The sequence below is a fragment of the Amycolatopsis sp. NPDC051045 genome, assembly GCF_040682955.1.
Classification (GTDB): Bacteria; Actinomycetota; Actinomycetes; order Mycobacteriales; family Pseudonocardiaceae; genus Amycolatopsis.
The window spans coordinates 1-56027 of sequence record NZ_JBFBCC010000018.1 but is presented as its reverse complement, the minus strand read 5'-3'; the positions used below and the strand labels follow the sequence as shown (position 1 = coordinate 56027).

53 protein-coding genes, 1 tRNA gene and 2 pseudogenes (1 of these 56 running past the window's edge) are annotated in these 56027 nt (G+C 69.6%); 34 read left to right on the top strand and 22 right to left on the bottom strand.

Going from position 1 to position 56027, the window contains the following annotated elements; genetic code table 11:
• Positions 1–877, bottom strand: the start of a protein-coding gene (locus AB0M80_RS33580; protein WP_364572987.1) for an indolepyruvate ferredoxin oxidoreductase family protein. Its footprint begins 2513 nt before the window's first position; the window shows 877 of its 3390 coding nt (coding positions 1–877); it begins with the start codon at positions 875–877; the stop codon falls past the left edge of the window.
• A gap of 156 nt (positions 878–1033) precedes the next feature.
• On the opposite strand from AB0M80_RS33580, the gene AB0M80_RS33575 reads away from it, so the two are divergent.
• Both AB0M80_RS33575 and AB0M80_RS33570 read left to right on the top strand, forming a co-directional pair.
• On the top strand, positions 1034–1480 hold the full coding sequence (locus AB0M80_RS33575; protein WP_364572985.1) for an Lrp/AsnC family transcriptional regulator: 447 nt from the start codon (positions 1034–1036) through the stop codon (positions 1478–1480).
• 2 nt (positions 1481–1482) lie between these two features.
• Positions 1483–2226, top strand: coding sequence for a hypothetical protein (locus AB0M80_RS33570; protein ID WP_364572983.1), 744 nt, complete (start codon positions 1483–1485; stop codon positions 2224–2226).
• Here AB0M80_RS33570 and AB0M80_RS33565 read toward each other — a convergent pair.
• The 3 genes and pseudogenes from AB0M80_RS33565 to AB0M80_RS33555 form a co-directional block, all read right to left on the bottom strand.
• Positions 2223–3209, bottom strand: a complete 987-nt coding sequence (locus AB0M80_RS33565; protein ID WP_364572982.1) for a hypothetical protein — start codon at positions 3207–3209, stop codon at positions 2223–2225. The two genes, AB0M80_RS33570 and AB0M80_RS33565, sit on opposite strands and share 4 nt — an antisense overlap.
• 92 nt (positions 3210–3301) lie before the next feature.
• On the bottom strand, positions 3302–4921 hold the full coding sequence (locus tag AB0M80_RS33560) for a thiamine pyrophosphate-binding protein (protein ID WP_364572980.1): 1620 nt from the start codon (positions 4919–4921) through the stop codon (positions 3302–3304).
• Positions 4918–5690: pseudogene (locus tag AB0M80_RS33555) on the bottom strand (cyclase family protein). The gene AB0M80_RS33560 and the pseudogene AB0M80_RS33555 overlap by 4 nt, the downstream one beginning before the upstream one ends.
• Before the next feature lie 109 nt (positions 5691–5799).
• On the opposite strand from AB0M80_RS33555, the gene AB0M80_RS33550 reads away from it, so the two are divergent.
• From AB0M80_RS33550 to AB0M80_RS33510, 9 genes are all read left to right on the top strand, one after another.
• The gene (locus AB0M80_RS33550) at positions 5800–6201 is read left to right on the top strand and encodes a GntR family transcriptional regulator (protein ID WP_364572978.1); all 402 of its coding nucleotides are present in this window, start codon (positions 5800–5802) and stop codon (positions 6199–6201) included.
• Positions 6202–6211: 10 nt separating this feature from the next.
• Positions 6212–7096, top strand: coding sequence for an ABC transporter ATP-binding protein (locus AB0M80_RS33545; protein WP_364572976.1), 885 nt, complete (start codon positions 6212–6214; stop codon positions 7094–7096).
• Entirely contained in the window at positions 7093–8064 is a 972-nt protein-coding gene (locus AB0M80_RS33540) for a transporter (RefSeq protein WP_364572974.1), read from the top strand. Before AB0M80_RS33545 ends, AB0M80_RS33540 begins: the two co-directional genes overlap by 4 nt.
• A 160-nt stretch (positions 8065–8224) precedes the next feature.
• Positions 8225–9769, top strand: coding sequence for a trypsin-like peptidase domain-containing protein (locus AB0M80_RS33535; protein ID WP_364572972.1), 1545 nt, complete (start codon positions 8225–8227; stop codon positions 9767–9769).
• Positions 9766–11943 carry a tetratricopeptide repeat protein gene (locus AB0M80_RS33530; protein WP_364572970.1) on the top strand — a complete coding sequence of 726 codons (2178 nt, stop codon included), beginning with the start codon at positions 9766–9768 and terminating at the stop codon, positions 11941–11943. The genes AB0M80_RS33535 and AB0M80_RS33530 overlap by 4 nt, the downstream gene beginning before the upstream one ends.
• A 4-nt stretch (positions 11944–11947) precedes the next feature.
• Positions 11948–13387, top strand: coding sequence for a VWA domain-containing protein (locus AB0M80_RS33525; protein ID WP_364572968.1), 1440 nt, complete (start codon positions 11948–11950; stop codon positions 13385–13387).
• The gene (locus AB0M80_RS33520; protein ID WP_364572966.1) at positions 13384–14508 is read left to right on the top strand and encodes a hypothetical protein; all 1125 of its coding nucleotides are present in this window, start codon (positions 13384–13386) and stop codon (positions 14506–14508) included. Before AB0M80_RS33525 ends, AB0M80_RS33520 begins: the two co-directional genes overlap by 4 nt.
• A gap of 65 nt (positions 14509–14573) precedes the next feature.
• Positions 14574–15899 (top strand): extracellular solute-binding protein, encoded by a 1326-nt coding sequence (locus AB0M80_RS33515; protein WP_364572964.1) that lies wholly within the window; start codon positions 14574–14576, stop codon positions 15897–15899.
• Positions 15900–15931: 32 nt separating this feature from the next.
• A complete protein-coding gene (locus AB0M80_RS33510; protein WP_364572962.1) occupies positions 15932–16282 on the top strand; it encodes a CU044_2847 family protein in 351 nt (116 codons plus the stop codon).
• A gap of 4 nt (positions 16283–16286) precedes the next feature.
• Here AB0M80_RS33510 and AB0M80_RS33505 read toward each other — a convergent pair whose 3' ends face one another.
• Positions 16287–16535 (bottom strand): hypothetical protein, encoded by a 249-nt coding sequence (locus AB0M80_RS33505; protein WP_364572960.1) that lies wholly within the window; start codon positions 16533–16535, stop codon positions 16287–16289.
• 146 nt (positions 16536–16681) lie between these two features.
• Positions 16682–16873 carry a hypothetical protein gene (locus AB0M80_RS33500; RefSeq protein WP_364572958.1) on the bottom strand — a complete coding sequence of 64 codons (192 nt, stop codon included), beginning with the start codon at positions 16871–16873 and terminating at the stop codon, positions 16682–16684.
• A 193-nt stretch (positions 16874–17066) separates the two neighbouring features.
• On the opposite strand from AB0M80_RS33500, the gene AB0M80_RS33495 reads away from it, so the two are divergent.
• On the top strand, positions 17067–17801 hold the full coding sequence (locus tag AB0M80_RS33495; RefSeq protein WP_364572956.1) for a TIM barrel protein: 735 nt from the start codon (positions 17067–17069) through the stop codon (positions 17799–17801).
• Positions 17798–18898: a Gfo/Idh/MocA family oxidoreductase gene (locus AB0M80_RS33490; RefSeq protein ID WP_364572954.1), complete on the top strand. Its 1101-nt coding sequence runs from the start codon at positions 17798–17800 to the stop codon at positions 18896–18898. The genes AB0M80_RS33495 and AB0M80_RS33490 overlap by 4 nt, the downstream gene beginning before the upstream one ends.
• On the opposite strand, the gene AB0M80_RS33485 is transcribed toward AB0M80_RS33490, so the two are convergent.
• Entirely contained in the window at positions 18895–19482 is a 588-nt protein-coding gene (locus AB0M80_RS33485; RefSeq protein WP_364572952.1) for a TetR/AcrR family transcriptional regulator, read from the bottom strand. The genes AB0M80_RS33490 and AB0M80_RS33485 overlap by 4 nt on opposite strands.
• A gap of 123 nt (positions 19483–19605) precedes the next feature.
• On the opposite strand from AB0M80_RS33485, the gene AB0M80_RS33480 reads away from it, so the two are divergent.
• The 4 genes from AB0M80_RS33480 (at position 19606) to AB0M80_RS33465 (ending at position 22962) form a co-directional block, all read left to right on the top strand.
• A complete protein-coding gene (locus AB0M80_RS33480) occupies positions 19606–20388 on the top strand; it encodes a DeoR/GlpR family DNA-binding transcription regulator (RefSeq protein WP_364572950.1) in 783 nt (260 codons plus the stop codon).
• Positions 20385–21587, top strand: coding sequence for an MFS transporter (locus AB0M80_RS33475; RefSeq protein WP_364572948.1), 1203 nt, complete (start codon positions 20385–20387; stop codon positions 21585–21587). Before AB0M80_RS33480 ends, AB0M80_RS33475 begins: the two co-directional genes overlap by 4 nt.
• 329 nt (positions 21588–21916) lie before the next feature.
• Positions 21917–22186 (top strand): hypothetical protein, encoded by a 270-nt coding sequence (locus tag AB0M80_RS33470; RefSeq protein ID WP_364572947.1) that lies wholly within the window; start codon positions 21917–21919, stop codon positions 22184–22186.
• Between the two features lie 329 nt (positions 22187–22515).
• Entirely contained in the window at positions 22516–22962 is a 447-nt protein-coding gene (locus AB0M80_RS33465; RefSeq protein ID WP_364572945.1) for a nitroreductase/quinone reductase family protein, read from the top strand.
• A gap of 42 nt (positions 22963–23004) precedes the next feature.
• On the opposite strand, the gene AB0M80_RS33460 is transcribed toward AB0M80_RS33465, so the two are convergent.
• Positions 23005–23433, bottom strand: a complete 429-nt coding sequence (locus tag AB0M80_RS33460; protein WP_364572943.1) for an Hsp20/alpha crystallin family protein — start codon at positions 23431–23433, stop codon at positions 23005–23007.
• Between the two features lie 107 nt (positions 23434–23540).
• Between AB0M80_RS33460 and AB0M80_RS33455 the strand changes: the two genes are divergently transcribed.
• The 3 genes from AB0M80_RS33455 to AB0M80_RS33445 all read left to right on the top strand — a co-directional run bounded on the left by AB0M80_RS33455 (position 23541) and on the right by AB0M80_RS33445 (position 24680).
• On the top strand, positions 23541–24149 hold the full coding sequence (locus AB0M80_RS33455; protein ID WP_364572941.1) for an HSP18 transcriptional regulator: 609 nt from the start codon (positions 23541–23543) through the stop codon (positions 24147–24149).
• Between the two features lie 78 nt (positions 24150–24227).
• The gene (locus AB0M80_RS33450; protein ID WP_364572939.1) at positions 24228–24461 is read left to right on the top strand and encodes a DUF6480 family protein; all 234 of its coding nucleotides are present in this window, start codon (positions 24228–24230) and stop codon (positions 24459–24461) included.
• A 30-nt stretch (positions 24462–24491) separates the two neighbouring features.
• Positions 24492–24680: a hypothetical protein gene (locus tag AB0M80_RS33445; RefSeq protein WP_364572937.1), complete on the top strand. Its 189-nt coding sequence runs from the start codon at positions 24492–24494 to the stop codon at positions 24678–24680.
• On the opposite strand, the gene AB0M80_RS33440 is transcribed toward AB0M80_RS33445, so the two are convergent.
• Genes AB0M80_RS33440 through mdlC form a run of 4 tightly spaced genes read right to left on the bottom strand, consistent with a single transcriptional unit; the run spans position 24677 to position 29114 of the window.
• A complete protein-coding gene (locus AB0M80_RS33440) occupies positions 24677–24838 on the bottom strand; it encodes a hypothetical protein (protein WP_364572935.1) in 162 nt (53 codons plus the stop codon). The genes AB0M80_RS33445 and AB0M80_RS33440 overlap by 4 nt on opposite strands.
• Before the next feature lie 30 nt (positions 24839–24868).
• Complete coding sequence (locus AB0M80_RS33435; RefSeq protein ID WP_364572933.1) at positions 24869–26086, bottom strand: aromatic acid/H+ symport family MFS transporter; 1218 nt, start codon at positions 26084–26086, stop codon at positions 24869–24871.
• A 23-nt stretch (positions 26087–26109) separates the two neighbouring features.
• Positions 26110–27537: a benzaldehyde dehydrogenase gene (locus AB0M80_RS33430; RefSeq protein ID WP_364572931.1), complete on the bottom strand. Its 1428-nt coding sequence runs from the start codon at positions 27535–27537 to the stop codon at positions 26110–26112.
• A 2-nt stretch (positions 27538–27539) separates the two neighbouring features.
• Positions 27540–29114 (bottom strand): benzoylformate decarboxylase, encoded by a 1575-nt coding sequence (gene mdlC, locus AB0M80_RS33425; RefSeq protein WP_364572929.1) that lies wholly within the window; start codon positions 29112–29114, stop codon positions 27540–27542.
• 83 nt (positions 29115–29197) lie between these two features.
• On the opposite strand from mdlC, the gene AB0M80_RS33420 reads away from it, so the two are divergent.
• Positions 29198–30100: a LysR family transcriptional regulator gene (locus AB0M80_RS33420; RefSeq protein WP_364572927.1), complete on the top strand. Its 903-nt coding sequence runs from the start codon at positions 29198–29200 to the stop codon at positions 30098–30100.
• Here AB0M80_RS33420 and AB0M80_RS33415 read toward each other — a convergent pair.
• Positions 30097–30900 (bottom strand): cellulose-binding domain-containing protein, encoded by an 804-nt coding sequence (locus AB0M80_RS33415; RefSeq protein ID WP_364572925.1) that lies wholly within the window; start codon positions 30898–30900, stop codon positions 30097–30099. The genes AB0M80_RS33420 and AB0M80_RS33415 overlap by 4 nt on opposite strands.
• 169 nt (positions 30901–31069) lie before the next feature.
• Here AB0M80_RS33415 and AB0M80_RS33410 point away from each other — a divergent pair, with 169 nt between their 5' ends.
• The 4 genes from AB0M80_RS33410 (at position 31070) to AB0M80_RS33395 (ending at position 34976) form a co-directional block, all read left to right on the top strand.
• On the top strand, positions 31070–32017 hold the full coding sequence (locus AB0M80_RS33410; protein WP_364572923.1) for an NmrA/HSCARG family protein: 948 nt from the start codon (positions 31070–31072) through the stop codon (positions 32015–32017).
• Complete coding sequence (locus AB0M80_RS33405) at positions 32017–33078, top strand: CE1758 family FMN-dependent luciferase-like monooxygenase (RefSeq protein WP_364572921.1); 1062 nt, start codon at positions 32017–32019, stop codon at positions 33076–33078. The genes AB0M80_RS33410 and AB0M80_RS33405 overlap by 1 nt, the downstream gene beginning before the upstream one ends.
• Positions 33079–33106: 28 nt before the next feature.
• Positions 33107–34801: an AfsR/SARP family transcriptional regulator gene (locus AB0M80_RS33400; protein WP_364572919.1), complete on the top strand. Its 1695-nt coding sequence runs from the start codon at positions 33107–33109 to the stop codon at positions 34799–34801.
• Positions 34802–34892: 91 nt separating this feature from the next.
• Positions 34893–34976, top strand: a tRNA-Leu gene (locus AB0M80_RS33395).
• Here AB0M80_RS33395 and AB0M80_RS33390 read toward each other — a convergent pair.
• The 7 genes and pseudogenes from AB0M80_RS33390 to AB0M80_RS33360 form a co-directional block, all read right to left on the bottom strand.
• On the bottom strand, positions 34958–36712 hold the full coding sequence (locus AB0M80_RS33390) for a recombinase family protein (protein WP_364572917.1): 1755 nt from the start codon (positions 36710–36712) through the stop codon (positions 34958–34960). The two genes, AB0M80_RS33395 and AB0M80_RS33390, sit on opposite strands and share 19 nt — an antisense overlap.
• A complete protein-coding gene (locus tag AB0M80_RS33385; RefSeq protein WP_364572915.1) occupies positions 36702–36866 on the bottom strand; it encodes a hypothetical protein in 165 nt (54 codons plus the stop codon). Before AB0M80_RS33385 ends, AB0M80_RS33390 begins: the two co-directional genes overlap by 11 nt.
• Positions 36863–38989, bottom strand: a complete 2127-nt coding sequence (locus AB0M80_RS33380) for a cell division protein FtsK (protein ID WP_364572913.1) — start codon at positions 38987–38989, stop codon at positions 36863–36865. Before AB0M80_RS33380 ends, AB0M80_RS33385 begins: the two co-directional genes overlap by 4 nt.
• Positions 38982–39671: a hypothetical protein gene (locus AB0M80_RS33375; protein ID WP_364572911.1), complete on the bottom strand. Its 690-nt coding sequence runs from the start codon at positions 39669–39671 to the stop codon at positions 38982–38984. Before AB0M80_RS33375 ends, AB0M80_RS33380 begins: the two co-directional genes overlap by 8 nt.
• Positions 39668–39997 (bottom strand): annotated as a pseudogene (locus tag AB0M80_RS33370) (hypothetical protein). Before AB0M80_RS33370 ends, AB0M80_RS33375 begins: the two are co-directional and overlap by 4 nt.
• The gene (locus AB0M80_RS33365) at positions 39994–40329 is read right to left on the bottom strand and encodes a WhiB family transcriptional regulator (RefSeq protein WP_364572909.1); all 336 of its coding nucleotides are present in this window, start codon (positions 40327–40329) and stop codon (positions 39994–39996) included. The pseudogene AB0M80_RS33370 and the gene AB0M80_RS33365 overlap by 4 nt, the downstream one beginning before the upstream one ends.
• Positions 40326–40514 (bottom strand): helix-turn-helix domain-containing protein, encoded by a 189-nt coding sequence (locus tag AB0M80_RS33360; RefSeq protein WP_364572907.1) that lies wholly within the window; start codon positions 40512–40514, stop codon positions 40326–40328. Before AB0M80_RS33360 ends, AB0M80_RS33365 begins: the two co-directional genes overlap by 4 nt.
• A 156-nt stretch (positions 40515–40670) precedes the next feature.
• Between AB0M80_RS33360 and AB0M80_RS33355 the strand changes: the two genes are divergently transcribed.
• The 3 genes from AB0M80_RS33355 to AB0M80_RS33345 all read left to right on the top strand — a co-directional run bounded on the left by AB0M80_RS33355 (position 40671) and on the right by AB0M80_RS33345 (position 43105).
• Entirely contained in the window at positions 40671–41051 is a 381-nt protein-coding gene (locus AB0M80_RS33355) for an XRE family transcriptional regulator (protein ID WP_364572905.1), read from the top strand.
• 144 nt (positions 41052–41195) lie between these two features.
• The gene (locus AB0M80_RS33350; RefSeq protein WP_364572903.1) at positions 41196–42758 is read left to right on the top strand and encodes a transcriptional regulator; all 1563 of its coding nucleotides are present in this window, start codon (positions 41196–41198) and stop codon (positions 42756–42758) included.
• Positions 42755–43105: a signal peptidase I gene (locus AB0M80_RS33345; protein WP_364284603.1), complete on the top strand. Its 351-nt coding sequence runs from the start codon at positions 42755–42757 to the stop codon at positions 43103–43105. The genes AB0M80_RS33350 and AB0M80_RS33345 overlap by 4 nt, the downstream gene beginning before the upstream one ends.
• Here the strand turns inward: AB0M80_RS33345 and AB0M80_RS33340 are convergent.
• Complete coding sequence (locus AB0M80_RS33340; protein WP_364572901.1) at positions 43094–44575, bottom strand: helix-turn-helix transcriptional regulator; 1482 nt, start codon at positions 44573–44575, stop codon at positions 43094–43096. The two genes, AB0M80_RS33345 and AB0M80_RS33340, sit on opposite strands and share 12 nt — an antisense overlap.
• A gap of 419 nt (positions 44576–44994) precedes the next feature.
• Here AB0M80_RS33340 and AB0M80_RS33335 point away from each other — a divergent pair, with 419 nt between their 5' ends.
• The 6 genes from AB0M80_RS33335 (at position 44995) to AB0M80_RS33310 (ending at position 53569) form a co-directional block, all read left to right on the top strand.
• The gene (locus AB0M80_RS33335) at positions 44995–45336 is read left to right on the top strand and encodes a MarR family transcriptional regulator (protein ID WP_364572899.1); all 342 of its coding nucleotides are present in this window, start codon (positions 44995–44997) and stop codon (positions 45334–45336) included.
• An 80-nt stretch (positions 45337–45416) separates the two neighbouring features.
• Entirely contained in the window at positions 45417–46244 is an 828-nt protein-coding gene (locus AB0M80_RS33330; protein WP_364572897.1) for a Scr1 family TA system antitoxin-like transcriptional regulator, read from the top strand.
• An 843-nt stretch (positions 46245–47087) separates the two neighbouring features.
• Positions 47088–51077 (top strand): hypothetical protein, encoded by a 3990-nt coding sequence (locus AB0M80_RS33325; RefSeq protein WP_364572895.1) that lies wholly within the window; start codon positions 47088–47090, stop codon positions 51075–51077.
• Between the two features lie 563 nt (positions 51078–51640).
• Positions 51641–51859 carry an AbrB/MazE/SpoVT family DNA-binding domain-containing protein gene (locus tag AB0M80_RS33320; RefSeq protein ID WP_364572894.1) on the top strand — a complete coding sequence of 73 codons (219 nt, stop codon included), beginning with the start codon at positions 51641–51643 and terminating at the stop codon, positions 51857–51859.
• A 4-nt stretch (positions 51860–51863) separates the two neighbouring features.
• Positions 51864–52883 carry a site-specific integrase gene (locus tag AB0M80_RS33315; protein WP_364572892.1) on the top strand — a complete coding sequence of 340 codons (1020 nt, stop codon included), beginning with the start codon at positions 51864–51866 and terminating at the stop codon, positions 52881–52883.
• Positions 52880–53569 carry a DUF2637 domain-containing protein gene (locus tag AB0M80_RS33310; RefSeq protein ID WP_364572890.1) on the top strand — a complete coding sequence of 230 codons (690 nt, stop codon included), beginning with the start codon at positions 52880–52882 and terminating at the stop codon, positions 53567–53569. The genes AB0M80_RS33315 and AB0M80_RS33310 overlap by 4 nt, the downstream gene beginning before the upstream one ends.
• A gap of 722 nt (positions 53570–54291) precedes the next feature.
• Here AB0M80_RS33310 and AB0M80_RS33305 read toward each other — a convergent pair.
• Positions 54292–55836, bottom strand: coding sequence for a hypothetical protein (locus AB0M80_RS33305; protein ID WP_364572888.1), 1545 nt, complete (start codon positions 55834–55836; stop codon positions 54292–54294).
• Positions 55837–56027 lie beyond the last annotated feature (191 nt).

The following is a 56027-nucleotide window of genomic DNA, read 5'->3' as shown; positions in this document are numbered from 1 at the left end:
AGCCCAGGGTGCGCAGCGCCTGCTGGAGGTCCAAATAGGACTTTCCGGCGGACACGATGCCGATCCGGTCGGCCGGCCCGCGGCTGGTGATCCGGTTGATGCCGCTCGCCCGCAGGTAGTCGAGCACCAGGGGGAGCCGGACGGTGAAGAGGCTGCGCTCCAGTTCGGCGAGGCCGGCGCCGAGCAGCCGGGACGTCGGCGTGTGCCGGTAGGCGTTCCCGAGTTCGGGGGCGGTCCACTGAGGACTGACGGTCGCGGTGCCGGAGGCGTCGGCGACGTTGGCGACGATCTTCAGCGACGTCCACACCCCGGCCGCGCGCGACAGCTCGACGGCGTGCATCCCGAGGTCGAGGACGTCCTGCGGGTCGGCGGGGTAGAGGATCGGGATGGCCAGATCGGCGAGGGCGAGCTCGGACGCGCAGGGGACGGTGGAGGACTTCGCGTTGGGGTCGTCGCCGACGAGCGCGACCGCGCCGCCCCGCGGGTCGGTGCCGGCCAGGTTGGCGTGGCGGAGCGCGTCGGAGGCCCGGTCGAGCCCGGGGGCCTTGCCGTACCAGAAGCCGGTGACACCGCGGCGCCCGCCGGCACCCGCGACGAGCTGGCTGCCCATGACCGACGTCGCGGCCAGTTCCTCGTTGAGACCGGGCCGGTGCACGACATCGTGCTTCTCCAGCAGCGTCGCGCGGCGGCCGAGTTCGAGGTCGTAACCGGCCAGCGGGGAGCCTTCGTAGCCCGAGACGAAGACGGCGGGGTCGCCGCCGCGGGCGCGGTCGTGGCGGACGCGGTCGAACAGCAACCGGACGAGGGCCTGCACCCCGGTCAGGTGCACGGTTCCGGCCTCCCGCAGATAGCGGTCCTCCAGCGTGAACGTCTCCACGGCGCGGCTCCCTTCGCCTCGGTGCGCTTCGGGGCACGATGCGATGCGCACCACACTCACGCAACAGGCAGTCTAGCTTTTGCGGCTCACGCGCAAATTTTGGTGGGTGATCGCGTCGATTGGCTCGGATTTTTGCGCGCGGTTACCCTCGGACGCATGCCCGAAGAGCTGCTCGACGCGACCGACCACGAGATACTGGGCCTCTTGCGCGAGGACGCCCGCCGGACGCTGTCCGACATCGCCGGCCGCGTGACGCTGTCCACGGCGGCGGTCAAGCGCCGCATCGACCGGCTGCGCGAGACCGGGGTGATCACCGGGTTCACGGTTCAGGTCGACCACGCGAAACTGGGCTGGGGGATCGAGGCGTTCACCGAGCTGCGGTTCGTGGGCAACGCGAAGGTGGACGAGATCCTCCGGACGACCACCCGCATGCCGGAGGCCCAAGCGGTCTTCACGATCGCGGGCGACCCCGACGCCTTGGTGTGGCTGCGGGTCCGCGACATGGCGCACCTGCAGAAGACGATCGACGAGATCCGGCGGCACCACCAGGTGACGGGGACGAAGACGTTGATCGCGCTCGAATCCTGGTCACGGGGGAGTTGACGGTGGACCTCGTGACGCTGGCGCAGCGCCCGGACGTGCCGGTTTACGGAATCCCCTATCCGCCGGACTCACCGCGGTTCATGGAAGGCAGCCTGGCGAGCTTGCTGGTGCGCGGCCGGCGGGTGGCGCGGTTGTGGCCGCACCTGGTCGTCGCCTTGCTGGACGGCGGCGAGCCGGTGGCGCGCGGGGTGATGGTGCCGTTCCGTGGGCGGGGGTCCCTGCCCGCCCGTGGCTGGGATGAGGTGGCCGTCTGGGCCGCTGAGGATGCCCTCGACGGGGTTGCTCCGGACACCGCTTGTGCCTTGGAGATCGCCGTGCATCCCGAGCACCAGGCGCGTGGCCATTCTTCTGTGGTGCTGGAGGCGATGCGGGAAGCCGTCGCCGCGGCGGGGCTTGCGTCGCTCGTGATTCCCGTGCGGCCACCGGACAAGGCGGCCGTTCCGCACGTGCCGATGGGTGACTACGCGTTGTCCACCCGCCCGGACGGCTTGCCTGTCGATCGGTGGCTGCGCACGCATGTCCGGGCGGGTGGGCGTCTCGAGGGTGTTGCTCCCTGCTCGGCGACGGTGCAGGCTCCGCTCGCTGATTGGCGGCGGTGGACCGGGTTGCCGTTCGATCGGGATGGTGCGGTGGTGGTTCCCGGTGCTCTTGTGCCGGTGCTGGTTTCCGTCACGCAGGATTTTGCGGTCTATGTCGAACCGAATATCTGGGTTTCGCATCCTGTGGCCGGGGTCCCACGCGCCTAACCACGCAAAAGGACGCCCGAAGTGCGCTCCCGGTCGAAGAACGTCTCCGGCCATTCGATCGAGTCCGGCGGTGCCTCGATCGCCGCGGCGCGGCGGCGGAGCTCGCTCAAGTACTCCGTGTCCAGCACCGCACGGGCCGACAGGGGCTCCCGCAGCAAGAGATCGGCCGGGCCCTCGTACAGGTAAGCGTCCACACCGGGATAACCGCGCGTGTCCGGCGGGTAGTCGCGGTTCACCGGGAAGAACGTCGTGTCCAGCGAACCGAGCCACGAACCCTGCACCGGCACCAAAGCCGGCCACGACCCCAGCCGCTGCTCGAGCCGCGTGTTGTCCGAAGTGAACCCGCGGTGGTCCGCGACCACGTACGCCGCCCCCGGGTACTCGCGCTCCAGCTGGGCCACCGCGCCGCTGCCGCCGTCGTGGGTCAAGTGGCCCAGGCCGAACAACATCAGCGCCTTGCGGTGCTTCTGCAGCACCTGCGTCTTCACCACCGACACGATCGAGGCGTCCCGGTCCAGGAACGGCTCCAGATCCGGCGGCGAGTGGACGCGGCTCCAGTCGATCGGCGGGTCGGAAGCCAGCACCCGGATCTTCCGCGACGCGGGCAGCGTCGTGTTCACCTGCCGCACGAGCGCGAAAAGCTGTTCGTAGAACGTCGAGAACCCGCAGCTCGGCTGCGTCGTGTCGCGCCACACGGTGTTGATGCCGGGCGCCTCGCCGCCGGCGATGTAGGCGTCCAGCAGCGGCTGGAGACGCGCGTTGCCGCACTCCACGACGATGTCGTTCACCCGGGCCGGGAAGCGCGGGTCGCGGATGAGGTCGAACACGAACGTTCCCACGTCCGGGCTGGACTTGGCGACGATCGGGTGGTCGTCGAACGCCGCCAGCAGCGTGCCCGCCGGGTCGGGACGCTGCTGGCCCGCGTCCGCCGGGACGGCGAACACGACCGCCGCCGCCGCGAGCAGGGCCAGGATGAGTCGCATCGGAGCTCCTCGGGTTAGTTCCCCCACTGTCCTACGACTATAGGACAACTCGGTCAGCATTCAGCCCGTTCCGGGCCCGTGTCAAGGCCGGGTCAGTGCCGGAACGCCTCCGCCAGCCACCACGATCCGCCGTCGTCGGCGATCTTCGCGTCGATCACCAGTGGTGCCGTGCGGGGCCCCGCGAGCCACTGGCGTACCGCGAACAGGTCTTCCGCCGATCGCACGGTGACGCCCCCGCACCCGAAGCCGCGGCCGATGGCGGCCACGTCGGAGTCGGGGAAGCGGACCGTCGTCATGTCGGCGTCGCCGAAGTGGTGGACCTCCGCGCCGTACGCCGCGTCGTTGTAGACGATCACCACCAGCGGCAGGCGGAGCCGGACCGCCGTGTCCAGTTCGGACAGTGCCATGTGGAACCCGCCGTCGCCGGTGGCCAGCACCGGCAGCCGATCCGGGCGGGCCAACGCCGCGCCGATCGCCGTGCCCAGGCCCAGCCCGATGCTCTGGAACGCCTGGGTGAAGCAGAACCCCTGCTCGTCGGGCACCGACAGGTACGCGCTCGGGTAGCCCATGAAGTTGCCCGAGTCGATCGAGACGATCCGTTCGGCCGGCAGGAGCTCGTCCAGCAGCCTGCTGAGCGTCCGTGGGTCGATCCGGCCGTCGCGGGACAGGTCGTCGTGCTCCACGTCGTTCCAGCGCCCGGCCGCGATCCGGGCCGCGACGTCGCCGGTGCGGTAACCCCGGCGCTCCCGCGCCGAAGCGAGGACGTCCGAAGCCGTGCACGCGACGTCGCCGACCACGCCCAGGTCGATCGGGCGGTGCGCGCCGAGTGCCGCCTGCTCGACGTCGACCTGCGCCAGCTTCGCGTGCGGGCTGAGCAGCTTGCCGTGGCGGGTGGTCCACGTGTTCAGCGCGCAGCCCCAGCCGACGACCAGGTCGGCGCCCACGATCAGCTCGGCGGCCACCGGGGAGGCGAACCCGCCGGAGATGCCGAGGGCGAACTCGTCGCCGTGGAACAACCCGTGCGCGACGGCGGAGGTCGCCAGCAGCGCGCCGCACCGCGAAGCCAGCTCCCGCAAAACCTCCCGGCTTCCACGGGCACCGCGGCCGGCGATGAACACCGGCCGTTCGGCGGCCGCGAGGAGATCCGCCAGCGCGGCCACCGAACCGGCGTCCGGGCGGACCGGAGCGGGCCCCGGTACGCCCGGCAGTGCGGGCGAGGACGGCGCCGGCTGGGCCTGGACGTCGAGCGGCAGGTTCAGCACCACCGTCCGGCGCTGCTGGCGCGCGGTGCGGAACGCCCGCACGGTGTCGGCCACCGCGCTCGCGGCCGAGTGCACGCGTTCGGGCACCGCGCCGACGGCCGCGGCCAGGCCGTCCTGGTCGATGCGGAAGTTCGACAGCACCGACGAACCCGCGGAGTCGGCGGTGAGCACCAGCATCGGCGTCCGGCTCTTGGCCGCCTCGGTGATCCCGGTGACGGCGTTGGTCAACCCGCACCCCTGGTGCAGCGACAGCACCGCCACCTTCCCGCTGATCCGGGCGTAGGCGTCGGCCATGCTCGCCGCGCCGCCCTCGTGGCGGGCGGCGACGAACCGGACGCCGCCCGCGCGCAACGCGTTGGTCACCTCGAAGTTGCCGCTGCCCACCACGCCGAACGCCGTGCCGGCGCCGAGACCGGCCAGGGTGCGGCCGACGAGTTCGGCGACGTTCACCGCTCCACCAGGGCCAGGACGCGGGCGGGGCTGCCCGAGCCGCCGACGATCGGCAGCGGCGAGACGACCAGGAGCGTCCCGGTCGGCGGCAGCGCGGCCAGGTTCCGCAGCTGCGTCAGGCCGTGCTTGCCGGCGCCCAGCAGGAGTTCGTGGCAGGGGAACATCGGCTCGAGCCCGGGAGCCTGCCCGGCGTCGGTGCCGACGGTCTCGACGCCGAGCCCGGTGATCGGCGCTTCCTCGGCGAGCCACCGCGCGCACTCCGGCGAGACGCCCGGGGTGTGCGAGCCGGCTTCGTCGGCGTTGAGGAAGTCCTCCTGGTCGGCGCTGCGCGCGTCCCAGCCGGTGCGGTACAGCAGCCAGCCGCCGTCGGGGAGCGGCCCGTGCTCGGCCGTCCAGGCGTGGACGTCGTCGACCGAAAGCAGGAAGTCCGGGTCCTCGGCCGCCCTCGCGGAGAAGTCCAGCACGACCGCGGGGGCCACGAGGGTCTTCAGGGGTACCTGGGAGACGTCGTGACCGTCCTTCCCGGACACCCAGTGCACCGGGACGTCCAGGTGGGTGCCGGTGTGCTCGCCGGTTGGATGTCGTTCCAGTACCACCGCGGGCCGCGCTCGTCGTAGCGGCTGATCTCCTCCAGCCGGAACGGGATGGTGTTGGCGAACGGCTCGGGCAGCCGCAGGATCGGCGTGCTCGAGCTCAGGGGAGCGGTGAGGTCGACGATCTCGATCGTCCCGGCCGCGATCGCCTTGCTCAGCCCGTCCAACAACGACATGCCTGCCTCCCGGTGCCGGTGTGCGCTTTCGATCGAGACCCTATGCCTTGACAGCCGGCCGCGGTGAGGTGTTGTCTTAATGTCGTAAGACAATAGGAGGGTGGGCAGGGTGATCGAGTTCGTCCTGGACGGTCGCTCCCGGGTCGCCACGTACATGCAGCTCGTCGTCCAGGTGAAGCAGGCGCTGCGCGTGGGCCTGCTGCGGCCCGGCGACCAGCTGCCGAAGGTGCGGGACGTGGCCGAGGCGCTGGCGATCAACCCGAACACCGTGCTCAAGGCCTACCGCGAGCTGGTGCTGGCGGGACTGGCGGAAGGCCGGCCGGGGGTGGGCACGTTCGTCACCGGCACCCTCGCCGGGCCCTCGCTCGGCAGCGGCAGCCAGGCTCGGCTGCGGGACGAGCTGGTGGCGTGGCTGGAGCGCGCCGAAGCCGCGGGGATGTCGGCCGACGACGTCGCCGCCCTCATCGAGACCACGATCCGCGGCACCCGGGTGCCGCACGACCTGTCGTAGGGAGTCCGGAATGGAGCTCGCGGTGGAAGCCAGGGCGCTGGGCAAGCGCTACGGGCGCACCTGGGCGTTGCGCGACTGCGCGCTGGAGGTGCCGGCCGGGCGGGTCGCCGCGCTGGTCGGCCCGAACGGCGCCGGCAAGACGACGCTGCTGCACCTGGCCGTCGGCCTGCTGAAACCCGACGCGGGCGAGGTGCGCGTCTTCGGCCGTGCGCCGCGGTCCGTGCTCGCCGACATCGGGTTCGTCGCGCAGGACACCCCGCTGTACCGCGACTTCACCGCGGCGGAGCTGATCACCATGGGCGCAAAGCTGAACCGCCGCCGCTGGGACACCGCGCTGGCCCGCGACCGGCTCGCCGGGCTCGGCATCCCGCCGGACCAGCCGGTCGGCAAGCTGTCCGGCGGCCAGCGGGCGCAGGTCGCGCTGGCGCTGGCCCTGGCGAAACGGCCCCGGCTGCTGCTGCTCGACGAACCCATCGCCAGCCTGGACCCCCTCGCGCGCCGCGAATTCATGCAGACGCTGATGGGTGCCGTGGCCGAAAGCGAGACGACCGTGCTGCTGTCTTCGCACCTGCTCGCCGACCTCGAACGCAGCTGCGACCACCTGATCCTCCTGCAGCGGTCCCGCGTCCAGCTGGCCGGGCCGGTCGACGAGCTGCTCGACCGCCACCGCACGCTCGTCGGGCCCCGGGCCGGGAGCGAGTCCATCACCGGTGTCGCGGACGTGGTCCGCGCCAGTCACACCGAACGCCAGTCGACGCTGCTGGTCCGCCGCGGCGACGGCCCGATAGATCCACTGTGGACGGAACACGAAGTGACCTTGGAGGACGTGGTGCTGGCCCACCTCGCCGAAGCCGGGACCCGCGTTCCCGCGTCCGCGTGGGAGGTGCCGGCATGATCTGGCTGACCTGGCGCCAGCACCGCAGGCAGGCCCTGTTCACCCTCGTCGCTCTCGGCGTGCTCGCCGCGATCATGGTGCCCACGGGCCTGGCGATGCACGCGAAGTACGACAGCCTCGGCCTGGGTGCCTGCCGGGCCGCGCTCGGCAGCGCGTCGATGATCACGCAGACCGAGGCGATGGCACGCTGTGAAAGCCTCGGCCACCAGTTCCAGCAGGAGTTCGGCGGCATGATGCTCGTCGCCGTCCTGTTCGTGGTCCTGCCGGTGCTGGTCGGGGTGTTCTTCGGCGCGCCGCTGGTCGCCCGCGAGGTCGAACAGGGCACCCACCGTCTCGTGTGGACGCAGGACGTGAGCCGCCTGCACTGGGCGCTGGTCAAGTTCGGCCTGCTCGGCGCGATCACCGCGGTGCTGGCGATCGGCTACGCACTGGGCGTGTCGTGGTGGTTCCGGCCACTGGTCACCGCGAGCACCGGCCGGCTGAACTACCTGTCGTTCGACGTCCAGGGGATCGTCCCGATCGCGTACACGCTGTTCGCGCTGGCGCTGGGTGCCTTCGCCGGCACGTACTGGCGGAAAGTCCTGCCCGCCATGGGGATCGCCCTGGTCGGGTTCGCGGCGGTCCGCGTCGCCGTCGAGGTGTTCGCCCGGCCGCGGTACCTGCCGGCGCGGACCCTCTCGTTCTCACCGGACGGGCAGCGGACGCCGAATCCCGCGTCGGGCGACTGGGTGCTGGACCTCGGCGTCCGCAACGCGGCCGGGGAAATGGTGCTGCCGAACTCGCAGATCGGCCCCTGCCCACCCGGCGGCTGCGGTGCCAACCCGGCCGGCCCCGGTGCGCAGAACTGGCTGCAGTACCAGCCGGGGGACCGGTTCTGGATCTTCCAGGGCGTCGAGACCGGGATCTTCGTGCTCCTGACGGCCGCGCTGGTGTTCTTCGCGATCCGCCGGGTGCGCACGATCGCCTGACCGGCGAGACCCTCCGGCCGGGCACTTCCCGCCGGAGGGCCTCGCGTGTTCGTGAGTTCCCCACGCGGTGGCGGATATCTGCGGCCGATCGGGTGATCTGCCGGGGTAAGCGGCCGAACCCTCCCCGCAGTGCCGGTGTGCCGCCGTAAGGTCGCTCCCGGTGAGGGAGCACAACGGTCGTGCCGCTGGGCGCGCGGGGGATTCGGAACCGTGGCGGGTATGCCTGCTGGACTCGACGGGCCGGGCACTGGGCGCCGGGATGCTGCTGGGCGAGTCCACGGTGCTCACCTGTGCGCACGTCGTGCAGGCCGCCGGGGAGGAAGCGCTTTCGGGGCCGCACGTGCTGGTGCGGTTCGTCGGCGTGGACGGCATGCCGGAGACGCTCGCCGCCGTGCGGCCCGGTTGCTGGGTGCCGCCGTCGGACGACGGCCGGGGTGACATCGCGGTGCTGGACCTCGTCGAAGCGTTCCCCCACCTGTCCGGCGCCCCGCTGGTGCGCCTCGGCGCCGTGCGCGACCGGGTGGTCCACACCTACGGCTTTCCGCCCCCGCACCACTACGGCGTCTGGGTGAACAACGCCGAGCTGGCCGGCCCGGCCGGAGCCGCCGGGGAGTGGATCCAGCTCAACTCGAAGCTGCCGGGGGAACGGGTGCGCCGCGGCTTCAGCGGCGCGGGCGTGATCGACAAGGCGACCGGTGCGGTGCTCGGCATGGTGGTCACCGAGTACACCGACGAACGGGCCGGGCTCGCCTACCTGATCCCGGTCGAGGTGATCGTCCGGCACGTGCCGGACGTCGCCCGGTGGGTGGGCGATCCCCCGCGGCCGTCGGCCGGCCCGCTGATCGTCCTCATCGGGGACCGCGACGCGGCCGTCCGGGAAGGTTTCCTGGCCCAGGTGCGGCGCGAGCGCCGGGTGTCCCGCCCGCCGAGGGCGGACCGGGTGCCCGGTGGGCGGCTCGACGCGGTCGTGGACGCCACCGGCAAGACCGCCCGCGAGGTGGCCGAGCACGTCAGCGCCGACATCAGCACCGGGCCGGCCCCCACGGTGCTGGCCACCAACCCGGAGGACGTCGCGGTGGCGGTGACCAGCGTCGAAGCTTCGCGCGCACCGGAGGAAGTGCTCACCGAGGTGCTGCGGCCCTTGATGGACCAGGGAGCCACCGTACTGGTCCAGTTCAGCGGGCCGGACTCACCCGGCGTGGACCTGGCCCGGCGCTGGGAAAAGGAGCGCAACGCGCGGCGCCTGGAGCGGCTGGCGCTGCTGGTCGACATGGTGGAGCACGAGGAGGAACGCACGCGGGAGCGAGCCGGCCGCATCGGTTCGGGTGAGCAGGTGCCCGCCGATTCCGTGGACCTGCGCCTGCGGCTGGCCGTCCTGCGGTCGGCGGGCGAGCGGACCGAACCGGGCCGCGTGCGCCTGGCCCTGGCGAAGGCCGAACGCGACGCGGAAGCGGCCCGGCGCAAGCTCGTCCGGCGGCACGCCGAACTCGACGCGCAGATGGCCCTGCTCGACGAGCTCCTGGGCCGGCTGCGCGCCTACAACGCCAAAGCCACCGACGCGGGCCGGGTGGAGGACGAGGAACTGGGCGAGCTCTACCGCGCGGCCATGGTGGCGCTGACCTCCCGGCCGGTCGATCTCGAAGCCGCGGCCGAGCCGGTGGAGCGGTACGTGCGCGCGGTCCGCCGCCGGTTGGAGGGCGTGTGACGGCGGAAGCGGTGTGGTGCCACGGGCAGCCGGTCGGGCCGACCGGGTTCTGCGAAGTGTGCGGCCGCCGCCGGGTGCCGGTGGAGCGGCCGGCCACGTCCGGGCCGGCTCCCGAGAGCACCCGGCGCAGCGTCGAGCTCTGGGGCGGTGAGGCGGACTTCCAATCGCTGCCCGCGATCGAGGTGCCCGATCCGGAAAAGCTGGTCCTCGCCGACCCGGACTACCCCGAGCAGCACCGGTTCTGCGGCCACTGCGGGGAACCCGTGGGCCGCGCCTACGCCGACGAGCCGGCGTTCGCCGAGGGGTTCTGCGAAAACTGCGGCGAGCGCTTTTCCTTCCTGCCCAAGCTGAAGCGCGGAGAGCGGCTCGGTGACCGCTACGAAGTCCTCGGCTGCTTCGCCCGCGGCGGGCTCGGCTGGGTGTACCTGGCCGCCGACACCGCGCTCGCCGGCCAGCACGTCGCGCTCAAGGGCGTGATCAACAGCGGCAGCGCCGTGCTGCGCGCGCTCGCGCGGGTCGAACGCGACGTGCTCGTCCGGCTCGACCACCCGAACATCGTGCGCATCAACGACTTCGTCGAGCACCCGCCGCCCGGCGGCGGTGAGCCCGACACCTACCTGGTGATGGAGTACGTCGGCGGGCGCTCGCTGCGGGACCTGCTGAAGCAGGGGCCGCCCCCGCGCGTCGAGCACGTGATCGTCTACGGCCGGGCGATCCTCGGCGCACTGGACTACCTCCACGGCGAAGGCCTGCTCTACTGCGACATGAAGCCGGAGAACGTGATCCACGGCGACAAGCGGGTCAAGGTCATCGACCTCGGCGCGGCCCGCTCGATCGACGACGCGGCCGGTCCGAGCGTCGGCACCGAAGGGTTCCAGGCGCCGCCGCACGAGCTGGCCCGGCACGGCCTGACCGTTCGTTCGGACCTGCACACCGTGGGCCGGACGCTGCAGGTGCTGCTCGAAGCCGCCGGCGAAGACGCCGACCCGGACCGCGTCGCCGGCGGCCTCGACTCGCTGAGCCGGGTGCTCGAGCGCGCGGTCGCGCCGTTCGAGCGGCGGTTCGCCACCGCGTCCGAAATGGCCGAGCAGCTCGACGGCGTGCGCCGGGAAATCCTTTCCCTGCGCGACGAACGGCCGCGACCGATGCCGTCGGCGTTGTTCGAGGACACCGCGGAACTGCTCGACGACGGCCTCGGCGCGGTGCCCGGCCTCGAGCACTGGGTCACCGGCGAGCACGCCGGGGACCAGCTGGATCTCGGGCTGCCCGACGCCGCCGAGGGCGCCGGCCGGCTGCCGATCCCGCGGGTCGCGCCCGACGACTCCGCGGCCGGCTTCATCGCGGCCGCGGGGGCACCCGGACCGCACCGCTGGCTGCACAAGCTCGCGATGTTCGGCGAGCGCTCGGCCGAGATCGCGTTCGCCCGGACGCGGGCGCTGGTCGCGCTGCGGGACCCCGGCGCCGCGGCCGCGGCTCTGTCCGAGGCCGAAGAACTGCTCGGGACCGAGGCCGCGCGCGACTGGCGGGCGGCCTGGCACCACGGGTTGCTGGCGCTGGCCCGCGACGACGCCGAGCAGGCCGCGGTCGCGTTCGACCGGGTGCACCGGAGCTGGCCCGGCGAGCTCGCGCCGAAGCTGGCGCTCGGTTTCTGCGCCGAGCTGCGCGGGCGGACCGAGCAGGCCGGGCGCTGCTACCGCTCGGTCTGGCACCGGGACCACAGCCAGGTCAGCGCCGCCTTCGGGCTGGCCCGCTGCCACCTGCGGACCCGGGGCCGCGACACCGCGGTCGCCCTGCTGGACGTGGTGCCGCCGATTTCGCGCCACTACGACGCCGCGCGGATCGCCGCCGTGCGGATCCGGGCGGGCCGCCTGCCGTCCGGGCCACCGGGCCGCGACGACTTCGCCGACGCGGCGCGGCGGCTGCCCGAGCTCTACCTCGACCGGGAGGCCCAGGACCGGCTCGAGGCGCTCGTCCGCGAGGCCGCACTGGCCGCACCGGCGGAGCACGACGGCTGGGACGGGGGCGCGCTCCTCGGCGAGCGCGTCACCGAACGCGGCCTGCGGTCGCTCCTGGAGCAGTCCCTGCGCCGGCTCGCCGAGCGGGCGCGGGACCGGAACGAGCACGGCGTGCTGGTCGATCTCGCGAACTCCGTCCGGCCGAAGACGAGAAGGTGATCGGATGCCCGAGCGGGACCGCCCGTCGTTCACCCTCCAGCTGAGCCAGAACAAGTACCTGGCGCCCGCCGACGACCGGATGGACGTCGTCCTCACCGTGCGGGTGGGCGACGCCGCCGCCACCGCGGTCGCGCCGCCGCCGGCCGCCGAACTGCTGCTGGTGGACTGTTCCAGCTCGATGGACTGGCCGCCGAGCAAGATCGAGGCCGCGCGGCACGCCTGCCGGGCGGCGATCGGCTCGCTGCGCGACGGCGTGCTGTTCGGGGTGGTCGAATGCACCGGGCACGCCCGGCTGGTGTACCCGGCCGCGCCGCCGCTGGCGGTGGCCGGCGAGCGGACCCGGCACGAGGCGAAGGCCGCGGCCTCCGGGCTGATCGCCGGGGGCGGCACCGCGATGAGCACGTGGCTGGACCTGGCCCTGGAGGTGTTCGACCGGACGCCGGTCGCCATCCGGCACGCCGTGCTGCTCACCGACGGCAAGAACGAGTCCGACCGCGCGGGGGCGCTGGACGCCGCGCTCGACCGCTGCCAGGGCCGGTTCGCCTGTGACGCCCGGGGAATCGGCGACGACTGGGAGCCGCGGGACCTGCAGCGCATCGCCTCCGTCCTGCGCGGCAGCGCGGACGCCGTCCTGGAGGACGCCGACCTCGCGGGGGACTTCCGGCGCCTGGTCGAGCGGGCGATGGGCCGGACGGTGCCCGACCTCCGGCTGCGGATGACCACCATGTCCTACAGCCGGCTGCGGTTCGTCAAGCAGGTCTTCCCGACCGAGGTCGACCTCACCCCGCAGTGCCGGACCGAAGGACCCGTGCTCGAGCTGCCCACCGGGGCGTGGGGCGACGAGCTGCGCGAGTACCACCTCTGCCTCGACGTCGAGCCGGCAGAGCTGACGCGGTACGAGGACCGGCTGCTGGGCACCGTCACCCTCTTCGAAGGCGCCGACGACGCGGTCGGCGAGCGGCTGGCGGTCGTGGGCTACCTGACCGACGACCTGGCGCTCTCCAGCGTGCCGGACGACAACGTCGCCCGGGTCACCGGGCAGGCCGACCTGAGCCGCGCGGTCCAGGCGGGCTGGGACGCCTTCGACCGCGGCGACCGGGCGGGAGCGGCGCGCGACTGGGGCACCGCCTTCCGGCTGGCGACCGAGCTGGGCAACGCGGAGAACGTCAAGCGCCTGGGCCGGTTGATCGACGTGCGCGACGACGGCGTCGTGACGTTCAAGGAGGGATTGCGCCCGCGCGACGTGTTTTCCGCGCTGCTCGGTTCGACCATGTCCACTTACACCGGTGAGGCTCGCACCGGTGAAACCGAGCCCGCCGCGGCCGTCCCGCCCGAAGGCGGCGGCGCACCGCGCGAATGCGTCCAGTGTGGACACAAGGCCCGGCCGACGGCGAAGCGGTGCGGGCACTGCGGCGAGCCGTTCGAGACGGGAGCGCCCTCGTGACCACGACCAGCACCACCCGGCAGACGCTGTGGTGGCTGCGGCTCGGGCTGGTGGCCGGCAGCGTGCTGGTGCTGGGGACCGCGCTGGCGACCTTCCTCGGCGTGCGGGCCAGCATCGCCGAGGTGCGGGAGCGGACCGCACCCGCGGTGCTCGAAGTGTCACTGGCCAAGGAGGCGATCGTGGCCGCGCACGACGCGGCGGTGGACGCGTTCGAGCACGGCCAGGTGCAGCTGACCGGCCCGAGCGAGCAGTACGAGGACGGAATCGCCCTGGCCGGCCAGCAGCTCGCCCAGGTCGCGGAGCACAACGCGGCCGGTGAGCAGGGTAGCCAGACGCTGCGGCTGATCGAAGGGCTGCTGCCGGCGTACAACGGCTTCATCGGGCAGGCCGACGCCCACTTCCGGCAGGACGGGGGCGGCCCCCTCGCCGCGAGCAACCTGCTGTCGGCGTCGGACCTGCTGACCGCACCGGAGAACGGCATCCTCGCGCGGCTCGACACGCTCGAGGCCGCCCAGCGCGCCGCACTCGACGACCAGCTCGGCGGCGACTGGCTGGACCCCGCGGTCACGCTGCTCTGGGCGGTGCCGCTGGTCGTCCTGCTCGGCACGCTGGGGTGGACCCAGCGGTTCCTCGCGCGGCGGTTCCGGCGCACGGTGAACGCCGCCCTGCTGGCCGCCACGGTGGCGTGCGTGCTGCTGGGCACGGGAACGGCGCTGCTGCTCGGCGTCCAGTCCGACGCGAGGGACAGCGGTGCCGCGCTGGAGCGGACCGTGGACACCCGGACCACCGCCACCACGGCCGCCGCCGACGGGGCCCGGTGGACCCTCGCCCAGGTGCTGGCCGCCCAGTGCGGGCCCGGGGGTGCGGCCGGGTGCGGCGACACGGTGGCCGCGTTCGCCGCCGCGACGGTTACCCCGCCCACCGTCCTGCCCGCGCGCCCCAGTAGCGCCGACGAGTCGGCGCTGCTGGGGCCGGGGCTCACCGAACCGGGCTGGAACGGCGCGCTCGGGTACGGGATCCCCGTGCTGGCCGCCGGGATCGGCGTCCTGGCGGCGGGCGGCCTGCAACCACGGCTCGACGAATACCGGTTCCGCGCGACGAGAGGCCGGAGACAGCCGTGACTACTGTGCCGATTGTTACTGATCCGACTACAGTCACGGCCGGACGGCTTTGTGGCAACCGTTACGTGCCGCGCGAGCGTCGGCCTGCTTTTGGCCGGATCAGTAAGAGATGCGCCGGCTGGGCGCTGGCCGCCCTCCTCCTGCTGTCCGGGTGTTCCGCCGGGAGCGGCACGGACACGCTGACGGTCCTGGGCCCGTGGACCGGCGACGAGCAGGCGGCGTTCCTGCGGGTCCTCGACGGATTCACCCGGGACACCGGGATTCCCGTGCGGTACCAGGGCACCCGCGCGCAGAACCAGGTGCTACGCGGGGACCTGCAGCAGGGCACCCCGCCCGACGTGGCGGTGCTGTCGAACCCGGCCGAGCTCGCGGGGTATGTGCGCACGGGCGAGGTGAAACCCTTGGACGCCGTCCTCGGCGCGGAGGCCACCGAGGCCTACAGCCCGCAGTGGCTGAAGCTGCAGCAGCTCGGCGGAAATGCGGTGTACGCGGTCGCGGTGAAGGCCGACCTGAAGAGCATCGTCTGGTACACCCCGGAAACCTTCACCGAACCCGTGCCCGCGACGTGGGACGAGCTCGTGGCGACTTCGCAGCGGCTGACCGCGGCCGGGCGGCGGCCGTGGTGCCTCGGCATGGGTGCCCCGCCGAACTCGGGGTTCCCCGGTACCGACTGGATCGAGGACATCCTGCTGCACCGCGCCGGGCCGCAGGTCTACAGCAGCTGGGCGGCGGGCCGGCTGCCCTGGACCGACCCGGCGATGGTCGACGCGTGGCGGAGCTGGGGCGAGCTGGTCCTGGCGCCGGGCGCGGTCCGCGGCGGCAGCACGGCGGCGCTGCTCACCTCGTTCGCCGACGCCGGCCGGGCGATGTTCGCCGACCCGCCCGGGTGCGCGCTGGAGCACCTCGGCTCGTTCGCGATCGGCGGGTACACCGCCGTTCAGCGGCCGGGCGGCCCGCCCGCACCCGACCGGGACTTCCGGTTCTTCCCGTTCCCCGGTTCCGGCGGCGCCGGGCCGTCCGAGGTTTCCGCCGACCTCGCCGGGATGTTCCGCGACACCCCCGCCGCGCGCCGGCTCATGGTCTACCTGGCCGGGGAGGACGGACAGCGGATCCGGCCCTCCGGCGGGACCACGTTCTCGGTGCACCAGCGCCTCGTCGACCAGGGCGTCTACCGCAGCGACGTGACCCGGCGGATCGCCACGACCCTCGCCAAGGGCAGCGCCCTGTGCTTCGACGCGTCGGACCTGATGCCGTCGGCGATGACCAGCGCGTTCTACCAGGCGGTGCTGGAGTACCTGGCCCATCCCGACCGGCTGTACACCCTGCTCGGGCACCTGGACCGGGTGCGCCGGGGCATCGGCCGGGAGCAGTGGCTCGACCTGCCGTGCTGAGGCGGCCCACCCGTACTGCGTAAGGAGATCAGGTGCAGGAGTTCGTGCGTTTCCCGCTGGCCGACGGCGGAACGGTGGTCGTCGAGGTCGAGGCGGAGCCGGGCCTGGAGCACGCCTCGGTGCCCTCGGGCGTATTGCGCAAGGCGACCACGACCTTCGAGCACGCCTTGGGTGAGGTCCGCGCGGCCGCGGCCGCCGCGCTGGCCCAGTTCCGCGACCTCGGCCCGGACGAGGTCGAGCTCAAGTTCGGCGTCAAGCTCGACGCCCAGGCCGGGGCCGTGATCGCGCGCACCGGGCTGCAGGGCCAGTTCGAGGTCAAGCTGAAGTGGCTGCGCGACGGGGCCTCCACCGCCGCGGACGCGGCGGAAGAGCCGGAAGGGTGAGGCGCTACGGCTTGTAGCCGACGATCCCGGCCACGCACTTGGCCGAGTCGCTCAGCGGCGTGAGCCGGGGACCGTCGGGCCACCACTCGTCGCACACCGCCATGCCCGGTTCCGCCATCGCGTTCGGCTGGACCAGTTCGAGGCCGGCCGTCATCGCTTCGATCTCCGCGCGGGTGCGGAAGCGGCCGGCGCCGAGCGGGCCCTGGACCAGGATCTGCTCGATGCGCTGGGCGATCGCGGTCAGCTCCGGCACCTCGGCGTCCGGCTCGGCGACAGCGCGTCGGACATGGCGACCTCGCAGGACTTCGACGGGTGGCGTGGGGCCACTCGGAACCGGTCGGACAGAGTAAGCCGCAGAGCGTAATAGGTCGCGTCCGCGTGGTGAAAGGAGGCCGCCCGTCAGCCGCTGGGCCGGAGCCGCTGGTCCGGGATGTCACCGGCGCGCTGCGCGCGTTCGCGGCGCAACCGGGCGAGGTGCTGCTCGATCCGGCGGTCGAGGTCCCGTGCGGCCTCGGACAGATCCGTCAGGTCGCGACGGGACGCCGGGTGCCCGATCGCCCCCGTGTCCACTTCGTCCCCTGCCCTGTCCACTACCGGCACCTCCCCGGATCGACCCCTGGCCCTCTTGGCGTTACTGCCCCATCCGGCCCAACCCAAAACAACCCCGGCCGTGCATCCGGGCACGCGGCCACCACGGAAGAAGCCCCTGGTCACAATTTTGACCACATGGTAGAAATTGAGGAGCCGTGGCGGACGGCCGCCACCGGAGCTGGAGGAGCTGGGGATGAGCGTGCCTTCCGTGCAGCTGTATTCGGTCCGCGACGCCTTCGCGGCCGATCCCGACGGAACCCTGCGGCGGCTCGCCGCCATCGGCTTCACGCAGGTCGAGCCCTACGGCGTCGTCGAAAACGCCGAAGCGCTGCGGGCCGGGCTGCCCGCCAACGGCCTGACCGCCCCGACGGCGCACGCGCGCCTGCTCGGCGCCGATCAGCACGCCGCGTTCGCCGAGGCGGCCGAACTGGGCATCGGCCTGGTCATCGACCCGCTGGTGCCGCCCGAGCAGTGGCGGGACGCGGCCGGCATCGCGGCCACGGCCGACGCGCTCAACGCCGCCGCCAAGGTCGCGGCCGAGCACGGCGTGCGCGTCGGCTACCACAACCACTGGTGGGAACTGGAAACCCGGATCGACGGCCGCAGCGCGTTCGAAGTGTTCGCCGATCAGCTCGACCCGGCGGTCGCCTTGGAGGTCGACACCTACTGGGCCACCGCGGGCGGCGAGGACGCGCCCGCCCTGCTGCGGCGGCTCGGCGACCGGGTGCGGGCCATCCACGTCAAGGACGGCGGACTGGCCACCGACGCCACCGGCCAGGTCCCGGCCGGCCAGGGCCGGATGCCGGTCGCCGAGGTGCTCGCCGCCGCGCCGGACGCGCTGCGCGTGGTCGAGTTCGACGCCTTTGATGGTGACCTCTTCGAGGCCATCGCCGCCAGCCACGCCTTCCTGACCGGCACGGGCCGGTGACCGGCGGTCCGGTCGGCGTCGGGATCATCGGCGCCGGCGTCATCAGCGGGACCTACCTGGAAAACCTCACGAGCTTCCCGGACGTCCGCGTGCTGCGGATCGCCGACCTCGACACCGGGCGTGCGGCGGCTCGCGCGGCCGAGTACGGCGTGCCGCGGTCGGGCACCGTGGCGGAACTGCTGGCCGACCCGGAAGTCGAGATCGTCGTCAACCTGACCGTCCCGGCCGCGCACGTCGACATCGGGCTCGCTGCCCTCGATGCGGGCAAGCACGTGTGGGCGGAGAAGCCCCTCGCGCTGGACCGCCAGGCCGGCCGCAAGCTCCTCGATCGCGCCCGGGAGAAGAACCTCCGCGTGGCGAGCGCCCCCGACACCGTGCTCGGTGCCGCGTTGCAGACCGCGCGGCGAGCCGTCGACGCCGGCCGGATCGGCCGTCCCCTGACCGCGTTGGCGCTGTTCCAGGTGCCGGGCCCGGAACGCTGGCACCCGGCACCGGAGTTCTACTTCCAGGCCGGCGGCGGGCCGCTGCTCGACATGGGCCCGTACTACCTGACGGCGCTGGTGCACCTGCTCGGTCCGGTCCGGCGGGTCACCGGGGCCGGCGGGCGGGGGCGCGACACCCGGGTCGTCGGGTCCGGGCCGCGCGCGGGGACGGTGTTCCCCGTGACCGTGCCGACCACGATCACCGCGCTCGTCGAGTTCGAGAGCGCCTCGGCCCAGCTGGTCATGAGCTTCGACTCGGCGCTGGTGCGGGCCGGGCTGGTCGAGCTGACCGGCACGCTCGGGACCGCCGTGCTGCCGGACCCCAACCGGTTCGACGAGCCGACCCGGCTGCACCTGCTCGGCCACGACGAGCCGGAAGAGCTGGCGCCGCAAGGGCACGCGGCTTCGCGCGGGACCGGCACGCTGGAACTGGCCAGGGCGATCCGGGCCGGGGTGCCGGAACGCGCGTCCGGCGAACTGGCCTTCCACGTGCTCGACGCGATGCTGGCCATCGAAGAGTCCATGGCCGGCGGGCACAGCGTGGAGGTCGACGGCACCGTCGACGTGCCGCCCGTGCTGCCGGCGGGCTGGGACCCGTACGCGAAGACGCTCTAAAGCGGGACGGTGAGCAGGTTCTGGAGGTAGAAGCGCAGCGAGCCGACCAGGTCGACGTCGCCGGGCACGGTCAGCCACTGCACCTGCAGGCCGTCCATCAGCGCGATGAACGTCAGCGCCGCCATCGCGGGTTCGACGCCCGCCCGCAGCTCGCCGCGGGCGGCGAGGGCTTCGAACGACTCGTGCACGCCCGCGCGCGCGGCCGCGTAGTGCCGCACGAAGTATTCGTGCGCCGGGTGGTCCGCGGCGACCGACTCGGCGGCCAGCCGGGAGTAGAGGTCGACGATCCCGGGGTGGCGGACGTTGTGCTCGGCGAGCGCGACGAAGTGGCGCAGGACCGCCAGCCCGGGCGGCACGGTCAGCTGCTCGCGGTCGGAGTCCTCGGCGTCCCGGCGTTCGAGCACGGCGGCGAGCAGGGCTTCCTTGGTGGGGAAGTAGTAGAGGAGGCCGGCGTGCGAAATCCCGACGCGCTTGGCGATCTCTCGGAGCGACGAGCCGTGGTAGCCCAGCTCGCCGTACGCCGCGGCCGCCGCCGTGATGATGTCTTCGCGGCGGATCCGGCCCTTCAGGTAGCCCCCGGTCACGGGGCGGCGGTGGTCTCGGCGGCGTGCACGGCACCATCATGCCGCAGCGGGAGTTCGCACAAGGCACGTGAGCGATCGAACAAATCCGTTGTGCGAACGCGCGTGGCTTGCCAAGATCACGGCGTGAAGAGCGCGGAACGACAACGGGTCATCGTGGAGCGGCTGCGCGACGCCGACCAGGTCGGCGTCGGCGAGCTGGCCGAAGCGACCGGCGCGTCGGAGATGACCGTCCGCCGCGACCTCGACCACCTGGCGTCCCGGGGAGTGCTGCGGCGGGTGCACGGCGGAGCGGTCGCGGCCTCGCCGTCGGGGATCGAACCCCCGTTCGCGGCCCGCGCGACGACCGCGATCGCGGCGAAGCGGGCCATCGCCGCCGCGGCGGCCGAGCTGATCCGCGACGGCGAGACGGTCGTCCTCGACAGCGGCACCACGGCGCTGGAGCTGGCGCGCCTGCTGCGGGGGCGCTCGATCACCGTGATGCCGTTGTCCCTGCACGCCGTCCGCGAACTGGCCGAGGCGCCCGGCGTCCGGCTGCTGCTGCCCGGTGGTGAACCGCGACCGGGGGAGCAGGCCCTGGTGGGGCCGCTGACGCTGGCGTCGCTGCGGGCCCTGCGGTTCGACGTCGCCGTGCTGAGTCCCTGCGCCATCGGCCTCGACTCCGGGCTCACCGCCTTCGACCTGGCCGACGCCGAGGTCAAGCGGGCGGCCCTCGACGTCGCGGCCCGGGTGATCGTGCTCGCCGACGGCGCCAAGTGGGGCCGGGCCGCGCTCGCCCACGTCTGTCCCGCCGACCGCGCCGACGTGGTGATCACCGACCCGGGAGCGCCCGAAGACCAGCGCGCGGCGCTGACCGAACGCGGCGTGCTCGTGCACGTCGCCGTCCCCACCCCCACGGAGAGCCGATGACGACCGTTCCGTCCCGCCCGCGCGCCGCCCGGTTCGCGACCTTCATGTTCTTCGGCCTCAACGGGTTCGCGATGGGCATGTGGGTCGTGCACATCCCGAACATCGAGCGCGCGACGGGCATCTCGCACAGCACGCTGGGCGCCCTGTTGCTGGTGCTCGGCGGCGCCGCGTTCGCCGGCATGCAGGTGGCCGGCCCGCTCGTCGACCGGCTCGGGCACCGCCGGCTGGTGCCGGCCGCCGGGGTGCTGCTCGGGCTCGCGGTGTGCGGGCCGGGGTTCGCGGACTCGTGGTGGACGCTGGGCTTGACGTTGATCGGCTTCGGCTTCGGCAACGGGGCGATCGACGTCGGGATGAACTCCCACGCGGTCGTCGTGGAACGGGCCTACCCGCGCCCGATCATGGCGGCCTTCCACGCGATGTGGTCGATCGGCGGTGCGATCGCCGCGGTCATCGGCGCGGCGACGCTCGGGGCGGGCGTGCCCACCGGGGTGACGCTCACCGGCACCGGCCTGCTGTGCGTGCTGCTTTCCGTGGTGTCGGCACGGTTCTTGATGGAGCCGGCCGCTGTGCCGTCCCCTGATGTGCCTTCCGCCGCCGAGCCGGCGCCGGTGGCGGGCCGCCGGACCCCGGGCCGCCTGGTTTGGCTGCTCGGCCTGCTGGCCCTGGCGCTGATGCTGTCGGAGGGCGTGGCGAACGACTGGGCCGCGCTGCACATGGAAAAGGTGCTCGGCACATCGGCGTCGACGGCGGCGCTGGCGTACGGCGCGTTCGCGGTGGCGATGACGACCGGCCGGTTCCTGACCGACCGCGTCGCGGCTTGGGCGGGCCCGGCGGCGATCGTCCGTTATGGCGCGGTGCTGGCGGCGGTGGGCCTGACGACCGCCGCGGCGGCCCCGTGGGTGCCGGTGTCCCTGGTGGGCTGGGCGCTGTTCGGCCTGGGCCTCTCGGGCGGCGTCCCGCAGCTGTTCACCGCGGCGGGCAACCTGGACACCCGGGCGTCGGGCACGCTGATGGCCCGGGTGGTCGGCCTCGGGTACGTCGGCTTGCTGGCGGGTCCGGCGCTCATCGGCGGGCTGACCCGGTGGATGCCGCTGAACGTCACCTTCGCGGTGCCGGTGGTGCTGTGCCTGCTGGCGGCGGTGTTCGCCGGGGTGCTGACCCCGAAGCCGGAACCGGTGGAGCAGCCCGTCGGTTCCTGACCGGCGGCCGGGATCGCCTTCGCGGGGCCACGCCGCGCGGCCGAGGATCCCGCACAGCGCCCGGAACGCGAGCGGCCGGCTCCTCGCCCCGCCGCCGGTTCATCCCGGACCCAGTCCCGACAGCGGCGGAAGGACCGGCGGGCTGCCGAGGGGCGGCAGCAGGACGCCCGGGCAGTGAGCCCCGAACACACCGAGGCCGGGATCACCGGTTGGCTGGCCAAGCAGGGCATCGAGGATTGCCCCCCCCGATCCGCACGGCACAGGGCGGGTGGCGGGTCGTCTTGCCGGCCAAGTGCTTCCAGCCGGAGGGACCCGTGCCGCTGGCCAAGATGGGATCTTTCGCCGTGCTGGGAACCGATCTGGTGCACATCTGGTGCGTGGACCGGAGCGCACGCGTACGAGCCTTCCTGGAGCGGCTCGACGCCTACGTCGGCCGCAGCGTGCGCGGTGACGCGGACCAGGTGAGGAGCCGGGTGGCGCGCATCGTCCACCAGTTCAGCCTCGGTGACCTCGGCTTCGCCGAAATCCGGGCACTGGCCGTCGAGGCCGGGCTCGGCCGGCTGGCGGACCGGCTCGGTCAGCTCCCGGACGGCGCCTGACACGGTGTCAGCGTCAACGGCCCGGAAAGGGTTTCCCCGAGCCGCCGGTGCGGGTAGCCCCAAGGTGATCGCCGTCCGAATCGCGGGCGGCGCAGCGTGGCGGAGGAGACCGATGTCGACCGCACCCCCGGTGTCGCCCGACCCGATCCAGCCCGACCCCGTCGTCCCCGGTCCGGTTCCGCCCGGGCCGGGGCCTGGCCAGCCGGTCCCGGAACCCGGGGTGCCCGTGCCGGACCCCCTGCCGCCGGAGCCGAAACCCGGTCCGGACCGCGAGTAATTATGAGTCTCCGATCATATGGGTTTCATATGATCTCGTGTACGGTCGGGTCATGACGACAGCGCAGAACTACCGCCGGATGGTCAACGCCGGCAACAAGATCGTCGTGCGGCTGCAGCGGCTCGGCATCGCCTTCGGGCCGATGCAGCTGCTCACCGTGCCCGGCCGGCGCACCGGCGTCCCGCGCACGTTTCCCATCGCGGTCATCCCCATCGAGGGGGACCGCTACATCTTCCAGGCCTACCCGAAGGCGGCCTGGGTGGCGAACGTGCGAGCCGCGGGCGAGGTGACGCTCACCCGCGGACGGCGTTCGGCGGTCACGCGGCTGGCCGAGCTGCCGGTGGAGCAGCGGCGGCCCCTCCTGCGCCGGCTGGTCGAGACGAGCCCGCCGAGCGTGGGAAGGCGGTTCGTGACGACCGGCCTGGCGGAAGCGCCGACGCCGGAAGCCGTCGCAGCGGCCGCGGAGCGCATCGCGGTCTTCCGCGTCGAACCGGCCTGAGTCGGCGGCGGGGCCGGGCGCGCGCCCGGCCCCCGGCCGGAGTCAGGCCTTGAGCTCCTTGCGATCGTCGGCGCCGATCTCGATGCGCCGCGGCTTCGCCTTCTCGACGATCGGGATGCGGACGGTCAGCACCCCGGCGTCGTAGCTCGCGGTGATGTGCTCGGTGTCCAGGGTGTCGCCGAGGAACAGCTGGCGGGAGAACACGCCGAGCCGCCGCTCGGAGACGTGCATCCGGACGTCGTCACCGGTCGGCAGGGGCCGTCGTTCGGCCTTGACGGTGAGGACGTTGCGCTCGACGTCCAGCTCGACGGCGGCGGGATCGACGCCGGGGAGGTCGAAGCAGACCACGAACTCGTCGCCGGCGCGGTAGGCGTCCATCGGCATCGCGGCCGGCTTCGACCAGGTGCCGGCGCCGAAGACCTGCTGGGCGAGCCGGTCGAAGTCGCGGAACGGGTCGGTGCGCATCAACATCGGGATCCACCTCCTGGAACTTGCCGAACTCTGGTGTCAACACGCGATGCTGTTCTAGCATGTCGTCAAAACGATGACAAGATGTGGGTCGTCGAAAGGATGACGTGATGGACGGAAGCGATCCCACCGGCGCCCTGCGCCGGATCCAGGAGGTGGTCACCGCCGCCCGGGCCGGGGCGGCGGACCAGGACCAGGTGCTGACCGCGTTGGCCGGCCTGCGCCTCCTGCGGGAGGAGGTCGCGAGCTGGGAACCGGAGCTGATCACCGCGGCCAGGGCGGCCGGCGCCAGCTGGGTGGCGCTCGCGCCCGCACTGGGCGTCGCGAGCCGCCAGGCCGCGGAACGGCGCTACCTGCGGCTGCAGCCGTCACACACCGGCGAGAAGACCGGCGAGGCGCGGGTCGACGCGGAACGCGACCGGCGGGCGGGCGACCGGGCCGTCGCCGACTGGGCCCGCCGCAACTCCGCCATCCTGCGCCGGCTCGCCGGCCAGGTCAGCGCGCTCGACGGGCTCGGCCCCGCCGCGCAGGCCAGTGCCGACCGCCTCGGCGCGGCGCTCGGCGACGACGACCCGGCGACGCTGCTCCCGCCGCTGGCCGCCGCCCAGCGGCACCTGACCGGCGCGCACGCCGGGCTGGCCGAGCAGCTCGGCGAGATCTCGGCCCACACCGACCAGCTCCGCCGCGACGCCGCCGGCAACCGCCGATCCCGAGACTGAGTGGTCGACGGGCTGGGCGGGTTTGCCCGGCCGATCGCCGGGCACCCGCCGCGGGAGCGACGGAAGGACGGTGCCGCCATGACCGCCGAACCCCCGGATCCGGACCCCCGCCGGACCCCGGACCTGGAAGCCGGGGGCGGGGTGCCGCCGGGCAGCACGCCGCCCGACTCCGCCCAGACCTCGGGGCTGTCGCACCCGCAGCCGATGCCGTCGAAGGCGATGCCGGTGCTGTGGCTGATCCTCACCGGCGTACTCGTGCTGATGGTGGCCGCGTTGGTCATCGCGCTGGCCGTCGGCTGGCTGAGTGTCTGAGTTCGCCCGGGAGCGGGTACTCGCCCGTGCATGGACGAGACCCCTGACCGGACCGAAACCCGGGCCGAACTGCTGCCCGAAGAGCAGGCCGTGGACAGCGCGGACCCCCAGGGCCAGGCCCGCGAGGTCCTGCGCGACTCCGACCGCCGGACCGAACACCCGGAAGCGACCCTGGGCCGCCGCCGTCCGGAAGACACCGTCGAGTCAGATACGGTCTAGTCGCCGCCGCGGAAGTTCTCCTGCGCGGCCGGATGACCCGGCTGCGCTTTCGCGTCTTCGTCTTCCAGAGGGCCGTCAGGCTCGTCGCGGCGGGGCGGTTCACCGACCGGATTTCCGCTCGAGTCCACTTCGCCGGTCTCGTCGTGGGGCTGTGACATCGTTCCTCCTCGGGTGCCGGTCCTTCGCGGCTACCCGGCCGACACGGACGTCAACCGCTCCTCGGTGCGCGCCTCGCCGCGCAGCAGCAGCATCGCGGCCAAGCCGAGCGCGGCCACGACGGCGAAGAAGTAGAAGCCCCACGGGTAGGCGACCCCGGCGGTGACCAGCGCCCCGGTGACGAACGGGCCGAGGATGGAGCCCAGCCGCCCGACCGCCGACGTGAGCCCGAGCGCGGTGCCCCGGGCCTGCGCCGGGAACGCGTGCGCGACGTAGCCGTAGATCAGCACCTGCGCGGAGAACACGAACACGCCGGTCAGCAGCACGACCGTGTTGAGCAGGAACGCGTTGCCCATCTTCAGGCTCAGGACCGCGAGCAGGACCGCGCCGGCGCCGAACCAGATCCGCGCGATCGGCCGGATGCCGAAGCGGTCGGCGATCGTGCCGGCCAGCAGCAGTCCGAGTACCGCGCCGATGTTGAGCACCAGCAGCAGCGTGATCGACGTCGAAATCGGGTAGCCCGCCGTCCGCATCAGCTGCGGCAGCCAGGTGTTGAGCCCGTAGACCAGCAGCAGCCCCATGAACGAACCGGTCCACACGGCGATGCTGATCCGCCGGAACCGGGGGCCGAGCAGGTCGCGGATGCCCACGCGCTCGGCCGTTTCGCGAGCCGCGAGGTAGGCCGCGGACTCCGGCAGCTTCCACCACATCAGCGGCACGGCCAGCAGGCCGGCGATCCCGCCGCCGTAGAACAGCAGGTGCCAGTCCTCCTTGGCGTACAGCGCGAGGATCGACGTGAGCACCGCACCGACGTGGTAGCCGGTCATGGTGAACGTGCTCGCGCTGGCGCGCCGCCGGGCGGGCAGGTTCTCCGACATCACGGTGAGCGCCACCGGCATGCACGCGCCGAGGCCGAGCCCGGCGGCGAACCGGAACACCCCGAACGTCGTGACGTTCGGCGCGAGCGGCGTCAGCAGGGTGAACAGCGAGAACAGCAGGACCGAGCCGATGAGCATCACCCGGCGGCCGAACCGGTCGGTGAGCGGGCCGAGGCAGGCGGCGCCGACGGCCACGCCGACCAGCGAGACCGTGGCGACCGCGGTCGCGCCGGCCGCGGTGAAGCCGAGGTGGCCGCTCTTCAGCAGGGTCGGGATGGTGGCGCCGAGCGCGACCAGGTCGTAGCCCTCGAGCAGGACGGTCAGCCAGCAGAGGACCGCCGTCCACCCTGCACGGGCGGGAGACGTCGTCATTGTCGTGCTCCTCGAATCAGGAATCAGAAGGGGTAGCTCGCGATGTCCGCGCGGACGGTCAGCCACTGCGTCTCGGTGAAGGCTTCGATGTTGGCCTTCGCCCCGCCGAACCGGGAGCCGTTGCCGGAGTCGCCGACGCCGCCGAAGGGGGCGGTCGGCTCGTCGCCGACGGTCTGCTCGTTGATGTGCACCTTGCCCGAACGGACCTCGTCGGCCAGCGTCATCGCGGTGCCGACGTCACCGAGGATGCCGACCGACAGCCCGTACTCGGAGGCGTTGACCAGCCGCGCGGCCTCGTCGAGGTCGCGGTAGGCGCGCACCGGCGCGACCGGGCCGAAGATCTCCTCGCGCCAGGCCGGGCTCGCGTCGTCCAGTCCGAAGAGGACCGTCGGCGGGTAGAACGGCGCGTCGGGCTTCCCGCCCGCCAGCACCCGCGCGCCCGCCGCGACACTGCGGTCGACGACGTCGGTGACGTGCGCGAGCTGGCGGTCGTCGATGATCGGGCCGAGCGCGACGTCGCCGGCCGCCGGGTTCCCGACCGGCAGCCGCCGCGCCTTCTCGGCGAGGGCTTCGACGTATTCGTCCACCTGGGACTCGTGGACGAGGTGGCGGCCGGTGGTCATGCAGATCTGGCCCTGGTGGAGGAACGAGCCGAACGCGCCGGCGGAGGCCGCCTTGGCGACGTCGGCGCCCGGCAGCACGACGAGCGCGTTGTTCCCGCCGAGCTCCAGGTGCACGCGCTTGAGCGAGCGCGCGGCGGCTTCGCCGACCTTCCGCCCGGCGGCGGTCGAGCCGGTGAACGACACCACCGACACCTCCGGCGCGTCGACCACCGCGGCGCCGACGGCGGCGTCCCCGGGCAGCAGGTGCAGCAGCCCCTCGGGCAGCCCGGCCTCTTCGAAGACGCGCACGATGCTCACCCCGCCGGACACCGCGGTGCGCAGGTCGGGCTTGAGCAGCACGGCGTTGCCGAGTGCGAGCGCGGGGGCGACCGAGCGGATCGCCAGGATGAGCGGGAAGTTGAACGGCGAGATCACCGAAACCACGCCGGCCGGCACCCGCCGCGCCAGCGACCAGCGGGGCTCACCGGTGCTCAGCACCTCACCGAGGGGGTGGGTGGGCAGGGCCGCGGCTTCGAAGCAGATCCCGGCCGCCATCCCGGTCTCGATCCCGGCCTTGGGCCGCGTCGAGCCGGCTTCGCGGACGATCCAGTCCTGCACCTCGGCGGCGTGCGCTTCCCACAGCTCGCCGGCGCGACGCAGCACCGCGGCGCGTTCGGCGGGCTTGCGCCGGGCCCAGTCTCGCTGAGCCTCGGCCGCTGTCGCGGCGGCTTTCGCGACGTCGCCCGGCGTGGCGATGCCCACGCTGCCCAGGATTTCCCCGGTGGCCGGTTCGACGACCGGGTGGGTTCCGCCGGTACCGCGGACGAAGTCGTCGTCGAGCAGGGTCATGATCACTCCGGTGTGGTCGGTTCGGTGTCGACCTGGAGCAGCCGCGGGCCGTCCGGGGTCGTCTTGAGCTGGGCGTACAGGTCGTCTTCGTCGGTGACGGCGGTGGCTTCGACGCCGTACCCGGCGGCGATGGCCGTGAAGTCGAGTCCGGGGATCTCCGTACCGGGCACGTCCGGCGTCCCGAGCAGCTCGCCGAACCACTGCAGGGCGCCGTAGACGCCGTTGCGCAGGATCACGAAGGTGACCGGCACGCGGTAGTGCGCGGCCGTCCACAACGCCGTGATGCCGTAGTTGGCCGAGCCGTCGCCGATGACGCCGACGACCGGGCGGTCCGGGCTGCCCATGGCCACGCCGACGGCGGCGGGCAGGCCGAACCCGAGCCCGCCGGCGGCCGGGAAGAAGTACGAGCCCGCGCGGCGCAGGTCCATCTGCCGCCACCAGGCCGAGTTCGTCGACGTCGATTCGACGACGTAGCGGGTGTCGCCGGTCTGGGCGTCGCGCAGGGCGGCGAACACCTGCTCCGGGTGCAGCGCTTTCCCGCCGGTCTTGGGTTCCGGGCACCCGACGTAGCCGCTCTCCGACGGGCGGGCAGGCACCTTTTCCAGCAGCGCCTCGATCACCGGTGCCGGGTCGGCGACCAGGGCTTCGCCCATCGGTGCCCGGGCCGCCGCGCCGAAGTCGTCGGTCACCTGGATCAGCCGGGTGCCTTCGGGCAGGAACCGGCCGGGCACGTGCTGGTGGTAGCGGAAGACCGGCGCGCCGAGCACCAGCACGAGGTCGTGCCCGGTCAGGGCGGCCGACACCGGCGCGATGCCGGCGGGCAGCACGCCGCGGAAGAGCGGGTGCCGGTTGGGGAAGGGCAGCCGGTGCGGCGACGGCGCCACCCAGGTCGGCAGGCCGAGGTGCTCGGCCAGGGCGACGGCCCGGTCGAAGAGCCCGGTGGCGTCGAGGTCACCGCCGAGGACCAGCGCCGGGTTCTTCGCCGTGGCGACGCTCGTGGCGAGGGCGTCGAGCTGGCCTTCGCTCGGGGTGAGCCCTCGTTGGACGTTCCGGTCCAGCGTCGCGGCGGCGGTGTCGTCCAGCTCCGCGGTCCAGTCGTCGTAGGGCACCGAGAGGTAGGTCGGACGCCGGTGCAGCTCGGCTTCGAACACCGCCTGCGCGAGGGAGCGCGGGACGTCCTGGGCGCAGCTCGGCTCGCCGGACCAGCCGACCAGCGGCCGCATCAGCTGGGTGGCGTCGACGTTGGCGAGCATCGCCTCCAGCCCGATCGCCGTCCGGACCTGCTGGCCCGCGGTGAGCACCAGGGGAGAGCGCGAGTAGACGGCGTTGGTGAGCGCCCCCATCGCGTTGCCGGAGCCGGCGGCGGCGTGCAGGTTGACCAGCACCGGGCGGCCGGTCGCCTGGGCGTAGCCGTCGGCCATCCCGACGACGGCGCCTTCGTGCAGCCCGAGGACGTAGCGGAAGTTCTCCGGGAGCTCGGCGAGGAACGGCAGCTCGTTGGAACCGGGGTTCCCGAAGATCGTGGTCAGGCCACGGCGGTCCAGGAACTCGTGGGCGAGCCGGCGGGCGGTCGGCATGGGGAAGGTCCTCCTCGAAGTTGGCCCGACCCTATGGAGCCCCGCCGCTGTGTTCCAATAGATGTCGGCTCGGTGGTTCATAGATGGGATCGATGATGCCGGACTTCGACCTGAACCTCGTGCGCACGTTCGTGCTGCTCTACGAGACCCGCAGCGTGACGGCCACGGCCGAATCCCTGCACGTCACCCAGCCGACGATCAGCTACAGCCTGCAGAAGCTGCGGCGCCGGTTCTCCGACGAACTGTTCCGCCGCACCGGCGGCGGCCTGGTGCCCACGACGACCGCCCGCGCGCTCTACGAACCCCTGCACAGCGCGCTGTCGGAGATCGAGACGGCGGTGAGCGGGGCGAAGTCGTTCTCGCCTTCGACGGCTCGGACGGCGTTCACGCTGTGCCTGTCCGACCTGGGGGAGATCTCGCTGCTGCCGCGCCTGATGGCGGCGCTGCCCGCGGTCGCTCCCGGCGTGACGCTCACCGTCCGGCCGTTGGACGTCGACCGCGCGGCCGACCAGCTCGGCCGCGGCGAGATCGACGCGTTCATCGCGTCCACGCTGATCAGCTCCCAGCGGGTGGCGCGGGTCCCGCTGTTTTCCGAGGGCTACCTCGGCATGGTGGCGCTCGACCACCCGCGGCTGCGTCCCCCGGTCTCGTTCGACGAGCTGGCGGCGGAGCGCCACGTGACGGTGTTCGGCCCGACCGGCCACGACGGCCCGCGCCGCGCGCTGGAGGCGGGTGGCCTGCTCGACCGCGTGGTGCTCGAGGTGACCCGGTTCGCGGCGCTGCCGTACCTGGTGCAGGACGGCGAGCTGGTGGCGATGGTCCCGCGGCTGGTGGCGCGGATGTTCGCGGGCGAGCACCGGGTCCGGCTGTTCGAGCTGCCCCTCGAGGTCGAGCCGGCCCAGGTGTCGGTGTACACGCGCCACACCCACGCCCGCAGCCCGGCCCAGCACTGGCTGGTGGGGTTCATGCGCGAGGTGCTCGGTTAGCGGGCGTCGCAGCGGACGCCGTTGAGGGTGAACCCACCGGGCGCGGGGTTGCCGCGGTCGAAGGCGCCGTTGAAGCCGATGTCGACGGTGGCGCCCGGGGCGAGGGTCAGGTTGTAGGAAACCGCTTTCATGGTGACCCGCGAGCCGCTCTGGCTGTAGTCGCCGTTCCAGCTGTGGGTGACCCGCTGCCCGGCGGTGAAGGTCCAGGTGACGGTCCAGGGCGAAAGCGTCCCGCTGCCGGTGTTGGTGACGGCGACGCCCGCGGTGAACCCGTTGTTCCACTGGTCGGTGACGGCGTAGCGGACGCTGCACGAAGCGGTCGGCACGGGCGGCGGGGGAGCCGGCTGGGCGCGAGTGGTGCTCCCGGGCGCGGACGAGGTCGGCGAGGCGGAGGTCGAGGTCTGCCGCAGCACTGTGGGCACCGGAGCGGCGCTCGTCGCCGAGGTGCCGGCCACGGTCCGCGGAGTGGTCGTCGCGGGCGCGAGCGGATCGGCCGCCAAGGCGGCCTGCCGCCCGGGCGCGCTTTCGGAGGTGACGGCGATGACGACCAGGCTGCCGATGACCACGACGGCACCGGCCGTCGCGGAAGCCCACCGGATCCGCCGTCCGGCCCGCTGCTGGGCCGCCGCGGCCTCGCGGGCCCGCTGCTCGAGCCGTTCCCGGTACCCCTCACCGGTGTCGTCCTCGCGGACCCGCACGCTCGGCGACGTGTCGTCGAGCGACCGCGGCGTCGCCCCGGTCTCGCGGAGCAGCTCGGCGACAGAGATCTCCTCGTCCCGCCGATGGTCGGCACGCGCCATACCCGAAAACCTCCAGTTGTGCGGCCCGACCGGCGAATCCTAGGAATCCCGGGCGGTCTTGTAAATGGTGTGCACGCCGCGTGCACCCGGCGTGCACGACACGCTGATGCCGCGGCGGTTTCCTGGGTTGGTGGCCGGGACACCCGGCCCGGACCCAGGAGGTTTTTCGATGACCGACAAGAAGCTCATCGCCGTCGTCGGCGCCACCGGCCAGCAGGGTGGCGGGCTGGCCCGCGCCATCCTCGACGACCCGGAGCAGCGGTTCGCGCTGCGCGCCCTCACCCGGAACCCGGACTCCGAGGCGGCGCGGGCGCTGGCCGCACGCGGCGCCGAGGTCGTGTCCGCCGACCTCGACGACGAGGCGAGCCTGACGAAGGCGCTCGAAGGCGCGTACGGCGCCTACTTCGTCACCGCGTTCTGGCAGTACAACTCCGTGGAGCGCGAGCACCAGCAGGCACGCGCGATGGCCGGGGCCGCGAAGGCCACCCGGCTCGCGCACGTGATCTGGTCGACGCTGCCCGACACCCGGCTGCACCTGCCGCTCGACGACGACCGCGTCCCGACGCTGCACGGGCGGTACAAGGTGCCGCACTTCGACGGCAAGGCCGAGGCGGAGGCGTTCTTCGTCGAGGCCGGCGTGCCGGCGACGTTCCTGTCCACGACGTTCTACTTCGAGTCCTTCGTGGACTTCTTCCGGCCGGCCCGCGGCGACGACGGTGTCCTCGCGTTGCACCTGCCGATGGCCGACCGGCGGCTGCCGGGCATCGCGGCCGAGGACATCGGACGGACGGCGTTCGGCATCTTCACCCGTGGCCCCGAGCTCGTGGGCGAGACGATCAGCATCTCCGGCGAGAACCCGACCGGCGAGGAGTACGCGGCGGCGTTCGCGAAGGAACTCGGCTCCGACGTCGTCTACCGGCCGATGAGCGTCGAAGACGTGCGCGGGCTGCCGGTGCCCGGCGCGGACGACCTCGCGAACATGTTCGTCTACTACGCCGAGCACGAAAGCGTGTTCGCCGGCGCGCGCGACCCCGAGGCCGTGCGGAAGCTGAACCCGCGGCTGCAGGACTTCGCCACCTGGCTCGCCGCGCACCGCGACGCCTTCAAGGGGCTTTGATGCAGTTCGGGATCTTCGGGGTCGGGGACATCTCGCCCGACCCCGTGACGGGGCGGGCGCCGACCGAGCACCAGCGGATCAAGCGGATGGTCGAGACCGCCGTCCGGGCCGAGGAAGCCGGCCTCGACGTCTACGCGACGGGGGAGCACCACAACCCGCCGTTCGTGCCGTCGTCGCCGACCACGCTGCTGGGGTTCGTCGCGGCGCGCACGAGCCGGATCACCCTGTCGACGTCGACGACGCTGATCACCACGAACGACCCGGTGAAGCTCGCCGAGGACTACGCGATGCTGCAGCACCTGGCGGACGGGCGGCTCGACCTGATGCTGGGCCGCGGCAACACCGGGCCGGTGTACCCGTGGTTCGGCAAGGACATCCGCGACGGCATCGCGCTGGCGGTGGAGAACTACGCGCTGCTGCGGCGGCTGTGGCGCGAGGACGTCGTCGACTGGTCCGGCAAGTTCCGCACGCCGCTGCAGGGGTTCACGTCGACGCCGCGGCCCCTGGACGGGGTGCCGCCGTTCGTCTGGCACGGGTCGATCCGCAGCCCGCAGATCGCCGAGCAGGCCGCCTACTACGGCGACGGGTTCTTCCACAACAACATCTTCTGGCCACCCGAGCACACCCGGCGGATGATCGCGTTGTACCGCGAGCGGTTCGAGCACCACGGCCACGGGCCGGCCGACCGGGCGATCGTCGGCCTCGGCGGCCAGGTGTTCATGCGGCGCCGGTCCCAGGACGCGATCGCCGAGTTCCGGCCGTACTTCGACCACTCGCCGATCTACGGCCACGGGCCGTCCCTCGAGGAGACGATGGCCCAGACGCCCCTGGCCGTCGGCAGCCCCCAGCAGGTCATTGACCGCACGATGCGGTTCCGCGAGGACTTCGGCGACTACCAGCGCCAGCTGTTCAACGTGGACGGCATGGGCCTGCCGCACGCGGCGGCGCTGGACCAGATCGACCTGCTGGGCGTCGAGGTGGTCCCGGTCCTGCGGAAGGAGTTCGAACGCCTGCGCTCACCGGGCGTCCCGGACGATCCTCCCCACCACCCGGCGGAATAGCCGTCCGTCGCCGCGGGTTGCGCTGTGCGTGACCGATGCGATGCGGTTCGAGGTGCTGGGCCCGGTTCGAGCGTGGCGCGGCGACGTCGAGATCGAGCTGGGCCCGCCTCAACAGCGGGCGGCTTTGGCGGTGCTGCTCCTGCAGGAGGGCACGCCGCTGTCCCCGGCCCAGCTGGTCTCGGCGCTGTGGGGCGGCGCCGAACCGCGCGCCGCGGTCGGGATGGTCCGCTCGTACGTGTCCCGCCTGCGGCACGCGGGTGTGGCGATCGAGTCCGCCGGCGGCGGCTACGCGATCCGGACGTCGGCGCTGGACGCCACGGAGTTCGAGCACTTGCTGGCTTCGGCCCGCACGGCTCCTGATCCCGCGTCCGTGCTGCGCACGGCGCTGCGCCTGTGGCACGGCACGCCGCTGGCCGGGCTGAACGGCTTCGAAGCCGAACGCGTCCGCTTGGCTCAGCTGCGCGTGACGGCCCGCGAAGACCTCGCGGCGGCCGACATCGCGGCGGGCCGGCCCGGGGAAGCGGCGGCGGAGCTGGCGGACCTGATCGCGGAGGAGCCGTTGCGGGAGCGCCCGCGCGAGCTGCAGATGCTGGCGCTGTACCGCTCCGGTCGCCAGGCCGAGGCCCTGGAGGTGTTCGCACGCACGCAGCGCCTGCTCGAGTCCGAGCTCGGCCTGTACCCGGGTCCGGAGCTGCGGGAGATGCAACGGCGGATCCTGGCCGCGGACCCTGCACTGGCGCCGGCCGCGGCGTCCCACCCTTCCCAGCTGCCACCCGAGCTTCCGGAGTTCGTCGGCCGCACCTCGGAGACCGCGGCGCTCATCGCCGCGCTGACACCGTCGTCGGCGTCGGTCCCGGTGATCGGCATCGAGGGCTTGGCGGCGATCGGCAAGACGGCACTGGCGGTCCACGTCGGCCACGCCGTGGCCCCGGACTTCCCGGACGGCCGGCTGTTCCTGGACCTGTCGGCGTCGACGGAACCGCTGGCCGAGCTGCTGCGCGGCATCGGCGTCACGAACCCACCGGCGTCACCCAGCGAGCGCGCGTCACTCTGGCGAACCCGCACGACGGGCCACCGCGTGTTGGTGGTCCTCGACAACGCCCGCGACGCGGATGAAGTCCGCCCCCTGCTCCCGGGCGCAGCTGGCCCGGCGGTGATCATCACGGCCCGCCAGCGGCTGTACGGCCTGGCCCACGCACACTGGACCAAACTGGGCGGCTTGTCCCTGCCGGAGTCGTTGGCGCTGCTGGAGCACCTGATCGGTCCGGACCGCATCCACCGCGAGCCGTCCGAAGCCGAGGCACTGGCCTCGCGAACGGCGGGCTTCCCCCAGGTGCTGCAGGCGGTGGGAGCCCGCTTGGCCGCCCGCCCGGACTGGACGATGGCCGCGGCATCGCACCGCATGAGCCGCCCGGGCCCAGGAGCCCCGGCAACACCCCCGGAGTGCTGGGCAATCGAGAAGCCGTACGAGTCAGCGGTGGCCGACCTGTCCCCGGCCCAGGCGAGGGCATTCACCCTGCTGTCGGCCACACCCAACTTCTCCCTGGCGGCGGCGTCACAGGTCTTGGGCCTGACAGTGGGCGACACGGCGGTGCTGTTGGAGTCCCTGGCGGACGCCCACCTCCTCAACCCCCTCGGCGCGGACCGCTACCGGTACCAGGAGCCGCTGCGCATGTTCGCCCGGAGCAGGGTCGAAGCCGCTGAATCGATGCAGGGGGTGTGAAACTTGCCGATCATGCCAGACATGGGGAGGCAGTGGATCCGGACCCCCCTGAACGAGGGGGCAGAGGCGCCGTATACTCTTTCTTCAGCAGGTCCGAGTGGCGGAATGGCAGACGCGCTAGCTTGAGGTGCTAGTGCCCTTAACGGGCGTGGGGGTTCAAGTCCCCCCTCGGACACACGCACTATCTACACCCGGGCTGGTCGTCGCATAGACGACCAGCTCTTTTGGTTCGTAGCGTAGCTCCAGGTTCAACGCTCGGTACAGGCGGCTCATGCCTGCCGTGGTCGCGTCGGCCAGGGTCCCGCAGACGTCGCCGAGTGCATCAATCCTCGCGTAGATCTCGGCGCGGCTTACTGTCGAGTCGGCTGGAACGCTCCCGATCTGGGCTTTCGCGGCAGCTCGTTCGGCCTGTGCTTGGTTCATCGGCTCGACGAGTGCTTCGGGCTCGACGCCGGCCGCGATCGCTGCTTGATACCGCTGAAGCCTCGCCTCCGCGTCCGCCAGCCGGTTTCGCGCCGCTTCCAGCGGGCCGCCGCCAGCCTGGCCACCTTCCGATTCGAGTAGCGCGGCCGCCGTTCGGTCGCGGTTGTCCGGGTGGAACAGCTCGTGGAGCCATCCATTGATCGCCTCGACGACCACGCCTTCGCGCAGGTTGACCGTCTTCGGGTGGTCTTCCAGTTTCAGCGAGCCCGGCGCCATAGTCCGCGAGGTACAGCGGTAGTAGGCGCCTTTCCGGATCGTGGCTCCTTGCATCTTCCGGCCGCAGACTCCGCATCGGATCAGTCCGCGCAGCAGATATGACCGTGCGGTGTTTCGGGCGCCTCGCTCGGCTTTGCGTGCCGTCTTCAGCCCGCCCGCCGACTTCGACCGGCGCAAAAGCTGCGCCTGCGTGAAGGTCTCCACGGAGACGATCGCCGGATGAGCCTGCTCGTGTGACCTAACGATCCGGTCGGGCGTGGCGCGCTTGAAACGCACGACGTGGCCCGCAGCAACGTCTTCCGGGTCAAGCAACGTCTCGTGTTTCGTCCAGCGTCCAAAGATGGCGTAGCCCGTGTATCGCGGGTTATCGAGGATCGCTCGCACCGAGCTGCCTTGCCAGCCGTCCGCGAGCCGATGGCGGTTCTGGTCCCGCCGGTGTGCTGAAGGGCAAGGAATGCCGTCACGGTTGAGGAGATTGGCGATCGCTCGGTCACCGTTGCCATCCAAGTACTCGGCGAAGATTCGCCGCACCACGTCCGCCGTCGTCTCCTCGATCGCCAGCACCCGCAGCTTGAACCCTTCCGCAGCTTTCCGCGGGTTCGGATGCGGACCGCTGTCGACGACGACGTAGCCGTACGGCGCCCGGCCGCCCTGGTGACGCCCTTCGTTGATCACCTGCGCGTCCATTGCCGCCCGGACGCGCGCCTGAACGTGTTGCCGCTCGGACTCGCTCATCCCGCCGAGCACGCTCATCAGCATCTTGTGCGACGGGTTCCGCGCGTCGTACTTCCCGCCCAGTTCCGGCACCCACAGATCCACGCCATACGCCGCGAACTTCGGTGCGATAAGCGAGAACTGGTTGCCGAACCAACACCGCGTGCCCTCGCCGACGACGATCGCATCCCAGCCACGGCGGGGATTCTTCAACTCGGCGAGCAGTCGCGCGCTCTCGGTTCGCCGTTCCCACGGGACGGACCGCGACTGCCCGACGTCGAAGAACTCCGCCACGATCTGCCCGCCGAGCGGCTCAACGAACTTCCGCGCGTTCCCGAACTGCCAACCGCGGGAGGTCTCCGGGTCCTGGTTGTCCTCGGTCGAGCACCGGCCGTAGGCCGCCAACGCCCCGATCCCGTCGTCCGCCACGTCGGCGACCTCAAGCCCCAGAATGTCATCCAGCGTCGCCCACGGGTCGCTGATGATTTCAGCTGCCACGATTCACCTCCTCCGCCAGCGCGTCCAGCACCGGCACCTCAGTAACCTCGATCAGAACGGCCAGCAGCGCACGCGCAACAGCAGGCGTCAGCTCAGGTAATCCCGCAGGTAGGATAACTCGGATCTTCGAATCTTCGGAACGGTCGCCGCTCATGGCGGGCCGTCCTTGTCCGCGATGCTGGCGCCAGCAGTCGCCCGGCTGATTGCGCTTCTGATTTCAGCCGTCCGATACCCGCGGACCTGCCGGGTCTCGCCGTTTTCGCTGGTAACGCGGTCTCGTGTCGGCCGGCATCCCACCTCGGCCATCTGCTGCGCGAACGTCCGTGAGTCGACCTCCAAGACGTCCAGCAACTCGGCCGTCGGCACGAAGTCCCTGCCGTCCGGCCCGAGATCGTCTCCCAGGTACTCGACGAGCGATGCGAGCACCTCGGGTAGTTCGCCAGGCGACTCAGCTGCGTGACCTGCACCGATTGCCTTGACCGCGGCCGCGTGGTCGAGCACCGGCATGGTGTCTTGCCCGGCCGCGTGGCCGGTGAGTGTCCCGGCCGCCTCGCGCAGCGTCCGGCCCTGCTCGCAGATGGTCCGCCAGTCCTCGTTCGGCATGTAGTAGGTCCGAACCGTCATGGCCAACACATCGGCGCCCGCTGACGTGTCGCCATCCGGCCGCAGGATGCCCACACCCTTGTGCGAGGGCAGCAGCCGGCTGGAGTCGAACCCGCGCGTGTTCATCTGCTCGCCGAGCACGATGTTCGAGTCGCGCCAGTCCATCACCCGCAGCGCGAACCGCGACCCAAGCACCGCCCGCAGCCCGGACGGGATCGTCTTCGAGTCCGGCCGCTGAGTGGCGAGCACGAGCACGATCCCGGCGGCCGGTCCCTTCTTCGCCAGCCACGTCAGCAGCTCGCCGACGTACTCGCCCGCGGTGAGCTTCTTCCCTTGCACGTCAACGGGCGTGCGGTCCTCCAGCGGAACCTGAACCTCATCGATGAAGATGGCTGTGATCGGCATGTTCAGCGCCTTGTCGCGGGACATCTCCGGCGTGACCTTCGATTCTGGACACGTGAGGTCGTCCAGATCGCGCATCCGCCGGAACCGCGTCTGAACCTCGCCGACCAGCTCAATCAGCCAGTCCACGAGCGCCAGAACGTGTTCGGGTTCGTCGCCGGACATGAACCGGTGCGCCACTAGGCCGGCCGCCTCCCAGTCCTTCCCGGCCTTGAAGTCCGCCACGTACAGCCGCACCCATGCGTCCAGGATCAGCCCGGCCGCCGCGAGCCGCGCGGCGAAGGTCTTGCCCTGCCGGGGGATGGCACCGACCAGCAGGGACGTCCACACCAACGGCAGGTCGATCCGCCGGTCCCGCGCATCCCGTCCGAACGGGATCGGCCGCCACGCATCCCACTGCGCCACGCCGAGCAGCGGCGTCCGCAACGGCGGAGAGGCGTACGGGTCCTCATCAGCCACCCACATCGATACCCGTCCGGCGTGGCCACCGTTGCCGCGGACCCGTTCGACGATCAGTTGGACCTCATCGACGGCGAGCGCCGATGCGAGTGCGTCTCGGTTCTTCACCACGTCGGCAGCCTTGCGAGTAGCCGGGAGGTCGACGGTGACCGCCCACCCGTCGCCGACGCGCATCGCGCGCTCGACTAGCCGCAACGCCTCGTCCTTGCCGATCAGCTTCGCGTCTCGGAACGCGTCCACCAGCACCTGCGGATCCATCGTCCAGGTCAAGGTGCGCGGCCCGGCGAGCGCTGGCTTTCGGCCGGGACTGCCGTCCTTCTTGCGCCCGAGGATCGCGAGCGCCACGGAGGCGGCGGCCCCGCCAATCCACAGAGGATTGGTGCCGTATACCAGTTCAACAACGGCCACCCCGACGATCGCGACGACCAGGACGGCACCGGTCACCTTCCATCGGAACAGGGTCAGCGCCCGAATCTCAGTGAACTTGTCGGCCAGCTTCTCCGACTCCTCGGCCGCCGTCCGGTAGTCCCGGACGGTGACCCACCCGCGCCACCACCGCACGCCGACGACCAGCCCGCGAACAACCGCGCCGACGTACCGCCACGGCGACTTCACCAGCCCGACGACGGCGTCCTTGCCCGCTTGGACGGCCTGAGGCTTACTCTTCAGCCACAACGGCACCCGCGGTGAGTGCCGCCACCACCGGACGAAGCGGTTCGTCTTCGGCTCGCGCCGACGCGGTTGAGGCAACGTGTCGTCGACCAGTTCGCCGTCGAACACGGGATCGGCCTTGATCGGCAATGAGTCAGCCATTGCCCACCTCCGACCGCAGCGCCCGCGCCAGCCGGGGCGACAAGCCACGCGAGCAGCCGGTAGCCCTCCGCACCCACGCCGGCGTGATCTCGACGTCCGGCGTCCAGGTCTCCCGAGCAATAGCGAGGTAATCGGCAAACAGCACCCGTCGCCCGATCTCCTGCTGAACGGGCCGCCGTTCAGCTGCGACCAGCACGGCATCGGTGAGCTTGTCCCGCAGGTCGGTGATCGCCTCGACGGCGACGAACACGACGAGCGGCGGCACCGAGTGCAGCACGATGGCGGCAGCCTCACCGGCGGCGAACGACGTCCAGGTGTTCATGACGTAGGTGGCCGCAAGCGTGAACCACTTCGCCCGCCGCACCCAGATGCCGGTCCGGACCTGGTACCGCGCGGTGACCTGCTCGGCCCGGAGGATCGCCAGCAGAACGAGGGAGACGGTCGGGTCCAGCACCCACGCGGCCAGCCACGGCAGCGAACCCGGCCGCGTCCCGGCCGACGCGAAGCCCTGAACGTTGGTCATCGTGAAAGCAAGCCCGAGCACGATCCCGGACCAGCACATCCAGTCGACCTGCCGCCGTACCCGCTCGATCCGCAGCGCCACGACGTCCGGATCGGTCTGGTAGGCCCGCACCTCCGCGGCTTCGGCGGCATCCTGCGCGAGCCGTTGCGCCCGGTTCATCGCCGACCACCCCGCTTCGAGGTGTCGACGGTGGTCACCGTCATAGCCCGGGTGAGCGCATAGGACGCGAACAGCGCCGGCAACCCGAGCACGGCCAACAGCAGCCACGGGCTGCCCGGGTGAGCGATCACGACCTACTGAACAGTGACGATCAGCCCGGCGTTGAACAGCACCCGCCCGGCCAGCGACACGAACCGTGCCCCGCTCCGAGTAGCTTCGGCGGCGGCCTTCGCCCGGCGGGAACCGGCCCGCCAGACCCAGAGCAGCACGAGCAGCACGCCGACACCGGCGAGAATCTGCGTGGGCGTCACGGTGAGTCCGTTCATCGCGCACCCCGATCGGTCCGTTCGCCGCGCCGCAACCAAACGGGATGCAGGGCGCGCCGGTCGTCGTCGGTCATCCCGCCCCATACGCCGACCGTGTCGACGCCGGCCGTCCGCAACTCCAGCTCTAGGCACTCGTCCCGGACAGGGCACCCGCCGCACAGCCGATCCGCCAGTTCGGCGTCGCTGCTCGCGTCGGGTGGTCCATCGTCCGGCGGGGACCACATGCAAACTCCCTCGCTGGTCACGATGTCGGTCAGGACTTCAGTCGGCACCCAGCGCAGCCGGTCCAGCCGCCACGCGATCCCGATCAACCGCAGGTCGTCGACGCTCATGCGGCACCTCCGGTCTGACGCGACCCAAGCAGGCGGGCCAGCTCGGTTGACGACACCCGGAGCCCGGAACGGCACCGGGTGGCGCGCAGCTCGCGCGTCCGGATCGCCCGGCTGACCGCAGCGCGGGAGACGCCGAGCAGCCAGGCCGCTTCTCGAATGGTGTGAAAGGTGATTTGCGAGTTCATAGGAAAGACCAATCTGATGATTTCAAGACTATGTTGTTGATTTCAGCTCTACAACGGACGCGTTTGTCCGACGCGCCGCCGACGAAGAGCTAGGCGACGTGGTGAAGGCTTGAAGAACCGCTAATCTCGGCGCTGAGGCGGAGCGCGGAGGAATACGTGACGGAGGACTGGGCGGCAGTCGCCAAGGCCATCAACATGCGCGTGAACGAACTCGGCTGGCGACAACGCGAGCTGGCCGAGCGATCGCACGTGTCGCAGGCGATCGTGCGCGAGCTCCAGCACCACACGGTCGAGCGCCGCCGGAGCGCGCGCACGCTCGAAGCGCTGTCGACCACGCTCGGCTGGCACCCGCAGCACCTGTTGGCCGTGCTGCAAAACCGCACTCCGCCGCACCCGGACGAGCCGGCCGACGACGGCCACGAACTGTGGTCCCGGCTGGACGCGCTGGAACAGCGCCTGGCCGAGATCACCGAGCGGCTGGAAGACGTCCAAACGAGCCTCGCGACCGTGGTTGAGCACGTGAAGCCGAAGCGTTAGCGGAGGGCGATTCGGGCTGGTGAACCAGGTGATTTCCATACCTAGAATTCAAGGCCGAAACGACGTCCGATCCCATGCACAACCAGTGCAGAAGCAGTGCGCAACCACTGCATATCCGCTGCACAAGAGCGCTTTGGGGCGGCAATGAGCGGAGTGGGCGGCTGGACCGGACGGTCAGCGTCAGCGCTGCAATCCGCGTTGCGGCTGAGCAATGAGAAATTCGCCGAGAAACTCGGAATCGGCGCACGTACGGTCGCGTCCTGGCACCAGAAGCCGGACCTTCGCCCGCAGTCAGAGATGCAACAGGTCCTCGACACCGCGTATGAGCGAGCGTCGGACGCCGAGCGAGTTCGCTTCACTGAGCTGACCGGCGACGGGCCGGCCGCCCACACCAGGCCGGACACGAAGGAAGCCGATCGACGACTGGCCGCTGACCCCCACATCGGCGCGGCCCTCGAATGGCTCGACCAGCACGCCTACCGGAGCCCTGGCGCCGCACGCCGCGCCGTCGCCGAGCAGGCCGCGCGCGTCGACGCGCAGGAGGCGTACGCCCGGGCCACTCGCCGCGCGTGGGTCGATCAGCGCGCCGTGACCGACGCACTCGCCGAGTACTACGGTCGACGTCACGGTGACCACGGCTTGTATGCCGGAAGCTGCGGCGAGCAGGCCGTGAACACCAGCATCCTGACCTGCGCTGATTGGCTCGATCTGGCGTGCGAGCTACGCCCGCCGCACGACGGGCTCACGATCGCGAGCGCCCGGCCAGACCCGCGGGAAGTGCTCGACGAGCACGCGACGAGTGCGGCGGTTAACCGGCTGGCCGAGACGGTGGCCATGAACACGCGGCTCATGAACGCACCGCTCTACCGGCTGCTGAGCACGGACATCCATGAACGCCACCTCGGCGGCACGTTCGGCGTGGACCACTTCGTCCACTACGCCCTGACGATGGACCTGCTCGAAGGCGAGCTACTCGACGCGCTCGCGGCCGGCGACACGACGTCGCTGCCCCTGCGTGATCGCTATCTCCCAGACGTCGGCGCCGTCCTGGACGTCGGCGGCCGACTCTGCGCAGGTGGAGCCCTGGCCTTGACGGCCATCGCTCGGCCGGCCGACCCCTACCGCGGCGAAGCGGACTACGTGCTCTTGGTCCAGGAACGCTCCGGCCACGTACTCAACGCCACGCGCCGGCTCGCCGTCATCCCGAAGGGCTTCCACCAGCCGCTCACCGACGTACGACGAGAAACCCAGATCGGCGCCACCTTGCGCCGAGAGATGGAAGAGGAGCTGTTCGGCCGCCCGGACGCTGACAACACGGTCGCCGACACGCTTACCGCGGACCCGATGCACCCGACCAGGCTCACGGAGCCGATGCGCTGGCTCCTCGCCGAGCCCGGCCGCCTACGGATGGAGTGCACCGGGTTCGGCCTCAACCTGGTCAGCGGTAACTACGAGTTCGCCAGCCTCATCGTCATCGACGACGAAGAATTCTGGACACGCTACGGCGGAGTGGTCGAAGCAAACTGGGAATCCGCGACTCTTCGTCAGTATTCGACTACCGACGCGGAACTCGTCACCGAGTTGTTGGGTGATGTAGCGTGGAGCAACGAAGGACTGTTCGCCATGACACAAGGGCTCCGACGCCTTACCGAAATCGGCGGAGAGCGCGTGAAACTGCCCGCGATCGAATGGGAGATAGGCCAGTGAGCGACGGTTGGACCGCCGGCAACGCCAACGAAGACGCGGCCGACACGCGCGGCTGGTTGGTCGGTCACTTCATCGACCCGTCGCAGGGCGTCCGAGCCTCCAAGGACGTCGAAGTCAAGTGGGCCAACCATCCTGCGGGGGACAAGCGCCCCGAGTGGACCTCCGACGACCAGCGAACCACACTGGTGATGCTGATCTCCGGCGAGTTCCGCGTAGAGGTCACCGGCGGAGGCAAGATTATGACGCGCCAGGGTGACTACGTGATGTGGGGGCCGGGAATCGACCATTCTTGGGAAGCGTTGGCGGATTCGGTCGTGCTGACAGTCCGCTGGCCCTCAGCAACCTAATTCAACGGCGGGAATATTTACCCGATCACCGCCGATCTCGGCGAGTCGACGTAACCCCTGGAGAAACGCGAACAGTCCTTCGTTGCTCCAGTTCTCGTCACCGATCAGTTCGGTCACCAAGTCGCCGTCAAGCGTCGAATATTGCTGAAGCCCGGCTGCTTCCCAGTTGGCCTCCACGTCGCCACCGAACCGCGGCCAGAACTGCTCATCCTCGATCACGACCAGGCTGGCGAACTCATAGTTCCCGCTGACCAGGTTGAGCCCGAACCCGGTGCACTCCATCCGCAGCCGGCCGGGCTGCTCGGTCAGCCACCGCATCGGCGCGGACAGCCTGGTCGGGTGCATGGGATCGGCGACCCTGAGATCTCCCGCGGACCGGTCGACGTCCGTCCTGCCGAATAGCTCCTCCTCAAGCTCACGGCGCAGCGTGACGCTGATCCGGGCGTCCGATCGCCGGTCTGCGAGCGGCCCATGGAAGCTCTTCGGGATCACCGATAGACGGTTGGCCGTGTTCACGACCTGCGCGGACCTCTTCTGAACCAGCAGTATGAAGTCGGCATCACCGCGGAACGGGTCCGCCGACCGCGCGATCGCGGTCAACGCCAGCACGCCACCCGCGCACAGGCGGCCGGGCAGGTCGAGCACCGCGGACACGTCGGGCAGTTGGCGGTCCCGGAGCGGCATGCGACCTGGACGCGCGGCGCGACCGCTCGCCAAGTGCTCGATCAACTCGCGTTCCAGCAGGTCGACGCCAAGCGCGTACTCGGCGAACGACGCTATCCCGACCTTCGCCCGCAGTGCTCCGGGCCGCGGGTCGACTTCGAGCAGCCGGTATAGGGGGACGTCGGTGATCCGGATGCCGGACGCTGCTGCGTCCGCGAGACGCTGCACCGCAGCTCGCTCGTCGACCGCGGCCGGTGGCCGCGCGCTGCCACCCTCGAAGGCGGTCTGTTCGCCCGTGGCCGTCAGCGAGCAGGCGAGATCCAGCCAAGCCGGCCGCGTAAGGACGCTAGTGATCACCTCCACTCGACCGCAGCGCGCGGCGTATGGCCGGTAATCGCTGGTCGGCGGCGTGTAGTAATCAGCCAGGGCGCCCGCGATGACGCTTCGCGGCGGATTCGGCCGGTACCGAGTTGGGGTGGCAGCGCTCGCGTACACCTGTTCACGGGCTCGCCCCAGCGGCCACCCGGCGTGCCGATCGAGCCACGTGAACACCGCCTCGAACGAGTCGTCCGGACTGAACTCCCGAGTGACAGCGCTCGGGCCGACCAGGGCCTGCAATTCCTCTCGTGAACGACCGAGGACGCTCGCCAGCTTCGGCCAAAGGTAGGGGAGTGGCACGTAGTCGCCCGCCTCCCAGCGAGCAACGGTCGACCGGTCGACGTGCAGCACGTCCGCCAGACCCTCTTGTGTGAAGCCGGCGACCTTACGAGCTGAGATCAGCTCATCGCGACGTCGCCCTACGGGCATGACCGACCTCCAACCCTGCGTGACCAGATCAATGTAGCAGTAGTAACTGCAGCTCAGAGCGGCAAGTGCGACATATGCGCCACACAACTGCCGCACTGCTGCTCTGGTCGTCGAATCTGCATCCCGTTTGACTGATTTCATCAGTTCGCGAGGTCGAAGGGAAGAGACGTGACAGGCACTAGCTGCAGGTCGCTGCACTCAGCGCTCTACATCAGCTGGTACCGGTGCGTGCTCGACGGCCTTACGCACGCGGTCACGGACGAGAAGTTCCTACGCGGCATCCGCCTCCAACAAGGCCGCTACCGCTCGCTCTGCGGCCACGAAGTGTTGATTCACTCCTGCCTGGCACCGGCCGACCGTTCATGTTCGACGTGTCGTGAACTCGTGAACGCCTCCGCTCGCGTCGCGGTGAGGCGGCGATGACGGCGATCTCGCCACCGTCGCGTACGGACCTCGACGCGCTGTTGCTCCAGCCGGTCCGCCTGTTCATCGCCTGCCTGCTGGCCGACACCAGCTGGCGTTCGCAACTGGCCGTCCAGCAGGCTCTGGGGCTCCCTACGCCCGACCTGGACCTGCACATCAAGTTCCTGCGCGCGGCCGGCTACATCCAATGCCGTGCCGAACCCCGCGGACTACGCCTAACTCCACTGGGCCTGAACCGGCTGCTGGAGCACATCGGCGCGCTAAAGACGGTCGCGGCAACAGCCGGCGCTCTGGTTGCGAAGGTGCGAGTTGCGCTTCCCGCCGAGAGCCCGCCCTGACAGCACACCCAACGCCCCTCCTCAATCCGCAGCTCCCATGCGCGCGCTTGCCGCCAACAGCCCTCAGCAAGGACTCGAAGATGCCCAAGCCGATCATCCGTCCGCCCGCGACTGTTGCCGTCAGCAGCAGCCTGCGCGACGCCCGCAAGCGCCGTGGAATCGGCCTGCGGAGGCTGGCCGAGAAGATCGGTGTTCACCCCGCTGTGCTCTCGGCGTGGGAGCTGGGCATCAGAGTTGCGCCGGAGACCGCCGTGGCATGGATCCTCGGATACCTCCGGGTCGAGAGTGTCGAGTACGACCGCGTGATGGCGCTCGCCCCGCACGCCGGCGACCCGAACCTAGTCGATCAGTCTGACCCGCAGCTAGGACACCTGCTGTGGACGTACGAACAGCTATCAAGCCGCGTAGTGGAGTGGGCACCGTCGTGCATTCCGGAGCTTCTCCAGACGCGGGCATATGTCGAACGAGTGCTCGACAAGGCCGTGATGCAGGACGAACGCAGGGACATGGACCTGCTGAGCCGCCAAGTCCGCCAGCAGGCTCTGAACGACGGGAGCCGTCGCTATGTCTTCCTGATCGGTGACCAGACGCTTCACGACTTGGACGACCTGCACGACGATCAGATCGACCACCTTCGCGCGGCGTCGCAGCTCGAACACGTGACTGTTCGGATCGTGCCGTCAATAGAGACCGCGCTGAGGTCGATCGGCGCCTTCACGCTCTTCGAGGATCGCTCCGGTCCAATCGCCGTGGTGCTCAGGCACCACCACTGCAACACCTACGTGACCGATCGGACGACGCTGAGCCGCTATCACGGCACAGCAAAGGCCTTACTGCGGCGCGCGTCCGATGAGCCGACGAGCCCGCCCGCGTTGAGGGCGCCCGCACTGATTCGAGCGACGCGGTGACGGCGGCAATCTACATCGACCCGCTTACGATCCTCCCGGTGATCGAAGGCGAGTGGCATCGAACCGACTTGACGAAGATCCCAGCACCCGGGCAGGTCATCACGATGTTCTGCGGAGCCTCCGGCGCCGCGGTGCTCGAGCTATCCGACGAGCGCCGACGACGTCAGATTCCCCGACAGTGCGAACGTTGCGACGTCATCTATCGACGTCTGCGCGGCATCCCCCTTCGACAGAATCGGACCGGTCGTCCTTGATTCACAGATGCACGCTGCGGTGAGATGTTCGCCCGGCGGACTCGACCTTCGACCGCCGGACATGACAGGTAGTCTGCCGCGGACCAGAATCCGGTGCCGCTGAGCCCATAGAAGACCGCTGTGACGAGTCTAGTCACACCCGTCACACCCGTCACACCCGTCATGTGCAACGTCTTCGCAGGTCAGCACGCCTTCGAGGTGTCACAGCGAGTGAGACAGCTCGCAGCAAGTCGTGACAGCTAAACGTGAAGTGTCTCGTGTGCAGATCACTCTGTAGGAGGGCCGCTACCGCCGGCTCCGCGGGCGCGAATTGCCGTTCGACCTCTGCCTGATGGCTCTCGGCCGTCGCTGGGTGGCGTCTCCACGCTGGTCTGGCTCAGTTCGGCCACCGGCGAGCGAGCGCACCTGCCTAAGAAGCCATCACGCTGGCACCCGCCTGCTCGACTTGTTGCACAAGCTACTTGCGTGTCGGCCGGAACCTATCTTCACCGGCCTGGACTGCTCGTGTAACGAACCCGGCGCTGCGGTCGACTTTGGGTAGGCATTCGTAGGCTGATCGACCTGTACCAGTCGCATCACTGGAGGTAGCGTGACCGACTATCGCTTGGATGGCTTGTCTGCGCGAACGTTCGAGCATCTTGTACAGGCGCTTGCCCTCAATGCTGTTTCGAGCACGGTTACTCCGTTCGGTGATGGTCCGGATGGAGGTCGTGAAGCGACGTTCGATGGAGCTACCAACTATGGATCAATGGTTGAAAACTGGGACGGATATGGTGTAATTCAAGCGAAATTTCTTCAACGTCCTAAAACGACCAGCTCTGATGGTCAGTGGATAATTCGAGAGCTTAGAAAAGAGCTGCGAAAATATAAGGTACGCCGGGGCAAGAAAGGTGTCGAATATTATATTATTGCAACTAATGTGACCCTGACGGCTGTTGATGAGGTAGGCACAAAGGATGCCGTCTTCGAGGTGCTTGCTGGTTTCGCTAAAGATCATGGCCTCAAAGGATTTGACGTCTGGGACTATGACAAAATCCGTATACTTATCGATGACAATGACTCAATCCGCAAGGCGTATGCTGCTTGGATAACGCCGGGCGATGTGCTAATGCAGTTGAGTAGCTGGCTCGCGGGTCGCCAAGTCGACTATCATAAGTTGATAGTCAATTATCTGCAAAAAGAATTGATGTCCGACCAATTTGCGCGGCTCGAGCAAGCTGGGCATACAGCCGAAGAGGCCATTCCGCTGGCGCAAGTGTTCGTGGATCTTCCTATTGCAAGCCGCGCTTATGTATCAGCCGAATCGATGCCAAGTCACCAGCGTGATGAATTGCAGAACTTTGTGCAATTTATTGCAGGACAGGCTGAGGTCGTGTTAACTGCTAATCCTTTTATCGACGATCTTGAGGAAAAGCATCACCCTGCGCCAGGCCGTTTTGTGCTCATCGGTGGACCAGGGCAGGGAAAAACGACTCTTGGTCAGTATGTATGTCAAATGTTTCGCTGCGCTTTGCTGAAAGATGTGCCGCAAGCTGGGCTTGATCCCGAGGCGCGTAAGGTAATGAGAGCTTTTGCGGTTAGATTGCAAGACGGGAGTTTGCCGACCCCTGGTGCGCGAAGGCTGCCACTACGGGTCGTATTGAGCGACTTCGCTGCTGCTCTCGCTGAAGAGCGCACCGCAAACCTGCTTACCTACTTGACCGAAGTCTTCTGTAAGAGAACCAATGCAAAGCTGTCTCCGCAGGACTTCGAGGCCCTGATCGAGCGATACCCAAGTATTTTGGTGCTAGACGGACTGGACGAAGTGCCAGCATCTAGTAATAGGGATCAAGTATTAAGTGCCGTACAAGACTTTTCAATTGACATTTACTCAAGGCAAATGGATGTTCTGATTATTGCTACGAGTCGTCCTCAAGGCTATAGTGATGATTTTTCGCCTCGAGTATATCGCCACTTGTGGTTGACGCCGCTGCCTGCTGAGAAAGCTTTAGAGTACGGGGAGAACCTGGCGCGTGTACGTTTTTCTGACGACGCGGATAGGATCGAAAAAGTAGTTGGCCGGTTGCGACTGGCGAGCAGCGCTGTAGCTACTGCCAGGATTATGCGAACGCCGCTTCAGGTTACAATTCTGACATTGTTAGTGGATCGGAGGGGGCAGCTTCCTCAGGAGCGCTGGGCCCTCTTCGATGAGTATTACGCCCTGATTTACCAGCGTGAAACTGAGCGGGATATTCCGGCTGCAGAAATTTTGCGAGAGCGAAAGGATGATATCGATGCTGTCCACAGGCTGGTTGGTCTACTTCTGCAAGTAGAAAGCGAGGTGTCGGGGAGCACGGACGCCCGGCTGACGACGGATCAATTCAGCAAGCTTGTTGAGATTTATCTCGCGTCAGAAGGAAATGAAGGCGAGTCGCTCCAATTGCTGCGAGACGCGATTATCGACGGTGCTGCAAATCGCCTGGTTTTCCTAGTTGGTCTCGAATCTGGGCAGGTGGGATTCGAGATCCGTTCGCTGCAAGAATTTATGGCCGCCGAAGGGCTTCTCGACGCCGAAGATGGGTTGGTGCAGAATCGTCTACGATCAGTCGCGGGAAATGCGAACTGGCGAAATGTTACGGTCTTTGCCGCTGGCAAAATATTCGCCGAGCGACGTTATTTAAGAGATACGGTTGAGTCTATCTGTGTTAACCTCAACGAAGACACTTCGGATCGAGCTTCGCAACTTGTATTCGCTGGCTCCGAACTTGCTCTCGACCTATTGGAAGATGGGCCTGTTGCCCGTCAGCCGGCGAAGTGTCGCTCTCTCATCCGCGTAGCGTTGAGACTGCTGCAGTTGGCGGATACTGCCTTTGCTCATCGCCTTGCTGCAATATATCAAGAGTCCTTGAAAGATATCTATGTTGAAGAGCTTGCCAGGTTTTTAGGCGTCGGTGACGCTGAAGCACGAAAAAACTCTTGGGTTTGTCTCGATTCTCTTATGCAATCAGGTGTAGGAGATCTGGAGCTGCTCGCAACGCGAGCACTCAATGATTATCCGCCTGATGTTGAGACACTAGCAGTTCTTCTAGCGGAAAATGGTGCTCCACTTCAAGGCTTCCGTGTTCGAATCGCCGAGCGACTTCTTCCTATGGCAAACCCTAGCCAGGTTCGGCGGATTATTTTGTCGATTGATCCTTCGGGTAGGGGAAATCCTCTGCGAGTCGAGTCGCCGCACGGCGCAGGGTGGCTCGAGGAGGCTGTTGATTCACTGTTTGTATCTTTGACGGCGGGCAACTCGAAATACCTTCGAATCAATAAGTCTGATAGTAAAATTCGGATTGGTTCGGCAAGTCTGAATTGTTTACAACCGAGTAAATCGACCGGTCCTGTGAGTTTCTTGCAAGATATGCCGTCTCCGCGGCATCCAGGGTGGAACGTCACGGAAAAAGTGGCGCTTTTCGAGGATTGCCCGTCCAGGGAACGATTAGCTGATGCCATTCGAGCTATGGCGTCCGCTCGTGCGGGGGGATATGACTACCTAGCAATTCCTCGGAAACGAAGTTGGCCCGTGGAGGAATGCCTGTTAGTTGTAATGGAGGAAGGTGACAGCGAGACCCTTGCAGAAGCTGCTGTCAACGGGCTTCTTGGCGACAAGGCAGACTGGGAAAATTGGCAATCTGAATGGATGGCAAGAGGTGTATCTATTCAGGAGGTGACGGCCGACGTATTGGACGTAGTCACACGCGGGCAAAGTGCTCCTTGGTTCCCGATTCGCTCGACTGCTGTACATATCTCCGATGGAAATTTGCTGTCAGACAAGACTTTGGTAGACGCCGTACTTAGTGTCGACTCCTTGGCTGCGCAACGACTATTGATTGCAAATTCTGCGCAGGGTGCTTTCTTGCGCCACCGTCGAACGAGTGCTCCTGTGGGTATAGATCCAAGACTGTCGTCCTTGCTCATGGACATTATCCGAAGTGGTTCATGGATGGTGTTAGACGCAATGACTTCATCTGGCGGGCAGACGCCGCCAGTGGATTATGAGTGGGCTAGCGCGGTCGCGACGGGCATAGGCGCCAGTGGGGGACGAATCGCGTTTCAGCTGGACGGCTCGACGGTGACATGGCTCTGGGCTGCGTTACAGCAATTTCCGAAACTTCATAACCTTATCGTTGGAATGGTTACATTTAGTGGTGCGGATACATTTTCAGTCGAGCAATATGGTTATATCGCAAGTCTGCCCCTAGGTGACAATATCCAAGCCCGCCTTGCGCGAGCGATCATTGGAATCAGGTTAGAACTTTCGACCGACATCGTCTGGGAAGATATTCGGGCGATATTCAGGGAGCAAGAGTGTCGATTGGATCGACTATTTGATGCACTCGGAGCGGAGGCGGTATCCGTTTCACGCCAGATAGTCGACCTTCTGCGTGTCTATGATATCGCGGTTGAGTATTCTCGCGATCGAACGAGGTTGACTACGTTACTACGCAACGTCCTTCGTCGGCGACAAAGCCACTTGATCGATCGGGAAAAGTGGCGCGAGCTGGGATTTTCCGATTCGGTTCGGGGTGTGACCGTTGTTGACGAACAAGATTAGGGGAATTATGCAAGGTTGATTAATTGTTCCGTCAAAATATCTCAAGATTCCGATCTTTAGTGTTTCGAATCTTGCGCGAGTGTGCGTAATCATATATTGAGCTTTCTAAGCTTCCACCTTTTATCAGTTCGCTCTCCGTGAGCGCGGTATCTACGGGCAACTTATCCGATGACCAGTCGTGTAGATAGTGAGCAAGATCGTCCTCGGACACCAAAAGTGGTGAACTTTCACCAACCTTCTCACATCGAGCCGATCACTGTTCTTGGTGGTCGGCATCTTGCGTTCCAGCCTCCTGTCACCCGGTCGGGGTGGTCGGTGTGAGCGCTCTAGTAGCTCCGGTGATCCCCGGGGCGAGCATCGACGGCCTGCTGGCGCCCCTGGCTCCGATCGCTGTTCCGCTCCCGCTGCCGACTCCGCCGCCTGGTCGGTCCCGGTGCGGTCTGGCGTACGCGATCGCCCGCATCGATGCCTCCGGCCGCGTATGCGTGCGACCTCTGCTCAGGTTGTTGGGCTGGCCGGCGTCGGTGCGGCTGGCAGCGACCGGTGTGGCGACCTCGGTGGTGATGAAGCCCGACTCTGGCGGCGTGTTCCGGCTGGGCACGCGCCGGACGGTGGTGCTGCCCGTGGCGTTGCGCCGCCTATGCGGGGTGACCCCCGGTGATGACGTCCTGTTGGTCGCCGACCCGGAGCACGGTGTCCTGGTCGTGCACCCGCTGTCGGCCCTGGACCAGATGATTCTCGGCTACCACGCCTCCCTGTCCGGAGGTTCCGATGACCAGTAGCCAGATGGAACTGGACGCGGCGCGGCTGCTGCTGTCGAAGATGGGCATCGCTCCCGCCGACTTGCTCACCGAACCGGTGGAGCGACCGCAGGTCCCGACGTTCACCGAGTACATCCCGGTGGTTGCCCGTGCGGTGTCGGCGGCGACGGCGCGCTCGTACTCGTCGTACTGGCGTCGTCTGGAAGCGGCGTGGGGGAGTAGGCGGTTGGATGAGCCGTCGCCGTCGGAGATCAAGCAGCTGGCCGAGGAGTCCCGGGCGCAGGCGGTGGTGCGGCGAAACTCGCGCGGCGGGCGGAACGCGGCGGAGAATTTCATCGCCGCGGTCCGCTGCCTCTACCGGCACGCGGTCGCCGACCGGATCCTGACCGAGGCCGAGAACCCGGCCCTGAAGGTCGCCAAACCCCGCCGACTGCCCTCACCAAGGCGCGCGCTCGCTAACCATGAGCTGATCGAGATCAACGCCGCGGCGGCGGAGACGGGAGACGACCCATATCTCGACACGCTCCTGTTGAGACTGCACACCGAGACCGCGTGCCGGCGTGGGGGAGCGCTGGGGTTGCGGCGACGAGACCTGGAGGAGACCCAGTGTCTCGTCTACCTGAGGGAGAAGGACGGGACGAGCCGGTTCCAGCCGGTGTCGCCGACGTTGATGAGACTGCTGGTCTCGCACGCCGACGAGCGCGGAGCAACCCACCCCGACGGCCCGCTGCTGCGATACCGGACCGGCGAGCCAATCACCAAACGCCGCTACGACTACCTGTGGGAGCGGGTCGGCCGGCACGTCACATCAGTGCACACGCAGAACATCTCCACCCACTGGCTCCGCCACACCACGTTGACCTGGGTCGAGCGCCGGTTCGGCTACGGCGTCGCCCACGCCTACGCCGGCCATTCAGACTCCGCGGACAGCGCCACGGTCACCTATGTCAAAGCCTCGCTCCACGACGTGGCCACCGCCCTGGCCGCGCTGACCGGCGAACCCCATCCCCTCGCTCACAGGCCTGCTCTCGGAGGTGTGTCATGACCCGACCGCAGCGGTGGCAGCTGTCGCTGGTCGTGCAGTGTTTGTGCACGGCCTTGGTGGCCCTCGGCGCGGCGTATGCGTCCTATCGGCATGGCCGCACGTTCGCTCTTCGCTTCGGCGCCGACCCCACGACGGCGGCGATCTGGCCACTGATCGTCGACGGCTTGCTCACGATCGCGACGGTGGAGCTGTGGACGGCCGGGCGAGACTCGGGCCGTCATATCGCGTGGACGGCGTTCGGGTTTGGGATCTCGCTCTCGCTTTGTGCGAACATCGGCTCGACCGACAATCAGACCGTTCTCGGCGTCATCGTCGCCGCGAGCCCACCCCTGGCGCTGCTCCTGGCGGTGGAACTGCTCAACCGAGCTCTCCGCCATCGCCGGGAGGCACACAACGAGACCGAGCCTACCGCCGAGACTCCGCCGAGACTGCGACTCGCAGACGTCTCGGACGATCCGGCCCCGACCGCCGAGCAACGCATGTGGGAGCACTACCTGACGGAACGAGCACACGGCCGAACCCCGACCGGCGCCGAACTCGACCGAGTAGCCAACACTCACAACTACGGCCGCAGAGTCCTCCGCCATTGGAAAGCGGCCGGCCGCCTGGATGAACTCCACGTGGCCGGAACTCGGCGACCACGCGACCTGCGACTCGCTGCATCAGGCCGAACCGGCGGCGAATGAAGCTAGACGGCAAGGGGCGGGCGGCTGGTCTGCGTAGCAACCACCGCCCGCGCCAACCCGCTGGTTAAGAGTGGTGATCTTGACGTGTCAGACGGTGTTGAGTGATGTCGGGCAAGGTCGTCTTCCTCGGGCGTCGGGTGGTGGCGGTGTCGGCCTGTGTCGGGGTCTGCCGTCGCGTCCATGCACTCTCGGGCTCCCCTCGGGCTCGCAAATGTCGGTCCGTGTCGCCTGGTCCAAGCTCCTCGTCAGCGCTACTCGATCGGTCGGGTGGGCGCGTTCGGAAGGCTGTCGAGCCTGGGAGGGAGGCGGAGCGGTCATGACGAGGCTCCCGGAGCGGCTTGCTCAAGACCTTGCCCTGTCGTCCAGTGCGCCTGCATCGGGCTGGTCGCCCTTGGCGCCGCGTACGCGCCTCGTATCGCCACGGACGTGAGTTCGCACTCCGCTTCGGTGCGGACACGGTGACGGCATAACGGGGGGGAGAAGGTGACGGTCATGGTTCGCCCTTCACTAGGCCGCGGAGGCTTGCGGTGCATGCGCGCTCGTGGGTCGTGTACCGGTGGTACGCCTGGCGGAGGCTGTCGGCGTGGGTCGTCACCGCGCTCGCCACGGTCGACGGCGTCCGGCCTCTGCCGGCGCGTTCCACCGAGGTCGACGGTGTCCGGGAATATAGAGGTCGTCTTTGTGCACGCACGAGAGCGACCACATAGGTGGGCAGCGTCCTGCTACTTCCGCGCGCTTTCCCTGACACACGGGGAAAGGGAGAGCCACCAGTTCGCCGAGGTGCGGATTCGCGAGGGCAGGTCCGGTGTGGCCGAGACGTGGCTCAACACACCGTGCTCACTGGCCATCCCCATTGCGTAGATCAGGCGGTCGAGTACCGAGATCTCCGCTTCTCCCGAAGTCGCGTGGTAGTTCAGCCGGGCGGCGGTCAGCGCCGCTACCCAGAACCCGCTGTGACTGGCCCCGCCGACGTGCCCCAGGGCGGACGCGGCGGTGTCCCGGATGACAACCGGAAGCGTCTGGTCCATCACGAGCAGCTCTATCTCGCGACGCTCGGCCGGTCCGCCGATGACCCGCAGAGCTTCGACGAGCGGCACCGCCCAGCCCTTGTCGCGCCGCCGGTGGCGCAGCGCCGCGGCCAGCGCGCGTGCTACCGGAACGCGGTAGGGCGTGCTATAGATCATGAACTGGGCGTAGAGGCGCTGGTCGAACACCTCGGCGAAGACGGATTCGTGAACGAGCTGCCATAGGACAGCGTCGTCCCACGCCTCGGTGCTCCTGGCCGCGACCGCCGCCACGATGTCCTCGGTGACCGACCACTTCGACGATGCTGCCGGCTCGGCCGACAGCAGCTTCCAGACGCGCGCGGGGACGCGGTGTCGCAAGCCGACGGGCAACTGTTTCAGCACCGCTCCGGCCAATGCCATAGTGCTGGCGGTCACCGGCCCGCCGAGCAGCTCGGTGAGGATGTCGCAGACGACGACCAGCTGTCCGTTCTGGAAGTGGCCCTGACCGACTTTGCGGAAGCAGGCCAGGAGCGCGCCTGCGAACGTACGATCGGTCAGCGGGGAACGCAGGTGGCCGACCACGAGGCCGGCAGCAGCGGCTGCGGCGGTCGAGTCGAAAACCGAGACCGTGCCGACCATGCTCTGCGCACCGCAGTCGGCCGACGCCGAGGCCGCGGCCGCGATGGCCGCGGCACCGCCGACCGGATGCGCCATCAGCCGCTGGTAGGCCTCGGCGCGATGCATCCACTGCACGCCGTCGGAAATCGCCATTTCGACCAGCAGCCGTTCCGACAGCGTTTCCCAGGTGCACTGCGGACTGAGGATCGCGTACGGGGTCCGGCAAAGCAGCGAGGTCAGTTCGTTCCACTCCGGCCCGCTGACGTGCCCGCCCGCCACGACCAGGTCAATCAGGGTGTCCAGCCGGTGTGCCGCAACGTCGTCGGGGATCTCGCGCCGGGCGAGCTGCGGTGCCGCGTCGGCCGTGCCCCGGTAGTAGCGGGCCACCGTGTCGGTCACCGCGACCAACGCTTCGCCGGAGTGGCCGAGAATGGTTTCGTATCCGCAGACGGCGGTGTGCGGGGCGGCGGAAGCGCCGTTTTCCCACCGTGACAGGGTGCTGATCGACGGGGGCGCGCCGGGGATGATGTCCGCCCAGGTTTCCGCGAATTGTCGCAGTCGTCGCATTTCAGGCTCCGGCGCGTGAATGCGATTGGTGCGCAACAACCAGCCGATCCGCTGGGCTGGACGGAGTCCGGTCACGGATCTTCGTGATGAAGTCACACTATTCTGACTACCCTTTTGGGTCCGTCGGCGAAAGCCGCCATTGGAGTCGGTCCCGCGCGGCCGGCCCGGCCGGGCGGTCCTGCGGGAAGCGCTGCTCTTCGCCGACCTCGTGCTGGCGATGTTGCTGGGGGAACAGGTTGCCGCGGGCAGCACCGTCCCCGGCCCGG

Coding starts and splice junctions, on each gene's coding strand:
- AB0M80_RS33340 (WP_364572901.1), bottom strand. CDS start 44,575: ATGCCCGTAGGGCGACGTCGCGATGAGCTGATCTCAGCTCGTAAGGTC.
- AB0M80_RS33545 (WP_364572976.1), top strand. CDS start 6,212: ATGGAGCTCGCGGTGGAAGCCAGGGCGCTGGGCAAGCGCTACGGGCGC.
- AB0M80_RS33360 (WP_364572907.1), bottom strand. CDS start 40,514: ATGAACTCGCAAATCACCTTTCACACCATTCGAGAAGCGGCCTGGCTG.
- AB0M80_RS33435 (WP_364572933.1), bottom strand. CDS start 26,086: ATGACGACGTCTCCCGCCCGTGCAGGGTGGACGGCGGTCCTCTGCTGG.
- AB0M80_RS33575 (WP_364572985.1), top strand. CDS start 1,034: ATGCCCGAAGAGCTGCTCGACGCGACCGACCACGAGATACTGGGCCTC.
- AB0M80_RS33375 (WP_364572911.1), bottom strand. CDS start 39,671: ATGAACCGGGCGCAACGGCTCGCGCAGGATGCCGCCGAAGCCGCGGAG.
- AB0M80_RS33350 (WP_364572903.1), top strand. CDS start 41,196: ATGAGCGGAGTGGGCGGCTGGACCGGACGGTCAGCGTCAGCGCTGCAA.
- AB0M80_RS33315 (WP_364572892.1), top strand. CDS start 51,864: ATGGAACTGGACGCGGCGCGGCTGCTGCTGTCGAAGATGGGCATCGCT.
- mdlC (WP_364572929.1), bottom strand. CDS start 29,114: ATGCCGACCGCCCGCCGGCTCGCCCACGAGTTCCTGGACCGCCGTGGC.
- AB0M80_RS33380 (WP_364572913.1), bottom strand. CDS start 38,989: ATGGCTGACTCATTGCCGATCAAGGCCGATCCCGTGTTCGACGGCGAA.
- AB0M80_RS33475 (WP_364572948.1), top strand. CDS start 20,385: ATGACGACCGTTCCGTCCCGCCCGCGCGCCGCCCGGTTCGCGACCTTC.
- AB0M80_RS33565 (WP_364572982.1), bottom strand. CDS start 3,209: ATGCGACTCATCCTGGCCCTGCTCGCGGCGGCGGCGGTCGTGTTCGCC.
- AB0M80_RS33540 (WP_364572974.1), top strand. CDS start 7,093: ATGATCTGGCTGACCTGGCGCCAGCACCGCAGGCAGGCCCTGTTCACC.
- AB0M80_RS33445 (WP_364572937.1), top strand. CDS start 24,492: ATGGACGAGACCCCTGACCGGACCGAAACCCGGGCCGAACTGCTGCCC.
- AB0M80_RS33455 (WP_364572941.1), top strand. CDS start 23,541: ATGGACGGAAGCGATCCCACCGGCGCCCTGCGCCGGATCCAGGAGGTG.
- AB0M80_RS33405 (WP_364572921.1), top strand. CDS start 32,017: ATGCAGTTCGGGATCTTCGGGGTCGGGGACATCTCGCCCGACCCCGTG.
- AB0M80_RS33385 (WP_364572915.1), bottom strand. CDS start 36,866: ATGAGCGGCGACCGTTCCGAAGATTCGAAGATCCGAGTTATCCTACCT.
- AB0M80_RS33430 (WP_364572931.1), bottom strand. CDS start 27,537: ATGACCCTGCTCGACGACGACTTCGTCCGCGGTACCGGCGGAACCCAC.
- AB0M80_RS33495 (WP_364572956.1), top strand. CDS start 17,067: ATGAGCGTGCCTTCCGTGCAGCTGTATTCGGTCCGCGACGCCTTCGCG.
- AB0M80_RS33440 (WP_364572935.1), bottom strand. CDS start 24,838: ATGTCACAGCCCCACGACGAGACCGGCGAAGTGGACTCGAGCGGAAAT.
- AB0M80_RS33320 (WP_364572894.1), top strand. CDS start 51,641: ATGAAGCCCGACTCTGGCGGCGTGTTCCGGCTGGGCACGCGCCGGACG.
- AB0M80_RS33335 (WP_364572899.1), top strand. CDS start 44,995: ATGACGGCGATCTCGCCACCGTCGCGTACGGACCTCGACGCGCTGTTG.
- AB0M80_RS33330 (WP_364572897.1), top strand. CDS start 45,417: ATGCCCAAGCCGATCATCCGTCCGCCCGCGACTGTTGCCGTCAGCAGC.
- AB0M80_RS33465 (WP_364572945.1), top strand. CDS start 22,516: ATGACGACAGCGCAGAACTACCGCCGGATGGTCAACGCCGGCAACAAG.
- AB0M80_RS33450 (WP_364572939.1), top strand. CDS start 24,228: ATGACCGCCGAACCCCCGGATCCGGACCCCCGCCGGACCCCGGACCTG.
- AB0M80_RS33410 (WP_364572923.1), top strand. CDS start 31,070: ATGACCGACAAGAAGCTCATCGCCGTCGTCGGCGCCACCGGCCAGCAG.
- AB0M80_RS33365 (WP_364572909.1), bottom strand. CDS start 40,329: ATGAGCGTCGACGACCTGCGGTTGATCGGGATCGCGTGGCGGCTGGAC.
- AB0M80_RS33525 (WP_364572968.1), top strand. CDS start 11,948: ATGCCCGAGCGGGACCGCCCGTCGTTCACCCTCCAGCTGAGCCAGAAC.
- AB0M80_RS33470 (WP_364572947.1), top strand. CDS start 21,917: ATGGGATCTTTCGCCGTGCTGGGAACCGATCTGGTGCACATCTGGTGC.
- AB0M80_RS33420 (WP_364572927.1), top strand. CDS start 29,198: ATGGGATCGATGATGCCGGACTTCGACCTGAACCTCGTGCGCACGTTC.
- AB0M80_RS33415 (WP_364572925.1), bottom strand. CDS start 30,900: ATGGCGCGTGCCGACCATCGGCGGGACGAGGAGATCTCTGTCGCCGAG.
- AB0M80_RS33310 (WP_364572890.1), top strand. CDS start 52,880: ATGACCCGACCGCAGCGGTGGCAGCTGTCGCTGGTCGTGCAGTGTTTG.
- AB0M80_RS33460 (WP_364572943.1), bottom strand. CDS start 23,433: ATGTTGATGCGCACCGACCCGTTCCGCGACTTCGACCGGCTCGCCCAG.